59 protein-coding genes, 1 pseudogene and 1 riboswitch (2 of these 61 only partly in view) are annotated in these 57671 nt (G+C 40.5%); of the genes and pseudogenes, 17 read left to right on the top strand and 43 right to left on the bottom strand.

The window, feature by feature from the left end; translation table 11 throughout:
* From truB to BN1609_RS06805, 9 genes are all read right to left on the bottom strand, one after another.
* Nucleotides 1-826, bottom strand: partial view of a tRNA pseudouridine(55) synthase TruB gene (gene truB / locus BN1609_RS06845; protein WP_088840702.1) — the 5' portion only. The gene continues 95 nt to the left of window position 1, outside the view; the window shows 826 of its 921 coding nt (coding positions 1-826); its start codon is at nucleotides 824-826; its stop codon lies beyond the left edge, outside the window.
* Nucleotides 827-878: 52 nt separating this feature from the next.
* Nucleotides 879-1223: a 30S ribosome-binding factor RbfA gene (gene rbfA / locus BN1609_RS06840; protein WP_088809918.1), complete on the bottom strand. Its 345-nt coding sequence runs from the start codon at nucleotides 1221-1223 to the stop codon at nucleotides 879-881.
* Between the two features lie 10 nt (nucleotides 1224-1233).
* On the bottom strand, nucleotides 1234-1512 hold the full coding sequence (locus tag BN1609_RS06835; protein ID WP_369821475.1) for a DUF503 domain-containing protein: 279 nt from the start codon (nucleotides 1510-1512) through the stop codon (nucleotides 1234-1236).
* Nucleotides 1512-3824, bottom strand: a complete 2313-nt coding sequence (infB, locus tag BN1609_RS06830; RefSeq protein ID WP_088809916.1) for a translation initiation factor IF-2 — start codon at nucleotides 3822-3824, stop codon at nucleotides 1512-1514. The genes BN1609_RS06835 and infB overlap by 1 nt, the downstream gene beginning before the upstream one ends.
* Before the next feature lie 22 nt (nucleotides 3825-3846).
* The gene (locus BN1609_RS06825) at nucleotides 3847-4146 is read right to left on the bottom strand and encodes a YlxQ family RNA-binding protein (protein ID WP_088809915.1); all 300 of its coding nucleotides are present in this window, start codon (nucleotides 4144-4146) and stop codon (nucleotides 3847-3849) included.
* Entirely contained in the window at nucleotides 4139-4423 is a 285-nt protein-coding gene (gene rnpM, locus BN1609_RS06820) for an RNase P modulator RnpM (RefSeq protein WP_088809914.1), read from the bottom strand. The genes BN1609_RS06825 and rnpM overlap by 8 nt, the downstream gene beginning before the upstream one ends.
* 14 nt (nucleotides 4424-4437) lie before the next feature.
* Nucleotides 4438-5544 (bottom strand): transcription termination factor NusA, encoded by a 1107-nt coding sequence (gene nusA / locus BN1609_RS06815; RefSeq protein WP_088809913.1) that lies wholly within the window; start codon nucleotides 5542-5544, stop codon nucleotides 4438-4440.
* Between the two features lie 24 nt (nucleotides 5545-5568).
* On the bottom strand, nucleotides 5569-6036 hold the full coding sequence (rimP, locus tag BN1609_RS06810) for a ribosome maturation factor RimP (RefSeq protein ID WP_088809912.1): 468 nt from the start codon (nucleotides 6034-6036) through the stop codon (nucleotides 5569-5571).
* 145 nt (nucleotides 6037-6181) lie between these two features.
* Nucleotides 6182-6958, bottom strand: a complete 777-nt coding sequence (locus BN1609_RS06805; RefSeq protein ID WP_088809911.1) for an alpha/beta hydrolase family protein — start codon at nucleotides 6956-6958, stop codon at nucleotides 6182-6184.
* Nucleotides 6959-7169: 211 nt separating this feature from the next.
* Here BN1609_RS06805 and BN1609_RS14105 point away from each other — a divergent pair, with 211 nt between their 5' ends.
* From BN1609_RS14105 to BN1609_RS06780, 5 genes and pseudogenes are all read left to right on the top strand, one after another.
* The gene (locus BN1609_RS14105; protein ID WP_255377327.1) at nucleotides 7170-8885 is read left to right on the top strand and encodes a deaminase domain-containing protein; all 1716 of its coding nucleotides are present in this window, start codon (nucleotides 7170-7172) and stop codon (nucleotides 8883-8885) included.
* 15 nt (nucleotides 8886-8900) lie between these two features.
* Nucleotides 8901-9242: a hypothetical protein gene (locus BN1609_RS06795; protein WP_088815865.1), complete on the top strand. Its 342-nt coding sequence runs from the start codon at nucleotides 8901-8903 to the stop codon at nucleotides 9240-9242.
* 49 nt (nucleotides 9243-9291) lie between these two features.
* Nucleotides 9292-9618, top strand: coding sequence for a hypothetical protein (locus tag BN1609_RS06790; RefSeq protein ID WP_088840701.1), 327 nt, complete (start codon nucleotides 9292-9294; stop codon nucleotides 9616-9618).
* A gap of 293 nt (nucleotides 9619-9911) precedes the next feature.
* A pseudogene (locus BN1609_RS06785) lies at nucleotides 9912-10137 on the top strand (hypothetical protein).
* A 5-nt stretch (nucleotides 10138-10142) separates the two neighbouring features.
* Entirely contained in the window at nucleotides 10143-10376 is a 234-nt protein-coding gene (locus BN1609_RS06780) for an Imm74 family immunity protein (protein WP_088840700.1), read from the top strand.
* Nucleotides 10377-10794: 418 nt separating this feature from the next.
* Here the strand turns inward: BN1609_RS06780 and iolD are convergent, their stop codons facing one another.
* The 13 genes from iolD to pyrH all read right to left on the bottom strand — a co-directional run bounded on the left by iolD (nucleotide 10795) and on the right by pyrH (nucleotide 28740).
* Nucleotides 10795-12708, bottom strand: a complete 1914-nt coding sequence (gene iolD / locus BN1609_RS06775; protein ID WP_088840699.1) for a 3D-(3,5/4)-trihydroxycyclohexane-1,2-dione acylhydrolase (decyclizing) — start codon at nucleotides 12706-12708, stop codon at nucleotides 10795-10797.
* Nucleotides 12709-12728: 20 nt separating this feature from the next.
* Entirely contained in the window at nucleotides 12729-13706 is a 978-nt protein-coding gene (gene iolC, locus BN1609_RS06770) for a 5-dehydro-2-deoxygluconokinase (RefSeq protein ID WP_088840698.1), read from the bottom strand.
* Nucleotides 13707-13719: 13 nt separating this feature from the next.
* Nucleotides 13720-14541 (bottom strand): 5-deoxy-glucuronate isomerase, encoded by an 822-nt coding sequence (iolB, locus tag BN1609_RS06765; RefSeq protein ID WP_088840697.1) that lies wholly within the window; start codon nucleotides 14539-14541, stop codon nucleotides 13720-13722.
* A 14-nt stretch (nucleotides 14542-14555) separates the two neighbouring features.
* Nucleotides 14556-16016: a CoA-acylating methylmalonate-semialdehyde dehydrogenase gene (locus BN1609_RS06760; RefSeq protein ID WP_088809903.1), complete on the bottom strand. Its 1461-nt coding sequence runs from the start codon at nucleotides 16014-16016 to the stop codon at nucleotides 14556-14558.
* A gap of 200 nt (nucleotides 16017-16216) precedes the next feature.
* A complete protein-coding gene (locus BN1609_RS06755) occupies nucleotides 16217-17041 on the bottom strand; it encodes an SMI1/KNR4 family protein (RefSeq protein ID WP_088840696.1) in 825 nt (274 codons plus the stop codon).
* Nucleotides 17042-17096: 55 nt separating this feature from the next.
* Nucleotides 17097-21431: a PolC-type DNA polymerase III gene (locus BN1609_RS06750; RefSeq protein ID WP_088815876.1), complete on the bottom strand. Its 4335-nt coding sequence runs from the start codon at nucleotides 21429-21431 to the stop codon at nucleotides 17097-17099.
* Between the two features lie 84 nt (nucleotides 21432-21515).
* On the bottom strand, nucleotides 21516-23222 hold the full coding sequence (locus BN1609_RS06745) for a proline--tRNA ligase (protein ID WP_088809900.1): 1707 nt from the start codon (nucleotides 23220-23222) through the stop codon (nucleotides 21516-21518).
* 47 nt (nucleotides 23223-23269) lie between these two features.
* The gene (rseP, locus tag BN1609_RS06740) at nucleotides 23270-24532 is read right to left on the bottom strand and encodes an RIP metalloprotease RseP (RefSeq protein WP_088809899.1); all 1263 of its coding nucleotides are present in this window, start codon (nucleotides 24530-24532) and stop codon (nucleotides 23270-23272) included.
* 18 nt (nucleotides 24533-24550) lie between these two features.
* Nucleotides 24551-25693 carry a 1-deoxy-D-xylulose-5-phosphate reductoisomerase gene (gene dxr / locus BN1609_RS06735; protein ID WP_088809898.1) on the bottom strand — a complete coding sequence of 381 codons (1143 nt, stop codon included), beginning with the start codon at nucleotides 25691-25693 and terminating at the stop codon, nucleotides 24551-24553.
* Between the two features lie 14 nt (nucleotides 25694-25707).
* Nucleotides 25708-26496, bottom strand: coding sequence for a phosphatidate cytidylyltransferase (locus BN1609_RS06730; RefSeq protein ID WP_088809897.1), 789 nt, complete (start codon nucleotides 26494-26496; stop codon nucleotides 25708-25710).
* A 14-nt stretch (nucleotides 26497-26510) separates the two neighbouring features.
* On the bottom strand, nucleotides 26511-27269 hold the full coding sequence (locus BN1609_RS06725) for an isoprenyl transferase (protein ID WP_088809896.1): 759 nt from the start codon (nucleotides 27267-27269) through the stop codon (nucleotides 26511-26513).
* 184 nt (nucleotides 27270-27453) lie between these two features.
* A complete protein-coding gene (frr, locus tag BN1609_RS06720) occupies nucleotides 27454-28011 on the bottom strand; it encodes a ribosome recycling factor (RefSeq protein WP_088809895.1) in 558 nt (185 codons plus the stop codon).
* Nucleotides 28012-28740, bottom strand: a complete 729-nt coding sequence (gene pyrH, locus BN1609_RS06715; protein ID WP_088809894.1) for a UMP kinase — start codon at nucleotides 28738-28740, stop codon at nucleotides 28012-28014.
* A 212-nt stretch (nucleotides 28741-28952) separates the two neighbouring features.
* Between pyrH and BN1609_RS06710 the strand changes: the two genes are divergently transcribed.
* Entirely contained in the window at nucleotides 28953-29381 is a 429-nt protein-coding gene (locus BN1609_RS06710) for a VOC family protein (protein ID WP_088840695.1), read from the top strand.
* 37 nt (nucleotides 29382-29418) lie between these two features.
* Here the strand turns inward: BN1609_RS06710 and BN1609_RS06705 are convergent, their stop codons facing one another.
* Nucleotides 29419-29868 carry a VanZ family protein gene (locus BN1609_RS06705; protein WP_159458329.1) on the bottom strand — a complete coding sequence of 150 codons (450 nt, stop codon included), beginning with the start codon at nucleotides 29866-29868 and terminating at the stop codon, nucleotides 29419-29421.
* 321 nt (nucleotides 29869-30189) lie between these two features.
* On the opposite strand from BN1609_RS06705, the gene BN1609_RS06700 reads away from it, so the two are divergent.
* Nucleotides 30190-30585 (top strand): helix-turn-helix domain-containing protein, encoded by a 396-nt coding sequence (locus tag BN1609_RS06700; RefSeq protein ID WP_088809891.1) that lies wholly within the window; start codon nucleotides 30190-30192, stop codon nucleotides 30583-30585.
* A 38-nt stretch (nucleotides 30586-30623) separates the two neighbouring features.
* On the top strand, nucleotides 30624-31370 hold the full coding sequence (locus BN1609_RS06695; protein WP_088815879.1) for a hypothetical protein: 747 nt from the start codon (nucleotides 30624-30626) through the stop codon (nucleotides 31368-31370).
* 63 nt (nucleotides 31371-31433) lie between these two features.
* Here the strand turns inward: BN1609_RS06695 and tsf are convergent, their stop codons facing one another.
* From tsf to BN1609_RS06655, 7 genes are all read right to left on the bottom strand, one after another.
* A complete protein-coding gene (tsf, locus tag BN1609_RS06690; protein WP_088809889.1) occupies nucleotides 31434-32321 on the bottom strand; it encodes a translation elongation factor Ts in 888 nt (295 codons plus the stop codon).
* An 81-nt stretch (nucleotides 32322-32402) separates the two neighbouring features.
* The gene (gene rpsB, locus BN1609_RS06685; protein ID WP_088809888.1) at nucleotides 32403-33161 is read right to left on the bottom strand and encodes a 30S ribosomal protein S2; all 759 of its coding nucleotides are present in this window, start codon (nucleotides 33159-33161) and stop codon (nucleotides 32403-32405) included.
* A gap of 161 nt (nucleotides 33162-33322) precedes the next feature.
* Nucleotides 33323-34039 (bottom strand): nicotinamide riboside transporter PnuC, encoded by a 717-nt coding sequence (pnuC, locus tag BN1609_RS06680; RefSeq protein WP_088809887.1) that lies wholly within the window; start codon nucleotides 34037-34039, stop codon nucleotides 33323-33325.
* Complete coding sequence (locus tag BN1609_RS06675) at nucleotides 34036-35121, bottom strand: AAA family ATPase (protein ID WP_088815880.1); 1086 nt, start codon at nucleotides 35119-35121, stop codon at nucleotides 34036-34038. Before BN1609_RS06675 ends, pnuC begins: the two co-directional genes overlap by 4 nt.
* Nucleotides 35122-35269: 148 nt before the next feature.
* A complete protein-coding gene (gene leuS, locus BN1609_RS06670; protein WP_088815882.1) occupies nucleotides 35270-37681 on the bottom strand; it encodes a leucine--tRNA ligase in 2412 nt (803 codons plus the stop codon).
* Nucleotides 37682-38360: 679 nt separating this feature from the next.
* Nucleotides 38361-39263, bottom strand: coding sequence for a hypothetical protein (locus tag BN1609_RS06660; RefSeq protein WP_088840693.1), 903 nt, complete (start codon nucleotides 39261-39263; stop codon nucleotides 38361-38363).
* Nucleotides 39264-39496: 233 nt separating this feature from the next.
* Nucleotides 39497-40897, bottom strand: a complete 1401-nt coding sequence (locus tag BN1609_RS06655; RefSeq protein WP_088840692.1) for an amino acid permease — start codon at nucleotides 40895-40897, stop codon at nucleotides 39497-39499.
* 136 nt (nucleotides 40898-41033) lie between these two features.
* On the opposite strand from BN1609_RS06655, the gene BN1609_RS06650 reads away from it, so the two are divergent.
* Nucleotides 41034-41990 (top strand): TIGR01212 family radical SAM protein, encoded by a 957-nt coding sequence (locus BN1609_RS06650; RefSeq protein WP_088825639.1) that lies wholly within the window; start codon nucleotides 41034-41036, stop codon nucleotides 41988-41990.
* Entirely contained in the window at nucleotides 41987-42559 is a 573-nt protein-coding gene (locus tag BN1609_RS06645) for a class I SAM-dependent methyltransferase (protein ID WP_088825640.1), read from the top strand. The genes BN1609_RS06650 and BN1609_RS06645 overlap by 4 nt, the downstream gene beginning before the upstream one ends.
* A gap of 19 nt (nucleotides 42560-42578) precedes the next feature.
* On the opposite strand, the gene asnB is transcribed toward BN1609_RS06645, so the two are convergent.
* The 4 genes from asnB to BN1609_RS06625 all read right to left on the bottom strand — a co-directional run bounded on the left by asnB (nucleotide 42579) and on the right by BN1609_RS06625 (nucleotide 46727).
* A complete protein-coding gene (asnB, locus tag BN1609_RS06640; protein ID WP_088840691.1) occupies nucleotides 42579-44444 on the bottom strand; it encodes an asparagine synthase (glutamine-hydrolyzing) in 1866 nt (621 codons plus the stop codon).
* A gap of 131 nt (nucleotides 44445-44575) precedes the next feature.
* Complete coding sequence (metK, locus tag BN1609_RS06635) at nucleotides 44576-45787, bottom strand: methionine adenosyltransferase (RefSeq protein ID WP_088809879.1); 1212 nt, start codon at nucleotides 45785-45787, stop codon at nucleotides 44576-44578.
* 107 nt (nucleotides 45788-45894) lie between these two features.
* Nucleotides 45895-45998, bottom strand: a riboswitch (SAM riboswitch).
* A gap of 49 nt (nucleotides 45999-46047) precedes the next feature.
* Nucleotides 46048-46344: a DUF3116 family protein gene (locus BN1609_RS06630; protein WP_244169947.1), complete on the bottom strand. Its 297-nt coding sequence runs from the start codon at nucleotides 46342-46344 to the stop codon at nucleotides 46048-46050.
* A complete protein-coding gene (locus tag BN1609_RS06625) occupies nucleotides 46341-46727 on the bottom strand; it encodes a thiol-disulfide oxidoreductase DCC family protein (RefSeq protein ID WP_088840690.1) in 387 nt (128 codons plus the stop codon). The genes BN1609_RS06630 and BN1609_RS06625 overlap by 4 nt, the downstream gene beginning before the upstream one ends.
* Before the next feature lie 114 nt (nucleotides 46728-46841).
* Between BN1609_RS06625 and BN1609_RS06620 the strand changes: the two genes are divergently transcribed.
* The 3 genes from BN1609_RS06620 to BN1609_RS06615 all read left to right on the top strand — a co-directional run bounded on the left by BN1609_RS06620 (nucleotide 46842) and on the right by BN1609_RS06615 (nucleotide 48539).
* Entirely contained in the window at nucleotides 46842-47150 is a 309-nt protein-coding gene (locus tag BN1609_RS06620; RefSeq protein WP_088809877.1) for a hypothetical protein, read from the top strand.
* Nucleotides 47151-47251: 101 nt separating this feature from the next.
* A complete protein-coding gene (locus BN1609_RS13980) occupies nucleotides 47252-47389 on the top strand; it encodes a hypothetical protein (protein WP_162859614.1) in 138 nt (45 codons plus the stop codon).
* A gap of 304 nt (nucleotides 47390-47693) precedes the next feature.
* A complete protein-coding gene (locus BN1609_RS06615) occupies nucleotides 47694-48539 on the top strand; it encodes a YitT family protein (protein ID WP_088840689.1) in 846 nt (281 codons plus the stop codon).
* A 321-nt stretch (nucleotides 48540-48860) separates the two neighbouring features.
* Here BN1609_RS06615 and BN1609_RS06605 read toward each other — a convergent pair whose 3' ends face one another.
* Nucleotides 48861-49112: a YdeI/OmpD-associated family protein gene (locus BN1609_RS06605; protein ID WP_088809872.1), complete on the bottom strand. Its 252-nt coding sequence runs from the start codon at nucleotides 49110-49112 to the stop codon at nucleotides 48861-48863.
* Between the two features lie 151 nt (nucleotides 49113-49263).
* Between BN1609_RS06605 and BN1609_RS06600 the strand changes: the two genes are divergently transcribed.
* Nucleotides 49264-50622, top strand: a complete 1359-nt coding sequence (locus BN1609_RS06600) for an MATE family efflux transporter (RefSeq protein WP_088809871.1) — start codon at nucleotides 49264-49266, stop codon at nucleotides 50620-50622.
* Nucleotides 50623-50650: 28 nt separating this feature from the next.
* Here the strand turns inward: BN1609_RS06600 and BN1609_RS06595 are convergent, their stop codons facing one another.
* From BN1609_RS06595 to BN1609_RS06585, 3 genes are all read right to left on the bottom strand, one after another.
* Nucleotides 50651-51928, bottom strand: a complete 1278-nt coding sequence (locus BN1609_RS06595) for a Y-family DNA polymerase (protein WP_088809870.1) — start codon at nucleotides 51926-51928, stop codon at nucleotides 50651-50653.
* Entirely contained in the window at nucleotides 51916-52278 is a 363-nt protein-coding gene (locus BN1609_RS06590; protein WP_088840688.1) for a hypothetical protein, read from the bottom strand. The genes BN1609_RS06595 and BN1609_RS06590 overlap by 13 nt, the downstream gene beginning before the upstream one ends.
* A gap of 157 nt (nucleotides 52279-52435) precedes the next feature.
* Complete coding sequence (locus BN1609_RS06585) at nucleotides 52436-52693, bottom strand: hypothetical protein (protein ID WP_088809868.1); 258 nt, start codon at nucleotides 52691-52693, stop codon at nucleotides 52436-52438.
* A 185-nt stretch (nucleotides 52694-52878) separates the two neighbouring features.
* Here BN1609_RS06585 and BN1609_RS06580 point away from each other — a divergent pair, with 185 nt between their 5' ends.
* The 3 genes from BN1609_RS06580 (at nucleotide 52879) to BN1609_RS06565 (ending at nucleotide 54518) form a co-directional block, all read left to right on the top strand.
* The gene (locus BN1609_RS06580) at nucleotides 52879-53331 is read left to right on the top strand and encodes a hypothetical protein (protein WP_255377337.1); all 453 of its coding nucleotides are present in this window, start codon (nucleotides 52879-52881) and stop codon (nucleotides 53329-53331) included.
* A gap of 605 nt (nucleotides 53332-53936) precedes the next feature.
* Nucleotides 53937-54164 (top strand): helix-turn-helix transcriptional regulator, encoded by a 228-nt coding sequence (locus BN1609_RS06570; protein WP_088825647.1) that lies wholly within the window; start codon nucleotides 53937-53939, stop codon nucleotides 54162-54164.
* A 105-nt stretch (nucleotides 54165-54269) separates the two neighbouring features.
* Nucleotides 54270-54518: a hypothetical protein gene (locus BN1609_RS06565; RefSeq protein WP_088840687.1), complete on the top strand. Its 249-nt coding sequence runs from the start codon at nucleotides 54270-54272 to the stop codon at nucleotides 54516-54518.
* A gap of 91 nt (nucleotides 54519-54609) precedes the next feature.
* Here BN1609_RS06565 and BN1609_RS06560 read toward each other — a convergent pair whose 3' ends face one another.
* The 5 genes in view from BN1609_RS06560 to BN1609_RS06540 are tightly spaced (at most 32 nt apart) and all read right to left on the bottom strand, a layout consistent with a single transcriptional unit that may run on beyond the window.
* The gene (locus tag BN1609_RS06560; protein ID WP_088840686.1) at nucleotides 54610-55119 is read right to left on the bottom strand and encodes a hypothetical protein; all 510 of its coding nucleotides are present in this window, start codon (nucleotides 55117-55119) and stop codon (nucleotides 54610-54612) included.
* A gap of 23 nt (nucleotides 55120-55142) precedes the next feature.
* Nucleotides 55143-56015 (bottom strand): M15 family metallopeptidase, encoded by an 873-nt coding sequence (locus BN1609_RS14180; protein ID WP_088840685.1) that lies wholly within the window; start codon nucleotides 56013-56015, stop codon nucleotides 55143-55145.
* Nucleotides 56015-56296 carry a phage holin gene (locus BN1609_RS06550; RefSeq protein ID WP_088840684.1) on the bottom strand — a complete coding sequence of 94 codons (282 nt, stop codon included), beginning with the start codon at nucleotides 56294-56296 and terminating at the stop codon, nucleotides 56015-56017. Before BN1609_RS06550 ends, BN1609_RS14180 begins: the two co-directional genes overlap by 1 nt.
* 14 nt (nucleotides 56297-56310) lie before the next feature.
* Entirely contained in the window at nucleotides 56311-56718 is a 408-nt protein-coding gene (locus BN1609_RS06545) for a hypothetical protein (RefSeq protein WP_088840683.1), read from the bottom strand.
* A 32-nt stretch (nucleotides 56719-56750) separates the two neighbouring features.
* A protein-coding gene (locus tag BN1609_RS06540; RefSeq protein ID WP_088840682.1) for a BppU family phage baseplate upper protein crosses the window boundary here: on the bottom strand, nucleotides 56751-57671 show its 3' portion. Its footprint extends 732 nt past the window's final position; the window shows 921 of its 1653 coding nt (coding positions 733-1653); its start codon lies beyond the right edge, outside the window; the stop codon is at nucleotides 56751-56753.

Below are 57671 nucleotides of genomic sequence, written 5' to 3'. Positions count from 1 at the left end.
CGTTTCGCATCATCGCAAATAAATTCCCGCTAGGCGCACCAAAAAGCGCCGTCTCAAGCACAACACCGTTCAATACTTTTTTGTACAGCGTGTCATCTAATTCGAGCTGTGGCATATTAAAAATGCCTTTTTCGAGTGGCTGAAGGAAGTCAAAATTGCCACTACTGACTTGTTTTTCGATTTCCCCCAAAGTCAGGCAGTCTGCTTTTTCAAAAAAGCCGCTTTTTGTGCGTTCAAGAGTAGCCATATGCGCCGGCAAACCAAATTGTTCGCCAATCATCACGGCTAGCGTACGAATATACGTCCCTTTCCCGCAAGCAATGCGGATTTGGAACGTCGGATTCGCGGCCGTCAGCTCGCCTGAATCTAGTCGCTCAAGCGCATAAATTTGCACGGTGCGTTTTGGTCGTTCCACGGTTTGCCCAGCACGTGCGTATTCGTAGAGTTTTTTGCCGTTTACTTTTACAGCAGAATACATTGGCGGAACTTGTTCGATTTCGCCTGTCAATTTATCTAAAACCGCAACTAGTTTTTCCTCCGAAATCGCCGTTTGAAGGTCTTTTTTTGAAACGACTTCGCCTGTTGCGTCTTCTGTCGTCGTACTTGTGCCGAGCGTGACTGTCGCAACGTATTCTTTTCCTTCACTTGTTATGTATTCGGCAAGCTTTGTCGCCCGGCCAACACAAATCGGCAGTACTCCTTCAACTTCTGGATCGAGCGTTCCGGTGTGCCCAACTTTTTTTGTTCCTAAAATTTTGCGCAGTTTAAACACACAATCATGGCTCGTCATGCCACGCTCTTTAAATAGCGGAATAATTCCGTCCATTAAAAAATCCTCCTTTCACAAAAAGAGAGGCAAACAGCGCCCCTCTAGAAAGTTATTCACCTTTATTTAAATCTCTTAAAAGTTCATCGATACGATTGCCGTATTCTAGCGAGCTATCCATTTCAAACAGCAGCTCTGGAACTTTTCGCAGGCGCATCCGGTTGCCAATTTCAGAACGAATAAAGCCGTGTGCCTTTTCAAGCGCAAGAAGCGTATCTTCACGCTCTTTTTCATTCCCTAAAATCGAAATAAATACCGTCGCTTGCTGCAAATCGCCTGTCACTTCCACATCAGTAATCGTGATAAAGCCAAGACGAGGATCTTTTAATTTTCGGTTTAAAATGTCGCCGAGTTCTTTCTTCATTTGCTCCGCAACACGATTTGCTCTCAAACTCATTTTGTTCACCTCATAACCATTCAATGTCCGTCAAAAGGCGCTCCCATTCGGGGAAGGAGTCTAGAAAGCGTAACACTTCCTGACCTTCCTTCTCCGTTTGAACTCGCGAACTTCCGACAATCACAAAACCAATTTCCGTGCGCTGCCACTTATCTAGGAAGCCTATTTCAGCCATAGACACATTAAATTTCTGGCGGGCGCGCATTAAAACACGTTGTAATACGGCACGCTTTTCTTTTAAATTTTGGGCTTCATAAATGTGAAATGTAAGAGCGGCACTGTAAATGATCATTTTCTTTCGATTTCTTCCATAATGAATGCTTCAATCACATCGTCTTCTTTAATATCATTAAAGTTTTCAATAGTAATCCCACATTCAAAGCCTTTAGCTACTTCTTTTGCATCATCTTTAAAGCGTTTCAGCGTAGAAAGTGTGCCTTCAAATACAACGATACCATCGCGGATTAAGCGGACTCCGCTATCGCGTGTAATCTTACCATCTGTCACATAACAGCCGGCAATTGTACCAATTTTAGATACGTTGAATGTTTGGCGAACTTGCGCTTGTCCAATGATTTTTTCTTCAAATTCAGGATCAAGCATTCCTTTCATCGCTGCTTCAATTTCTTCAATCGCTTTGTAAATAACGCGGTGTAAGCGAATATCTACGCCTTCATTTTCCGCACCTTCACGTGCTTGAGCAGTTGGACGAACGTTAAATCCAATCACAATGGCATTTGAAGCAGCCGCGAGGGTAATATCCGACTCGTTAATAGCCCCTACTGCTGTATGAATGATTTTAACGTTAACGCCTTCCACTTCAATTTTACGAAGTGATGCTGCGAGCGCCTCAACAGAACCTTGAACGTCTGCTTTAATAATGACGTTAACTTCTTTCATTTCGCCGGCTTTCATATGTTCAAACAAGTTGTCTAAGCTGACGCGATTTGTTGCTGAACGTTGCTCTTGGAGTGCTTTCGATGCACGAGTTTCCCCGACGCTACGAGCTGTTTTTTCGTCTTCAAAGACTACGAAACGATCGCCCGCTTGTGGCACACCATTTAAACCAGTAATTTCAACTGGTGTACTTGGTCCAACTTTTTTCACACGACGTCCTAAATCATTCACCATCGCCCGAACACGTCCAAACGTATTTCCGACAACAATTGGATCGCCGATATTTAACGTTCCATCTTGAACAAGCAGTGTTGCCACTGATCCGCGGCCTTTATCAAGTTCCGCTTCGACAACTGTACCAATTGCACGGCGTTCAGGATTCGCTTTTAGTTCCTCTACCTCAGATACAAGTAAAATCATATCTAATAGGTTATCTAAACCTTCACCAAACTTCGCTGAAATCGGTGCAAAAATCGTATCGCCACCCCAATCTTCTGGAATAAGCTCATACTCTGTTAATTCTTGCATGACGCGATCAGGATTCGCTTGTGGTTTATCAATCTTATTTACAGCAACGATAATTGGCATACCAGCAGCTTTCGCATGGTTGATTGCCTCAATCGTTTGTGGCATAACGCCATCATCAGCAGCCACAACAAGAATCGTAATATCCGTAATTTGGGCACCACGCGCACGCATCGCAGTGAAAGCCGCGTGACCAGGCGTATCTAGGAAAGTGATTTTCTTCCCGCGCACATCAAGCTGATAAGCCCCGATATGTTGCGTAATCCCGCCTGCTTCACCAAGCGTCACTTTCGTATTGCGCAAGGAGTCAAGAAGCGTTGTTTTCCCGTGGTCAACGTGTCCCATAATTGTAACAACAGGAGGACGTTCTTTTAATAGTCCAGCGTCTTCTTCAACTGCATTTTCAAAGTAAACATCTAAATCCGTAATATCCACTTTAATTTCTTCTTCTACTTCAACACCGTACTCAGAACAAATAAGTTCAATAGCATCTTTGTCTAAAGATTGGTTAATTGTGGCAACTACGCCAAGTAAGAAGAGTTTTTTGATAATTTCTGATGGTTCACGATATAGCTTTTTCGCCAATTCGCCAACCGTCAAAGATTCGCTGAAAACAATTTTTTCTGGAAGCTCTTTTGGTTTCGGCGGAGTTGGTGGTGTCGTGCTGAAATTTGTTTTCCCTTTGCGCTTCGTATTTTTACCGCTACGATTTTGCTGATTAAATCCACCGCGTTGGTTATTGTTTTTCCCACCGCGATTTTGATTATTATTTTTACCGCCTTGATTGTTGTTTCTATTGCCACCCGAATTACTGTTTTGATTATTCGAACGGTTCGCATTTTGCACAGTTTGAGTCCCACGACTCGCTTGACCTTGCGTTTTATTTTGCGTATTTGTTTGCGGTTTTTCCGCACGATTTTGATTCGTTGGTTTTTTGTTTCCTTGACTATTCAGTTTGTTTGGCTCCCTACTTGTCCCTGTGCTCTGCTTCGTTTCTTTCGTATCTTTTACAGGCTGATTTTTTTTCGAAAAAGATTCGTCGAGTTGTCTAAGTGCATTATCGTTAATCGTCGACATATGATTGGCGACCTCTACACCTAACCCACGTAACTTTTCAATAACATCTTTGCTAGACAACTGCTGTTTTTTTGCGTACTCATATACACGAATTTTACTCATGCCGTACACCTCCATTAGGTAATCAACCGAGGAGTTCTTTTAGTTTTTTTGCAAATCCAGCATCAAGTACTGCAATAATTGCTCGTGACTCTTTCCCGATGGCACCCCCTAGTTCATCTCTTGTGCCAGCTTGTTTTATAGCCACTTCATAGTACTCACATTTATCATGGATTTTTTTCGCTGTTCTCTCTGAAATATCTTCTGCGATAATGACTAATTTCGCCTTTCCGCTTCGAACAGCTTTCAAAACTAATTCTTCTCCGGTCGTTAATTTCTTCGCTCGATTTGCAAGTCCGAGAAGTGCAAGTGCTTTATCATTCATGATTTGCATCCTCTACCGCTTTTAAGTATGAAATAAGTTCATCATAAAAACTTTCCTGCTCATCTATTTTAAGACCTCTAAAAAGCGCATTTTTTTGCTTGGCGCGCTCTGCAACTGTAACATCTTTTTTAATATAAAAACCACGTCCAGGCGCTTTACCAGTAGGATCAATCGTTAGCGTGCCTTCTTTCGAATACGCGATTCTAAGAAGCTCTCCTTTAGGCAGACGCTCCCCTGTAACCATACATTTCCTAAGTGGAATTTTTTTGTTACGCATTTTGGTTTCTCCTTTTATTCTTCATCGTCAGAAACTGGTAATTCTTCTTCCAAAATTGGTGCACCTTCGCGCGGATAGATACCCATTTCACGCGCGACACTTTCGCTCTTAATATCGATTTTCCAACCAGTCAGTTTTGCCGCAAGACGCGCGTTTTGACCGCGTTTACCGATAGCAAGTGAAAGTTGATAATCCGGTACGACAACCGTTGTCGCTTGCTCTTCTTCGTCCACAATAACATCTAACACTTTTGACGGACTGAGCGCGCTAGCGACAAATGTGAACGGGTCATCTGACCATTCCACAATATCGATTTTCTCACCCTTCAATTCATTTACAATCGTTTGCACACGTGCACCTTTAGGGCCAACACATGCACCAACAGGATCCACTTCTGGATTCGATGTGTACACCGAGATTTTCGAACGATCGCCCGCTTCACGTGCGACAGATTTAATTTCTACAATGCCATCATAAATTTCTGGAACTTCCATCTCAAAAAGACGTTTTAATAATCCAGGATGCGTTCTTGAAACAAAGATTTGCGGACCTTTTGTTGTTTTTTCAACTTTCGTTAAATAAACTTTAATGCGGTCATGCGCACGGTATGTTTCATTTGGCATTTGCTCATTTTGAGATAAAATCGCTTCAATTTTACCTAAGTTTACATAAATAAATCGTGAATCTTGACGCTCGACAATCCCCGTCATAATATCATCTTCGCGGTCGATAAATTCATCGTAAATAATACCGCGTTCAGCTTCGCGAACTCGTTGCGTCACGACTTGTTTTGCCGTTTGTGCTGCAATTCGGCCGAAGTCTTTTGGTGTTACTTCAAGCTCCACAACATCCCCTGTTTTATAAACCGGATTTACTTTGTGTGCTTCTTCAAGCGAAATTTCAAGGCGCGAATCAAACACTTGATCCACAACATCTTTTCTTGCAAAAACGCGAATCGAACCATTTTCTAAGTTTAGTTCCACCCGAACGTTTTGGGCTTGGTTAAAGTTTCGTTTGTAGGCGGATACCAGTGCGGCTTCAATCGCCTCCACAATGACATCACGCGAAATTCCTTTATCATGTTCTAACACATGAAGAGCGTCTAGTAGTTCTGAGCTCATTTTTTGCTCACTCCTTATTTAATTTTAAAATTTAATGGCTAGTCTTGCTTTGGCAACTTTGTCTTTTGGAATCACACAAATAATTTGGCGTGTTTTATCCATAATTTCTACCGTTAACGTGCTTCCATCATATGCAGTTAGCGTGCCTTCCCACATTTTACGACCTTCAATTTGCTCGTAAGATGTGACATGTACGTAAGCCCCTACAGCATTTTCAAAATCAGCTTCTTTTTTAAGCGGGCGTTCTGCACCTGGTGATGATACTTCTAAAAAGTAGTTTTCAGAAATCGGATCAGCTTCGTCTAGCTTTTCGCTAACGCGTTCACTAATTACGGCGCAATCATCGATATCAATGCCACCTTCTTTATCAGCAAAGATACGTAAAAACCAATTTTTCCCTTCTTTTTCAAAAGCTAAATCGACAAGTTCAAAGCCGAGCTCTTCCGTAATAGGCTTTACGATGGACTCTACTTGGTCTAGGACTTTACTCATTTCAGCCTCCTTCTAGATTCTCGCTCGCTTGCTTTTCGCAAAACGAAAGAGTGGGCAAATGCCCACTCTTAGCTGAGTTATCGTAGTATTTCATAAGTAATCATATCACAAACGGCGCAATTAAGCAAATTTACGGGTTTTTTCCTTATTTTGTAAAAGAAAAAAATTGTAACGCCTTTTGGATTTGCGAATCCCAGTAATCCCACGTATGACTACCTGGGCCTTCCTCGTATGTTAACGGCAAGTTCGTTTCCGTTGTTACAAATTTACGGAAATTTTGATTATGCGCATATAAAAAATCTTCCGTCCCGCACGCCTGGTACAGTCTTGGCGATTCCCCAGACACATTTTTCGCCAGCGCGAACAAATCGTTTTCACTTCCAACAAAGTCCGCCGCCGTTCCAAACGTATTATTTTTCTCCCGAGCTGCTTCTCCTGAAACCTCTTTTAAATAACTTTCCATGTCTAAAGCACCTGAAAAACTAGCTGCAGCAGCGTACCGCTCCGGAAAATGGAGTGCTAATTTCATCGCTCCGTAACCGCCCATGGAGAGCCCCGCAACAAACGTTTCATTTCGCGCACTGCTAATTGGAAAGTAATGTTGCACTAGACTTGGCACTTCGTTTGCTATGTAGTCAAAATAGTTCTCGCCGGTTTTAGTATTCGTGTAAAATCCCCGATACCCATTTGGCATGACGACAACAATTCCAAGTTCAGCGACATAGCGCTCAAGCGCCGTCCGACGAGTCCACGTGCTATCATCGTCAGAAAGTCCATGTAATAAATACAAAACGGGATAAGCCTCCTGTTTTTTAGCTCCTGCCATCCCAATTCGATTTTTTCCAACTTCAGGAAGGAGCACTGTCATTGAAGTCGAAATCCCGAGCACCTCTGAAAAAAACTCACATTTTACTTTCGCCATTTTTTATCACCTCTATGTGCAGTATACCTAAAATGAAAAGGTCTGCCTAGTGAAATAGATATCATTTAGCGAACAGCAAACAAAATGATTTTAAGTTATATAATCTAAGTTTTTTGAATGTATTTCACTGAAAAATTCACAAATTATCCATATTTTACTTTTCTTACGTATGTTAAACTAGAAAAAAAGATAATAGTAGGTGAATGCTTTAGTGAAAGATATCCATTATCAGGAAGATGACTTTGAAAAAGCAGGAAAAAGCATTGGCAGCCTTATCGGGAAAGGCGCATGGGGCAAAGGCACCATCGACCATTTAAAGAAAGTTTCCAAGAATTTAGAAGAAGTAGAAAAAGATATTGCTACATACGATACAGACGGCGTGATTTCTTTTCAACATACAAGCCAAACATCCAAATATCAGGAGATTTTCGAAGATTTTGACGTCCTTTACCGTTTTTCCGACCAAATCGGGGATATTGTAAACAACACAATCGACCACCCTTTTTATGAAAAGCTAGATGACTTTGTGGCAGGCATGCGCGACTTAGATGCGACCACGTTCACAACGGAAAACCGAATTGGAGCCACCACGACAACCACGCAGTTTGAAAACAGCTATACGCAAAAACAAGTAGAGGTCCCAAAAAGTAAAGTGAGCCTCGAGGATTTATTCAGCGGAGACACCTTTTATGCCGACCAAATGAAACTGCAGTATGATGCATGGAAACAGACGAACAAAGGAGAAGACGTCAGCCATCAAGATTTTCAAGCCGCGATGTTAAATTCCCGAGCCTTCGCCTACACGTCCATTAAAGATGAACAACAGAAGACAGAATTTTGGACACTCGTGGTCGCCACTATCGTCATCGTGGGTGTTTTCGCATTTTGCCCGCTCGCAGGTGTAGCTTTAAGTGCCGCTTACGGTACGCTTGAAATAAGCGCGGCGAAGACAGGCAAAGACTGGATGACTGGCCGCGAACTGGATGCCACCGAACGCGCCCAGCGCGGCGCTTTTGCGGTTTTGGATGTCATTCCAGGCGTCAAAGCCCTAACCGGCGGTGTACAAATGATGCGCTCGGGAAGCCGTTTAGCAAACGTGAGTGATGCCCTCTTACAAGGCGTGAAAAATGTCCCCACCCAAGTGGGGGATATTGCCAAACTTGGTCAAACGCAAATGAGAACGCGCATGGCCAGCCTAAAAACCGCCACTCAAGACGCATTACAAGTCGCCACACAAAAAGGCCTCAAAGAATTGGACAAGGTCGGACAAACCGCAACCGCCATGAAAGGCTCTTTAAACTTGCCGCCACGAGCACATCTAGCCTTAGCCGGCATGGGAGGTATCCCGAACCAAGCGCCTTCCAAAATTGCTCAAGGGACCGAGAATTTGAAAGATGTGCTTCGGAAGTTTGATGTGAATTTGGGTGGCGGAGGCAAACGGGCTGATGGTATAATGGAGGGAGTTAGTGGACTTACCAAAGCACAAAAAGTTGAGAATTTCCAAAATAGAATTAATGATATTAGAAATAAAATGCCTAATAATCCGTTGAAAAAAAGAGGTAATATGGCAGCTGCTGATGTAAATATAAAAGGATTACCAGAAGAGTTTGTAGCTCATAGTAAAATTAATTCCAATCTTGATAAAGGTGCTGATGTTGAAAATTTTTCTACATTAAAACCTGAAGGAGAAAGAATTTTTAAGAATTATGAACCCTCTGCATCAAGTATAGATGGAACTAAATTTGATAGGTTTCATGATACAGAAGCTAAAATTCTAGAGGATATTGCCTCTAAAATTAAAGACCCAAATACTTCTGGTTCAATTGATTTATTTACAGAGCTACCAACTTGTCAAAGTTGCTCTAATATAATTTTAGAATTCCGTGAGAAATTCCCTAACATTAAATTGAACATATTTACTAAATAGAAGGAGCGAAAATTTATGGAATTGAAGTATGAAGACATAAAAGAAGATTCTGCTGATATTTATGAAAGTTTGCATATAAATGCTAAATATTCTCTAAAAGACACTTTCTATGCATTTCTAAATGATTATGAATTAAATGAAAATTATGATATAACGGAAGAAACTTCATTATATGTAGCGTTTTGTACATTATTGATTAATAAAGAACAAAATTTTGATTTTTTAAGAAATAAGTTAGCTAATCTAATCTCTAATAAAAATTTAGAGAAAGTTACTAATGATTTAAAATCAGACGAGCTTGTTCAATTTTGTAGTGATGTTGACATTATAAAAAAAGAAATTAACATTGAAAACTAAATGAAAAGTTTAAGTTATTTAGAAGCAAGAGAGTTAACTTTAGAAGATTATGAAGATTTTTATTGAAGATGAAGGGTTCAGTCCGAGTCAAGCAATAGCCGCAACTTTTGAAGACTCTGTACTAATAATGAAAAAAAGTCATAAAGTTTACATGTCAGTTATGGTAAATCTTTCAATTTTAAGTTTAAATCAAAAATTTCTACCAGATTATCTATTAGAAAAGCAAGAAGTTTTAAAAGAACTTGATGGTTTAAATGAAGAAGAACAGTCTGTTTATGATTCAGATATAAGTACTTTGAACCAGTTGTTGAGCAATCGGATAGTAAAGTCTTGGCTAGTAAGAAAGAAGCTCACTAATCAAGTTGCTAGTAGCTAACAAAAAGCTAGCTGTATTTATTGTACAGAGATTTAAGATTGAAAAAGAAGCGATTGAACTTTGTCGTTTCTTTTTCTGCATTTAGAGTTATTTTCTAGCCCAAAGAAAGCTAGTGGGGCTGGCGGATTCAATATTAATGAGATTTTCGACCAAAATTAAAAACAGATTCCGATACTGCATTTTTCTGGTCTGGTAGAACAGATGGTGTTGGAGGAGCTGACATAGCGGCAAGTGTAGCAAAGGGTAAAGGGGGTACGACTTTAGAATCAACAATAGAGAATAAAAATATTAAAATGCCAGAATGGGATTTTAACAATGGAAGCTTGGGATTTGGCTTCAGGTGCTTATGCAGAACAAGTTTCTGGTCAAGTTCGTGCAGTAGTTGGTTCAGAGTTGAGACCTGGTAATATATGGGAGAATGTGGAGTTACCTCGATTAAAAAGTAATCCTAAAGTTACCAAAATTACTACAATTGACCCTAAAACAGGAATTGAAAAAATCATTTTTGAAAGGAAGTAAATTAAATGAAAATTACAGGTAGTAGCTCACACGTAAAATTTGATTTAGAAAATGGATATGCAGTAAAGGCAGATGGAGAAATGTTAGTAGGAGGAAAATTTGTAGCTTTTAAAGATTCAATGAAGAATTGGGAGTCACCACATGAAAATGAAAAACTTTCAGAAAAAGAAATCCAAGAAATTATTCAGCAAGTAAAAGAGAATACGAATGAAAACACCGTACAAATCTCATTCGAATAATAAGTAGTATAGTGAATTTGAAAATGGTATTCATGTTGCTCATGAATAAAGTAAACCGAATATTTCTTAGGTGTACAATGATTTTAATTAGAATATAGTAAAGGTATTGTAACGGTATTAGTGAAGCACCAATCACTGATACCGTTTTCTGATTTTGTCCCCTCTCGCAGCAGGTATAACTTTAAGTGTAGCTTGCGGCAGTCTTGATTACGGGGAAAGACTAGGTGACTGGCCGCGAAGCAGTTATAAATTATATCTATTTTGCTAGAGAATATAGAAGAAATTTAGGAAATATAAAGTTATTAAAATACTATTACCGTTTAGCCGTGCGTAATACGTTCTTACAAAGAAAGAGGCTAGGACAGATCCTAGCCTCTAAAATAAATTGTTCTATAATTCATTTTCGCAGAAACACATTCTAAAACAACCGCGCATTCTTCAACATTTCCTGCTTGTCTTTATAGGCTTTTTGAATGCTTTCTTTTCCAGAAACTTCGGAGATGCCAACGTTCCACCAGCCTAAATAGCCGTCGGACATGGTTTTTGGGAGGACTTTCATTTCGATGAGCGTTGTACGTGTTTGCTTTTTCGCATCTAAGAGCGCTTGCGTAAGCTCTTTTTTGTTGTTCACCCGATATATTTTTGCCCCGTAGCCTTCTGCAATTTTTGCATAGTCGACATTCAAAATCCGGTCATTTTCATCCCGAAATTCGCAGTAAAAGCTTTTGCTCCCGTTTGCCATTTGTAGATTGTTGATACAGCCGAAACCAGAATTGTCGAACAGCATAATGTTAAGCTTATGGCCGTACTGGAGAGATGTTAGAAGCTCTGAGTGAAGCATGTTGAAGCTGCCATCTCCCACCATGGCGTAAACTTCTTGCTCCGGCGCCGCGATTTTCGCCCCAAGCGCCCCGTTAATCTCGTAGCCCATGCACGAGTAGCCGTATTCAAGGTGATACGTTTCTGGCACCTCTGTGTTCCACAAACGGTGCAAATCGCCAGGCAGCGAACCAGCCGAAGTGAGCGCAATGCTGTTTGCATCTACCACCTCATTAATCGTGAGCAGTGCTTCTGTTTGGGTAAATTCTGTGTTCAAAGCATCGGCATATTCGTTTAATGTTGCGGTCGCAAATTGATTTTTGATTTCGGGTTCAAAATTCTCACGCGTAAACTTCACATTTGCCAGACGTTCACGCTCTTTGTCCCACTCTTCTTGTAAAATTTGCAGTTCATCCCCGTAAGACGTGCGATAACCTTCTAGGCGCGGCTGTAGCGCGGTAAGCGCCGTTTTAGCATCCCCTACCACTTGAAACGCATCAAATTTATACGCTTGCTGCCGACTCACATTAATATTCAAAAATTTCGTTTGCGCTTGAAAGGCTGTTTTTGAACTGGTGATAAAATCCGTGTAGCGCGTACCAACACCAATGACGAGGTCGGCCGACTGCACGATTTTATTCGCCGCAAGCGTGCCTAGAATGCCGCTGCCACCCAAATTGTTCGCAAATGTACTTTCCACCGTCGATTTCCCGGCGTGCGTTTCCACTAGTGGAATGTTATGCCGCTCTGAAAGCGCGATTAATGCCTCACGTGCGCCAGAATAGCGCGCCCCACCGCCCACAATGATGACCGGGCGCTCACTCGCTGTAATTAAATCCGCCGCACCAATTAATTCGCGTTCAGTCGGTATTCTGCGATTCATGTGGTGAATTCGCTTTTTGAAAAATTCAACCGGATAATCATACGCTTCCCCTTCCGTATCTTGCGCAATGCAAATTGTTGCGGGGCCTGCGGTTTCAGGGTCGGTCATCACTTCAAATGCGCGGATAAGCGCGCTCATGATTTGTTCTGGGCGCTCAATTCGGTCCCAGTAGCGCGAAACCGGGCGGAGCGCATCATTTGTTGTCACATCGGCACTGTACGCATGTTCAAGTTGCTGTAACACAGGATCAGGCTGGCGTGTGGCAAATGTATCCGCCGGCAAGAAGAGCACCGGAATATTGTTCGCAAGTGCTGTTCCAGCCGCCGTCACGAAATTGGCGCTCCCTGGGCCAGCTGATGCAGTACAGGCGAAAATTTTCTTACGGTTGTTCTGTTTCGCAAAACCAATCGCGGCGTGCGCCATGCCTTGCTCGTTTTTCCCCTGATAAATCTTTAAATGTCCCTGGTGCTCTTCAAGCGCTTGGCCGATGCCGACCACATTTCCGTGACCAAAAATCGCGAAAATGCCTTCCACAAATGGCGTCACTTCACCGTCAATTTCAATATATTGCTCATTCAAAAACTTCACTAATGCTTGTGCCGTCGTCAACCGAATTTTTTCATTTGGCATAAGGCGCACCTCCAGTTTTACTATTTTTGCGCTTCAATCAGCGCTTCAATTTCATGCGAAGTCGGCATCGCATCTGAAGAACTATGCTTACTAATTACAATCGAGGCCGATGCACTCCCGTATTTTAGTGCCGTTTCCACCCCTTTATTTGTGAATAAAGCATAGAGAAAAGCAGATGCATACGAGTCGCCCGCTCCAAATGTTTTCAAGACGTTCGTTTTGTACACCCCAGCTCGGAAAACCTCGCCTGCCTTCGTATATGCGTTTGAACCACTTGCGCCGTGTTTAATCACAACAAGCTTCGCATTGTGGGAAAATAGATGCCTCGTCGTCACCTCATTTGCACCGCCTGAACTCCCTTCCATCACATCATATTCATCGCGCGTTCCAATGACAATATCAGCCTGTTCGGCAACAAGCGAATAATAAATCGCGGTTTCTTCTTCCGAAACCCAAGTGTACGGGCGGTAATCTAGTTCAAACGCGACAAGGCAATCGTTTTTTCGTGCAAGCTGAATCGCTTTTAAAACGGCCTCACGAGATGGACTTTTGGCGAGTGCCGTTCCAGATACGAGCAAAAGGCGTGCCGAGCTTAAATATGCTTCATCGATTTCGTTTGGCTGCAAATATAAATCCGCCACATTATCGCGGTACATTAAAATACTACATTCGTCGGGGCTTTTGATTTCCGTGAAGGCAAGCCCAACTTTATGCCCTTCCGTATCCACGACCATGCCGTCCGTATTTACACCAACTTGTTTCATATAGCCTTCAATAAAACGACCATGTTGGTCATCTGGAATTTTCCCAATGAATCCAGCACAGAGGCCCAATTTGGAAGCACCAATGGCAATATTTGCAGGACTTCCACCTACATATTTAGAAAAAGTCATCGTTTCTTCCATCGGGCGATTATACTCCACCGCATTTAAGTCAATGCATGCGCGGCCAATGGCGATAATATCAAATTTTCGTTCTTTATGTGTATTTAAATCCATTTTTAGTCCTCCTCTATTTGCGGTCCAGTATCCAAGCGTGTGCCGGGTCATTATGGAATTTCCAAATCCGCTCTGGTCCTGCCATCACATTCAAATAATAAGACGTATAACCGTCTGGTACGCCAACCGGGTGATAGCCAGCAGGCACCAGTACCATATCGCGATTTTCCACCGTCATCGTTTCATCAATCGACCGGTCATCTGTATACACACGCTGGAACACAAAGCCTTGCGCTGGATTCATTTCATGATAATAACTTTCTTCCAAAAAAGATTCCGCTGGCAAATTGTTTTGATCATGTTTATGCGGTGGATAACTCGAAAAGTTGCCGCCTTCTGTGTACACTTCCACTACTAAAACGCTATCCGTCACGTCAGAATCATCCGGCAAAATATTATGCACCAAACGCCTATTTTGATATTTTCCACGCGCTTCAATCGTATTACTACTTGCGGGAATAAAACGCACAGGCAAAGCCTTTTCAGTTGGTGAATAGCAAAATGCCACGCGCGCCATTTCCGATTCGCCAGCAATTTCAAACCGCTGACCGCGTCCCACATACACACTATCGGTTGGAATTTTTTCAAAAACAGATTTTCGCGTCCCAATCTGTTCAAAAATCTCATTTTCAGTGCGTACTGTGATTTTTCCGGTTAAAGCAACGATACAAACTTCCATATCTGCCAAAGTTTCCCCGTACGTTGCCCCTTTTTTGACATCAAGCATCATAAAAGCCACATAGTGCAGCGGCGCATTGTCCTCCGTCACGCGGTGCACACAAGTAATCCCTTCCTTTAAAAGCTCGTTTTGCGGTTTTCTTAAAAGTTTTGCCATGTTCACTTTGCCTCCTAGTAACCTTTTTGTGAATAACGCGCCGTTACTACTTTTTTATGCGTGAAGAAATCTACGCTATCTTTTCCATTCGCATGCAAAGTCCCATAAAATGATGACTTCCAACCAGAGAATGGGAAGAAGGCCATTGGAGCTGGCACACCCAAATTAACGCCAAGCATGCCCGCATCAATATTTTCACGGAAGTAGCGCACCGCTTTCGCACTATCTGTAAATAAGCAAGCCCCATTAGCAAACTCCGATTGATTCGCAATCTCAACCGCTTCCTGTAAATTTTTCACCCGAATGATGGATAAAACGGGCGCAAAAATTTCATCTTTCCAAATGGTCATATCCGTTGTCACGTCTTCAAAAATGGTTGGGCCAACAAAGTAGCCGTTTGCTGGTACTTTTTCGCGTCCATCAACAACCAATTTTGCGCCTTCTGCAACTCCCTTTTCAATATACGAAAGCGTTCTTTCTTTGTTCTCCTCGCGAATGACTGGCCCTAAAAAGACGCCATCATCGAGGCCGTTGCCAATTTTTATTTCCGACGCTCTCTGTTTTAGAGCTTCGACAAACTCGTCATAAATGCCATCTTCAACGGTCGCCACCGCGCACGCCATGCAACGTTCGCCAGCAGAGCCAAAAGCCGCCGCAATGACGTTTGTCACCGTATCCTGAAGGTCCGCATCATTCAGTACGATGGTATGGTTTTTAGCCCCCGTAAGAGCTTGAACGCGTTTTAAATGAGCGCTTCCTGTTTGGTAGACATATTCCCCAACGGGCTTCGAGCCAACAAACGAAACCGCTTTAATCGTTTCATTTTCCAAAATACCATTTACGACATCATGCGCCCCGTATACAATGTTTAGCACGCCATCTGGCAGTCCTGCTTCGGCAAATAAATTGGCCAATTTTTCCATTAACAGTGGGGTGCGTTCTGATGGTTTTAAAATGAAGCTGTTGCCAAGCGAGATGGCCATCGGGAACATCCAGCAAGGTACCATCATGGGGAAATTAAATGGTGCAATGCCGCCGCAGACGCCAATTGGATAACGATAATTTACAGCTTCCACGTCTGTCGCGATGCTTGCAAGCGAATCCCCCATCATAAGTGACGGCGTACCAGCTGCAAATTCAACGTTTTCAATGCCACGTCCGACTTCGCCAAGTGCTTCGGACAAATTTTTCCCATTTTCCATCGTAATTAATTTAGCCAGTTCTTGTTTATTTTTTTGTAGCAATTGTTGAAAGTTGAATAAAATCCTTGCACGCCTAGGAACCGCCACTTTACTCCATTTTAGAAAAGCCGCTTGCGCAATTTGTGCGGCGCTATCTAATTCCGCGCGCGTCGAAATCGGCACTTGGCAAATGACTTCTCCAGTTGCCGGATTGATAACGTTTTCAAAATTATCCGTGCTACTCTCTATCCATTTTCCGCCGATAAAGTTTTTCATTTTTCTTACCTCTGTCATATAAGACGCCTCCACTCATTTAACTTACTCCACAAATTGTCATATTTTGATTACATCTTCATAATAGTAGTTTGATTTCAAACGTTCAACATGCCTTATGATTTTATTTGTCAGCACAGATGACAATAGTTTGGACTATGAATGCGCACAAAAATAGACGCCAAGCTTCGAATGGAAACTTGGCGCCTTTATTAACATTTTTAGTACACTTCGCTATATAAGCCTGTAATAAATGCCTCAAAATTTTTTGCTAAAAAAGTGATTTTATAATCCGCTTCTTGATCAACATGAACAACAGTCGGCTCACCTTCAGAACCACATGCACGGTAATCAAGAAAAACCATATCATGCCCAGCTGATGGGCAATCACAAATGCTTACACCAATTTTAGGATAGCCCCAAATTGATTCCCAGAATTCAGTGGAAAATTCCCCACATAAAGAAGAAGCGGCCTGTTTTCCTATTCCCATAATGCCTGTAATGACAATAGAATCTTCTGACCAAGAAGTTGCTTCATTTGTAGGAAAAGAATCTTTGCACGGTATGCCGCCGTTTTGTGCATGGCGCATGAGGTAAATATATGAAGCAGGCAACTTAAATCCAAGCTCCGCCTCAATCTCTTGAATAATTTCATCAGTCGGGTAAGCATCTTGGTATTCATCGCCATAGCTAGTATTGAAAAAAGTTTTTAAATCCAGCCCTTTGAAAAATTTTCCTTCTTCTTCAAAATACTTTTTAAAAATTTGCTGTAATTCATTGGCTTTTTCCAATTCGACATTTAGTGAGGCATCAAAATCTCCCCGTTCAAGTTGCAAAACTTCTGTCAAATTGTTCGCCATCTCAGAAAATCGTTCGCCCCGCTTATATGAAACGTCTGCTAAAACAATTGTTGCCCTGACAAACACTTCTTGATTTCCTTCATTTTTTGCAGTGGGAATAATGTTATCTAACGTTTTTATCGCTTCTAATTCTTTACCTTTATCCAAATAATAAAGCACTTTACATAGCTGTTTAGCTAAATCCATTTGTTTTCCCCCTTTTTTAAAAGGTTGCCTTGATAAAGCAAAAGCAGCTCTAATTTTAAAACAGTGATAACTGATTTTGATCAGGAAGACCTTCTAGGCAGCCTTGATCGTCCATGTATTGAATAATCGTTTTCGATACTTTCCCGCGTTGTTGCAAATCTTCTTTTGATAAAAACTCGCCATCAAGACGCGCCTCAACGATTTGTTTCGCAACGTTTGTTCCAAGACTTGGAATCGCATTAAACGGCGGAATAAGCGTATCGCCTTCAATGATAAATTCATCTGCGGTAGATTTATATAAGTCCACTTTTTGGAATTTAAAACCACGCGCAATCATTTCATTCGCGATTTCAAGTACCGTAAGCAAGTTTTTCTCTTTCGTACTCGCTTCAAGCCCCTTGTCATTAATTTCTTTCATGACAGCGCGCACCGCTTCTCGCCCGTTAACCATTGCCGTTAAATCAAAATCGTCTGCGCGGACGGAGAAGTAAGTCGCATAAAAGAACAATGGATGATGGACTTTAAAATACGCGATTCGAACGGCCATCAGAACATAAGCTGCCGCATGGGCTTTCGGGAACATGTACTTGATTTTTTTACAAGAATCGATGTACCAAGCCGGCACTTTATTTTCAATCATCGCAGCTTCCATTTCTTCCGTTAAACCTTTCCCTTTACGCACGGATTCCATGATTTTAAAAGCAAGTGAGCTGTCTAATCCTTGATAAATCAGGAAGACCATAATGTCATCACGACAACCAATAACGTCAGGGAGCTCACAAATTTTGTTTTTTATAAGTTCTTCCGCGTTGCCAAGCCATACGTCTGTCCCGTGAGAAAGACCAGAAATTTGCACAAGCTCGGAAAATGTCGTCGGTTTTGTTTGCTCGAGCATTTGACGTACGAAACGCGTTCCAAACTCAGGAATACCAAGCGTTCCTGTTTTTGAATCAATATCTTGCGGTTTCACGCCTAATGATTCTGTCCCGCCAAACAATTTCATGACTTCGGGGTCATCAGTTGGAATGGTTTTCGGATCAATTTCACTTAAATCCTGCAACATCCGAATGGCGGTCGGATCATCGTGTCCGAGTATGTCGAGTTTTAACACGTTATCGTGAATCGAGTGGAAGTCAAAATGCGTCGTTTTCCACTCCGAATCCGTTGCGTCAGCTGGGAATTGCACCGGTGTAAAATCGTAAACATCCATATAGTCAGGAATAACAATAATACCGCCGGGATGCTGTCCAGTCGTACGCTTAACGCCCGTACACCCTGCAACGAGTCGGTCCACTTCTGCTCCGCGAATATTCATATTCATGTCTCTTTCGTAACCGCGAACAAAGCCGAAAGCGGTTTTCTCCGCAACCGTACCGATAGTTCCCGCACGATACACATACTCCTCACCGAAAATTTCCTTCGTGTACGCATGCGCAACGGGTTGATAGTCACCAGAGAAGTTTAAATCAATATCGGGCACTTTATCCCCTTTGAAACCTAGGAACGTCTCAAACGGAATATCCTGCCCTTCTTTTTGATAGTTCGTGCCGCAGTGTGGGCAAACTTTATCTGGAAGGTCAAAACCTGAACCAATCGAACCGTCGTCGAAAAACTCGGAATGCTTACAGTTCGGGCACAAATAATGCGGCGGGAGTGGGTTTACTTCGGTGATTTCGGTCATAGTCGCCACAAAAGACGAACCAACAGACCCACGAGAACCTACCAAATAGCCGTCGTTAAGCGATTTTTTAACAAGCTTATGGGAAATTAAATAGATAACGGCAAATCCGTGTCCGATAATACTTTTTAGTTCCTTTTCAAGACGTGCCTCTACGATTTCAGGTAACTTTTCGCCGTACAATTTGTGTGCCATTTCGTAACTCATGTTGCGGACTTCATCTTCAGCACCTTCAATTTTAGGCGTGTATAATTCGTCTTTAATCGGCTTTAAGTCTTCCATCCAATCAGCAACGAGATTCGAATTCGTTACGACAATTTCATGTGCCTTCTCGCTTCCTAAAAAGCTAAATTCGGCGAGCATTTCATCCGTCGTACGGAAATGCACGTCTGGCATTTCATTTCGATTTAAAGGATTCGCCCCACCCATTGAATGGACTAAAATCTTACGGTAAATCTTATCATTTGGATCTTTGTAATGGACGTTTCCGGTTGCTACAACAGGTTTCCCCGTTTTTTCGCCCACTTTAACGATGTTTTTCAAAATTTCTTCTAACGCTTTCTCATCGCGAATCATTTCGCGTTCAATCAGCGGCGCATAAACTGGTTTCGGCTGAACTTCAATGAAATCGTAAAACCCAGCGACTTTTTCAGCTTCTGCCATACCTTTTTGCATCATCGCTTCAAATAATTCACCTTGACTACAGGCCGTCCCGACAATTAAACCTTCGCGCAATTTTTGCAGCTGCGACCGCGGAATACGCGGCACACGGAAGAAATAATTCAAATTGGACAGCGTAACCAGTTTAAATAAATTCTTTAAACCTTCAGGCGTTTTTGCATAAATGGTCGCGTGGAATGGGCGTGCACGTTTGTAAGCGTCGCCTTCTCCCATATAATTGTTGAGCGCGTCGTGAAAATCAATATCATGCATTTCCTTCGCATCTTTGATGAGCTTCCACGCCAAATACGCAGTTGCTTCGGCATCAAAAATGGCACGGTGATGCTGTTCGAGTATGATGTTGAACTTTTTCGTCAACGTATTCAGGCGGTGGTTTTTAAAATGCGGGTATAAAAATCGCGCTAACTCCAGCGTATCAATAACCGCGTTCGGCGCGTCAGGCAAACCAATTTTGCGGTACGCCGTGTTGATGAAGCCCATATCGAATGATGCATTGTGGGCAACTAAAATGTCATCGCCACACCATTCGCGGAAGTTTTTTAGAACGACTTCAATCGGATCAGAGCCTTTTACCATATCATCTGTAATGCCTGTCAAATTAATCGTCGTCGCCGAAAGTGGATGCCCAGGGTCAATAAACGCTTCGAATTTATCAATGACTTCCCCGTTATGCATTTTAATTCCGGCAAGCTCGATAATCGTATCATAAACCGCAGAGAGCCCAGTTGTTTCAACGTCAAACACCACATAAGTTGCGTCTTTTAAACCAGTATGTTGGTCGTTATAAGCAATCGGAACGCCGTCATCAATTAAATTGGCTTCAATGCCGTAAATCATCTTGATGCCATTTTTCTTCCCAGCCGCATAGGCTTCTGGGAACGACTGTGCCGCCGCATGATCTGTAAGTGCAATCGCTTTGTGTCCCCAATCAGCCGCCTGTTTCGTTAAATCGCTAATGGAATTTGTTGCATCCATTTGACTCATGTTCGTGTGTAAATGCAATTCAACACGTTTTTCTTCCGCTTTATCGTGACGCATTTTCGGTGCAATCTCATTAATATCTTGCGCCATCATAATTAAATCGCGGACAAAAGTATCATTTTGCACGCTACCGCGAACTTTGACCCACATCCCTTTTTTAAGGTTTTGGAACATCGCCGCATCATCATTATCGCGCGAGAACATTTTAATAATCATCGAACTCGTATAATCCGTTATTTTAAATTGAAGTAAGCTTCTTCCGCTCCGAAGCTCGCGAATCTCCGTTGCAAAAATATAACCTTGCACCGTAATCCGGCGTTCCTCATCATAAATATCGCCGAGCCGTTTCACTTCTTCATCATCTTTAATTTTATAACCAATTTGGAACGGACCATCAAGTGGGGCTGCTTGAACATCATTAGATGCCGCCTCCATCTGGCGCTTTTGCATCACCTGAACAGCCTCCTGCGCCTTCATCGCGTCCTCTTCTTCTTTCGCCTTCGCAAACGCTTTATACGCTTCCGTCTCTTCTTGGGCTAAAATATTCATCCGGATTGCAAGACGCGGGAACCCCGCATCACGGTAGGCTTCAAGAATCTGATTCTGAAAGCTCTGCGCTATTTTAGTTTGCTCCATCTCATTATGAACCGAAATCTCCAAAAAATGCGGTTCCTTCAAAGTCGGTTTTTGTTCCATCAACACCTGCCCAATCATTGGCGACGTCTTAAAAATCGGCTCGACAATCATGTTCCAGTAATCTTGAATAAGTGCCTCATCCAAGCGTGCATCTGTCGTCATGATTCGCAGTTCCGTTTCTGCAATCTCACTAAAAGCACGTTTCATTCCCGTATCAAGCATTTGATAAAACGCTTGCGGAAAAATTTGCGGCGTCTTCAAATGAAATTGCCACGTTTTTGTTGCCTTATCCGCAATCAATTTTTCAATTTGCGTTTCATTCGTGTAGTCGGCAAAAGTCGACACATCGCTTAAACCAACCTGTTCTAAAAGAAGTTTAAATCGTTCTTTTTTATCTTGTTCGGTAGCACTCAATCTCTGACACTCCTTCCAGAAAACTTGAAAAGTACCTTACAAAAGCCAAGGTACTTTTCCGTCATCTCTATTGTACTAAAAAAATCAGTTTTCGCCAAAAAGAATTGGTAGCGTATTTAAAAGTTCATCTTGACGCACTTCAATCATTTCGCCCGTCTTCCGAATTTTCACTTCCACAATTTCTTCCGCCGCTTTCTTCCCAACCGTCACACGAATTGGTAAGCCAATCAAATCTGCATCCGCAAATTTCACGCCAGCGCGCTCAGTTCTATCATCAAGCAACACACTGTAGCCCGCTTCTTGCAGTTTCGCATAAAGCCCTTCCCCAAATTCGCGCTGCTCATCATTCTTCATGTTTACTGGAATCAGGTGAATATCAAACGGCGCAATTCCTTTTTCTAGGACTAAACCGTTCTCATCATGATGCTGTTCTGCTACCGCAGATAAAAGTCGCGATACGCCAATTCCGTAGCAGCCCATAATTAAAGGATTCGCACGACCGAATTCATCTAAAAATGTCGCATTCATCGCTTCACTATATTTTGTTCCCAATTTAAAAATGTGGCCCACTTCAATACCTTCAGCAAATTTAATAATGCCTTGACCGTCAGGCGATAAGTCTCCCGCTTGAATCATCCGAAGATCAAAATAACTGCTGACCGTAAAATCACGTTCTGGATTTACATTTATATAATGGTAGTCATTTTCATTTGCCCCAGTTGCCGCATTCACAATATCTGCCACCGCATTGTCCGCATAAATCCGAATCGAATCCGGCACACCGACTGGCCCAAGCGACCCAAAATCCGCGCCAAGCAATTGAATCGCCACAGCAGGATCCGCAAGTTCAACACTTTTCGCATCAAGCGCATTTTTAATTTTAATATCATTCACTTCATGGTCGCCGCGAACGAGTACCATGATGATTTCGCCATCCACATCAAACAACATTGATTTCAACGTTTTTTCAATTGGAATTTCTAAAAACGAAACAATATCTTCAATGGTTCGTTTTTCAGGCGTCGCTACTTTTTCAAGTTCCGCTTCTTTTTCATGAGATTTTTTTTCCATGTGTAAAACGGGCGCCATTTCCGTATTTGCCGCATAATCGGAAGCATCGCTATATGCAATGGTATCCTCCCCAATTTCTGAAAGCACCATAAATTCTTTCGTGTCTTTCCCGCCAATCGCACCAGAATCTGCAATGACTGCACGGAAATCTAGTCCACAGCGCGTAAAAATGTTGCTGTAAGCTTGATACATCTTTTCATACGTTTCGTCCAAGCTTTCTTGTGTGGCGTGGAACGAATAAGCATCTTTCATGATGAATTCTCGACCACGAAGCAACCCAAAACGTGGACGTTTTTCATCCCTAAATTTCGTTTGAATTTGGTAAAGTGTAATAGGTAAACGCTTGTATGAACTCAGTTCATCACGAACGAGTGACGTAATTACTTCTTCATGCGTTGGCCCAAGCGCAAAGTCGCGCGCGTTACGGTCTTTAAGACGCATTAATTCAGGACCGTAGTCGCTGTAACGCCCGGATTCTTTCCAAAGTTCAGCGGGTTGTAAAGCTGGCATCAAAAGTTCAGATGCTCCCACGCGATTTAATTCTTCGCGAATAATTTGTTCGATTTTTTTTAGTGTTAAGTGAGCAAGCGGTAAGTAGCTGTAAATCCCACTTGCAACTTGACGAATAAAACCTGCGCGGAGTAACAGCTTATGGCTCATTACTTCTGCATCAGCAGGTGTTTCCTTTAAAGTTGGAATAAATGTCATTGTCTGACGCATGAAAAACACTCCCTAATTTTTAAAATCAATCCCTTTGTAACATCGTCCTAGAAAAAGGCACGTTGGATGTCATTCCAAGTGACAAGTATCATCAGAACCATGAGTAGCGCGAATCCGATAAAGTGAATCATTCCTTCTTTTTTCGGATCCACTGGTTTTCTGCGAATAAGCTCATACGCAAAGAATAAAAGTCTTCCGCCATCTAGTGCTGGAAGCGGCAATAAGTTAACAATCCCCAAGTTAATACTAAGAACTGCCGTCCAGTTTAATAACGTTAAGAAGCCGTAACTAACAACTTGTTCCGTGCTCGTATAAATCCCGACTGGTCCGTTCAACATGTCAAGCGAGAAGCCACCTGTAATCATGTTGCCGAGCACTGCAAAGATTTGTGAAATCCAGTACCATGTTTGCGTAAACCCGTAACTGATTTTAGCGCCAAATGAATCGTCTGTCGGTGATCCGACGCCAATCTTCCCGACTTCCTTGCCTTGTTCTTTCACCGAGTCAGGCGTCACATGAATATCTTCTGTTTTTCCGTCGCGGTCTATTTTAAAGTCTAAATCCTTGCCCGGGTTTTCCGACACGATGGTCACAATATCAGCCCAGGAATCCGTTTGTTTACCGTTAATTGATTTGACTTCATCGCCTTGTTTTAAGCCAGCTGTTTGCGCGGGGCTATCCGGCATTACTTTTCCAAGTTCGCTTTCATTTGTGACAACGCCGCCTTGTACAAAAGCAAGCACCGTAAAAATGAGAATCGCTAAAATGAAGTTAAATAATGGGCCGGCAAAAATTGTCGCTGCACGCTTTCCGAGTGATTTCGAGCCGAAAGAGCGGTCATACGGGACAATTTGCGTTTCAATTTTTCCGTCAATAATAATCGCATCTTTTGCGACTTCATAACGGACTTTTTTCGTTTCGTCAAAATCTTCAAAGCCTTCGATGAATAAATCTTTTTCGAGATCTGCATTTGAGACTTCAAGCGGTTGGGCGTTGACATACTGGTCTTTCCCATTTACGATAATTTTTTCGACCTTTTCATCCTCAGAAAGCTCTAAACCAATGCGAAAACCCGGTTTGAGCGAAATCTCTTCGCCGTCCTCCCCGGCCATGCGTACGTAACCGCCAATGGGAAGTAAACGAATCGTGTATTGTGTTTCTTTCTTTTTATAAGCAAATATTTTGGGGCCAAAACCAATGGAAAAATCTTTTACCATTATTCCTGAACGTTTGGCTAATAAAAAGTGTCCTAATTCATGAAAAAAGACAATTAACCCAAAAACAAATATAAATGCAATGATGGTTGTCAAATTCGTTTCACCTCTATCCTATAAAAGTGTTTTCACGTATGCACGTGTTTCTTGATCTACTTGCAAGATTGTGTCGAGTGACGGATCTTGAATCGCATTATGGTTATGCATCGCGTTCTCAACAACTGCTTCAATTCCTTGGAAGGCGACTTGCCCATTTAAAAACCCTGCCACAGCAATTTCGTTCGCTGCATTTAAAACCGTTGGCATCGTCCCACCTATTTTACCAGCTTGAAATGCTAATTTCAATGCCATGAAGCGGTCAAAATCGACTTTTTCAAAATGAAGCGCCCCGTATTTTGTAATGTCAAACGGTTCACTGAACGAAATCGATGCGCGCTCTGGATACGTTAAAGCGTACTGAATGGGAATGCGCATATCAGGTGTTCCGAGTTGGGCAATTAAACTGCCATCAACAAATTCTACCATCGAGTGCACAACACTTTCACGATGAATGACGACTTCAATATCATCGTAGTCCATGTCATACAACCAATGCGCTTCAATGACTTCAAGTCCTTTGTTGAACATCGTTGCCGAATCAATTGTGAGTTTATTTCCCATGTTCCAGTTCGGATGATTGAGCGCTTCTTTGACTGTCACGTTTTTTAGCTCTTCACGTGTCTTGTCGCGAAAACTACCGCCGCTAGCTGTTAACACAATTTTAGCAACGTCTTTCTGGTTTTCGCCATTTAATGCCTGAAAAATAGCTGAATGTTCGCTATCAACAGGTAATAAGTTCACGTTATGCTTCGCTGCGGCCGCCATGACAAGATGCCCAGCCGTTACAAGTGTTTCTTTATTCGCAATTGCGATTTCTTTCCCCGCTTCAATCGCATCTAGTGTGGGGAGAAGCCCAACGCTACCAATTACTGCATTGACAACAACATCGCCTTCTGGGAAAGTCGCAATTTCTCTTAAACCAGCAATGCCGTACGAAAACTGAATGCTTGGAAATTCTGCTCGTAGCGTTTCAAGGTCACGTTTATTTTGTACGGAAACTTTTTGAGGCTGAAATTCCGTAATGATTTTCCGTCCCAGTTCCACATTTCTTCCAAATGAAAGCGAAACAATTTTAAATTTTTCGGGGTGCTCGCGAACAATTTCAAGTGTTTGTGTTCCAATTGATCCCGTTGCACCTAGTAAAATAATTTTTTTCATAGTCACATCTCCATTTAAATAATTTGAAGTATATGTAGAAGTGGCAATACAAAGAGCAGGCTATCAAAACGGTCTAAAATCCCGCCATGTCCTGGTAAAATTTTGCCGGAATCTTTCACGCCGTAATAGCGTTTTAAGGCAGATTCAACAAGATCGCCTAGCTGTCCAAAAATGGATAGAACAACAAGCCCTACTAAAATAACGACCATGGAAAGTGGTAAATCGGCGAAATAATAAAAGCCGCCTGCAATGACTAATGCGCAAATAATACCGCCTATAAAGCCTTCAACCGTTTTATTCGGACTAACATGCGGCGCTAGTTTATGTTTCCCAAATTGCCGCCCGATGAAATACGCACCTGTATCAGTCGACCAAACGATGAGTAATGCGAAAATGACATAGTATAAACCCGCGTCACGCGTCAAAGATAAATAGTGAAAGCCAAATCCAACGTAAATCGCTGAAAGTAGCGCCACGCCCGCTTGATCAAAATGGAACTTATTCCGCGAAAATACCGTATAAGCTAATAAAATTGCAATTCCAATGAAAAGAAGTTCCATTTTTGAAAGACCTATTTCTTCAAAAAAAGTTAAATAACGGTCTGGAACAGTCACAATCCATGTCAGTAAAATCGTGATAATCCCGCTCACAGAAAAAACAGGTTGTTTTACCATGACTAAAATTTCATATACAGCAATTGTCGCTAACAACAAACTCATTAGCTCAAAAGGAATCCCCCCGATGATTACAAACGGAATAAAAACTATGAGCGCCACAATTGCCGTAATTATTCTTGTCTTCACTTATCTTGTCCTCCCTACAGACCTCCGTACCGGCGTGACCGATTTTGATAATCAATCATCGCTTGAAGGAAATCTTCTTCTTTAAAATCAGGCCAATGAACTTCCGTAAAATAAAATTCGCTATAAGCAAGTTGCCAAAGCATAAAATTACTAAGTCGAAGTTCGCCACTTGTTCGTATCAATAAATCCGGATCGCCTAGTCCCCGGCTCATCAAATGATTATCAATATCCGCCTCTGTAATATCAGCCGGATTTTCACCTGCTGCTACTAGCTCTGCAATGGCTGCCTTTGTCGCCGATATAATTTCCGCTCTTCCCCCGTAATTGAGCGCAAAATTAAGCACAAGCCCTGTACAGTGTTTCGTCGCTTCGATAGCTCCTTCAACTGATTTAAGCGTATGAGCTGGTAAGTTTTCCCGGTAGCCCATAATATTTACGCGGACATTTTCTTCTACCAGTTCAGGTACAAACGTATCAAAAAACTCCACTGGTAACTTCATTAAAAAATCCACTTCATCTGTTGGTCTTTTCCAATTTTCAGTTGAAAACGCATATAATGTCAACACGTCAATGCCAAGACTGCTCGCATATTTCGTGATTTTCTTAACGACATTCATACCTTCCTTATGACCAGCTATACGTGGTAAAAAACGTCTCTTTGCCCATCTTCCGTTGCCATCCATAATGATTGCTACATGCTTTGGAAGAGGAATTTCTGTTGAAAGCTCGCTATCTATAAAATTTTCGTTTTGTCCAAATAGCTTCTTAAACATTTTAAATCCTCCAATAGAGATGCCATTTTTATGCGCATATCTATACTTATAATATCAAAAATCTCGCCATTTATGTACTAAAATTTTCATGTGGAACATGAGATTTTCATGAGAATAAATAATAAGAAAAAGCATTCCTCCCCTTCTCAAATTAGAAGAAAAGGAACGCTTTCCACTCTCAACATTACACTTCTAAGATTTCAGCTTCTTTGTTTTTCGCAATTTCATCGATATTTTTAATGCTTGCATCCGTTAGTTTTTGTACATCTTCTGTGTAACCACGCAAGTCATCTTCTGTAATATCGCCAGCTTTTTCAATTTTTTTAAGCTCATCATTTGCATCGCGGCGAACATTTCTTACAGCTACTTTTGCTTCTTCTGCTTCTTTTTTCACTTCTTTTGCGAGCTCACGGCGGCGTTCTTCCGTCAATTGCGGAATCGTCAACCGCAACACGGATCCGTCATTGTTTGGCGTTAAACCTAAGTCGGATTTTAAAAGTGCTTTTTCGATGTCACCAATGATATTTTTATCGAAAGGTGTAATCAAAAGCATGCGCGCTTCTGGAACGGAGATACTAGCCATTTGATTAAGTGGAGTCGGCGCCCCGTAATATTCAACTTGAACACGATCCAAAATTGAAGCATTCGCGCGACCAGCGCGGATTTGTCCAAGTGTACGTACTAAAGCTTGTTCTGCTTTTTCCATTTTTTCTTTTGAATTTTGCAAGACTTCTTTACTCATTTAGTTTTTCCCCCTAACAGTTGTCCCGATTTTTTCACCGAGAATAACTCGCTTAATATTATTTTCATCTTCCGCAAACGAGAATACGATTAACGGAATATCGTTATCCATACTTAACGATGAGGCTGTGGAGTCCATCACTTGCAGGCCTTCTTTAATAACGTCTAAGTAAGAAAGTTCGTCATATTTTTTCGCTGTTTCATCGACTTTTGGATCCGCGCTATACACGCCATCGACATTGTTTTTCGCCATTAAAATGACATCCGCTTCAATTTCAGCTGCACGAAGAGCCGCTGTTGTATCTGTAGAGAAGTACGGGTTTCCAGTTCCGCCAGCAAAAATGACAACGCGCCCTTTTTCAAGGTGACGAATCGCTTTACGACGAATGTATGGTTCAGCAATTTGACGCATATCAATCGAAGTTTGTACGCGTGTTGCCACACCAACGTTTTCTAAAGAATCTTGTAAGGAAAGAGAATTCATGACAGTCGCAAGCATGCCCATATAATCAGCTGCCGCACGGTCCATGCCCATCTCACTCCCAAGTTTCCCGCGCCAAATATTTCCACCACCAACAACGATGGCCACTTCGACACCTAACTCTACTACTTCTTTTACTTGTTTAGAAATCGCATTAACAACGTTTGGCTTAATCCCAAATCCATCTGTTCCAGCTAATGCTTCACCACTTAGTTTTAGTACTACACGTTTATATTCTGGGGTATCCATAAAAACCTCCGCTATTCATTCTATTTCGAGATAAGTTGTTTCTTTATCCACCATCATCTATTTTACTAGAAAACCCGTCATTACAAAAGCTTTTTTATATAAAAATAGAAAAAATGTTTGCGCTTTGCCTTTTTGTGTAATTTGGAGCGTTTTTATTCTCCTAATTTTCAAAAAACGTGCTATACTAAGAGCAAATAAAAGGAGGAATGATGATGGTTTGGACTGTACCCTATTTAATTTTCGATGGCACGGCAAATGACGTCTTAGAATACTATAAAGATGTTTTTGAAGCTGATAACAGCGGCGTTCAGCGTTATGGTGATATGGAAGATTTCTCTGGAAACGACTTAGCAGCAAAACGATTAATTCATGGCTGGCTGGCAAAGGACGGTGTGGATTTCTTACTTTTTTCTGACGCACCCGAGGGCATGCCACTTGCTGAAGGTGATACTGTAACCATCGCCTTCATGTTCCAAGACGAAGCTTCTTTAAAAAGAGCGTATGACAAACTAAAAAGTGAAGCCAAAGATATCCACATGGAACTCCAAGAAACTTTTTGGGGCGCGATTTACGCGAATCTAACGGACAAATACGGTGTTCACTGGCAACTTAATTATCAAAAAGAAACATTACCGAGGTAAAAAACTAGGCAGGTCACCTTAAAGCGACCTGCCTTCTTTAATCAAAAATTGCTGGCATTTTCTCAGTATCCCCGCGAAACAATTTAAGTAGCACAAATTTTAACCCCTTGAATAAAGCATAACCTATCATACTTCCTAAAAAATTAAAGATAATATCATCTATATCAGCAATCCGATACCCTATTAAAAACTGTGTTACTTCTATTAAAAGTGTAAAAGTAAATCCTACTATCATCATTCTTTTCCAAGACATTCGTAATAAAAATGGTAATCCAAATCCAAACGGTATCGTTAAAAGTGTATTTAATAAATAGCCTTTTGGATCGATACTTACGAAAGGTACTAAAGACACGCCTTGCCAAATAGATAGATTCTGTTCTGCCCTGTCAATAAAGTAAAGCGGAAATTGTGTAATCCGAATCACTTCGGTTATGTAAAGATAAAAAATAGAGTAACATAATAGAAATCCCCAGCTTTTTTCCAACATAGCTTTAAAATTATAATTGATACCATATAAATACAAAAAAAGGTAAGATATGTCACCAACTCTTCAAAATAAATCCCCAATTGTTCTCTTTCTCCTGTCCTCTAATCTAAGCTGTTTTTATTGTTCCATTATAGCACAAAAACACGCTGCTGCTTTCAAATCATTTGATAAATCCTGTCTGCTATTCTTTATTTCTTAATCGCAAAAGTCACAAAATGTGTACCAAGTTAGAAGAGTAGTACACTTTTCGCGAAATTAATCTTGAGTAGATTATTTGTGTAGTATAATAGCTATTATCACGAATGAATCGAGGTCGATTAGATGTTAAAAAATCGATTAAAAAACTTAAGAGAAAAAAATAACTTACTACAAAAAGACGTTGCGAGAAAAATAGATGTTGGTCGCACAACTTATGCTATGTATGAGCAAGGGAACCGAGAACCTGATTTAGCAACACTCAACAAGATTGCCAAGTCATATGATGTATCCATTGATTACTTGGTAGGTAACACAGACAATGAAGATGGATACCTCAACTCCCCTGAATACATAGCTTTTGAAAATAATCCTGAATTAGCTGCATTTTGGAGAGAACTTCCTGAATCGGAGGAAGAACGAGTCCAACAACTTTATGAGATGTGGAAAATCATTAGTAATCCAAGTTATTTTCAACACAAAAGTTCAAAATATAACTCATCAATTGATGTTAACGCATAAGCGCTAATATAAAAACACAAAAAGGAGAGAACATATTTATGGTAGGAGTTTCAATTTTAATGCTTGTTTTAGGTTTTATCGGTCTAGTTGTGGGCATTATTCTAATCATCAACAAGAAAACTAGAAAAGCAGGTGTTATAACTACTATTTCATCTATTGCATGTGGGATAGTATTTTCAATCGTGTTTGTCGTGGGCATAGTCAATGAGGGAGCAAAGGCGGTAAATGAAGCTGCCTCTACTAACTCTACTTCCACTAACTCAAGCGATGATTCGGCAGACACTTCCTTAGAAGACGAATCAACTGAAGAATACACTGACACTGAGTCAGAAGAAGGATCTAGAGCTAACCCTACTCCTTTAAATTCGACATTATCACTTAGCGGTTCAATGATGGATGTGGATACTTATGATAACTTTAAAGCAAATATGGATATTACGATTACTGAAACAATACGAGGAAATGAGGCCGCACAAATAATTCAAGCTGAAAATCAATTTAATGAGCCTGCCCCTGATGGAAAAGAATACATTTTAAATAAAGTCAAAGTTAAGGCATATGGCATCGCTTCACCAGAAAATAAATTTATGATTAATGATATGGAATTTGAATATCTTTCATCAACAGGAACGCTTTATGACGGAGAAAGTGTTGTTATTCCCAATGAATTATCAGCTACATTATATAATGAAGGAACAGCAGAAGGATATATTCAAGGAACGATTAATAAAGATGATGCCGCGCCGCTTATAAAGTACGAGAATTTTTATTTTAGCACTAAATAATTAATAACATAAAAACCCCTGTTATTCTAAATGAATAACAGGGGTTTAAACTTATATTTACAATTAGTCTTTCTTCACTTGATTCATAACTTCTTCAACAAAGTTATCTTCTTTTTTCTCTAAGCCTTCGCCGACTTCAAAGCGTACGAATGATGCAACAGTTGCACCGTTTTGTTTCACATATTCGCCAACCGTGATGTCAGGATTTTTAACGAAAGGTTGGTCTAAAAGGGAGATTTCACTCAACCATTTTGTTAAGCGACCTTCCACCATTTTTTCAACGATTTTTTCAGGTTTACCTTCGTTTAAAGCTTGTTGTGTTAAAATTTCTTTTTCGTGTGCGATTTCAGCAGCGTCTACATCGTCACGAGAAATGTACTTCGGATTAATAGCGGCAATGTGCATCGCAACATCTTTTGCTACTTCTTCCTTGTCAGTACCTTCAAGTAAAGTTAAAACGCCGATACGTCCACCCATGTGAATGTATTCGCCGAACGCATGGTTATCAGCTTTTTCTTTGATTTCAAAACGACGAAGTGAAATTTTTTCACCGATTTTTGTAATTTGTTCAGTGATGTAATCTTGAACTGTTACGCCGCTTTCGATTTCAGTTTTTAAAGCGTCATCTAAGTTATCTGGTTTAACAGCTAACAAATGATTCGCTAATTTATCTACTAATGCGATGAAGTTATCGTTTTTAGCAACAAAGTCAGTTTCAGCGTTTACTTCTAAAACAACAGCATGTTTCTCGTTACTTACAACGTGAGTCATACCTTCAGAAGCAATACGGTCACCTTTTTTAGCCGCTTTCGCGATTCCTTTTTCACGAAGATAGTCGATTGCTTTATCCATATCGCCATCAGTTTCTACTAACGCTTTTTTACAGTCCATCATACCTGCGCCAGTTTTTTCACGTAATTCTTTTACCATTTGAGCAGTAATGTTTGCCATTTTATTTTCCCTCCAATAGTTAACTTTTAAAAAAGGTGATAAGTTAAATCTCTTATCACCTCAGAAATGTTTCATCAAAAATTAAGCTTCAGTAGACTCTTCCGCTTTCACTTCTTCAGTAGATTGTACTTCTTCTACAGGAGCTTCAACGTTTTCTTCGCCTTGGTTGACTTCGATGATAGCATCAGCCATTTTAGCAGTTAATAGTTTAACCGCACGAATCGCATCATCGTTTGCAGGGATTACATAATCAATTTCATCAGGATCACAGTTAGTATCTACAATACCGATGATAGGAATATTTAATTTACGAGCTTCTGCTACTGCGATACGCTCTTTACGAGGGTCAACGATGAACATTGCATCAGGAAGACCTTTCATATCTTTAATACCGCCTAAGAAGCGCTCTAATTTTTCTTTTTCTTTTTTCAGAAGGACAACTTCTTTCTTAGGTAAAACTTCGAAAGTGCCATCTTCTTCCATTTTTTCGATTTTTTTAAGGTGTTTAATACGCTTTTGAATCGTTTCAAAGTTTGTAAGTGTTCCACCTAACCAACGATGGTTTACAAAGTATTGACCAGAACGTTCCGCTTCTTCTTTAACAGAATCTTGCGCTTGTTTTTTAGTACCAACGAAAAGGATAGTACCTCCGTCAGCAGCAACTTCACGCATGAAGTTGAAAGCTTCGTCAACTTTTTTAACCGTTTTTTGTAAATCGATAATGTAAATTCCGTTACGTTCCGTGAAGATATATTTCTTCATTTTCGGGTTCCAACGGCGTGTTTGGTGTCCAAAGTGTACACCAGCTTCTAATAATTGTTTCATTGAAATAACAGGCATGTTATTCCCTCCTATGGTTTTATTTTTGCGACAAGTCGCCCTCCGCAATCGGTCAACCAAATGAAAGACTTGAAAAATCAAGCACCTTCTCATTTGTCACGTTGCGTGTGTGATTTAACACCGTTTATTACTATACCACAAATTGATGCTATTAGTCAATATCATTCCTTATTACTCCGTACCATTTTCGTCCAGTTATACCAGCTATAAACCGAGTTGAACAAATACATGATATACATGACGAGCACGGACATGTTTGTTTCACCTGAATGCGACAGCATCAGCACCCATAATGTAATCGTTAAAATATTTACCACAATCCATAAAAGCCATTGTTCACGAAAACGCAAAATCATTAGGATTTGCGCCACTACAGAAATTATCGTGGTCGCTCCGTCCCAACCGGGCAGGGCGCTTCCGATGCTTCGCAAGTAAATACTGTACAGGATGGTTAAAACAGCCACTAAGACGATACAGATTAGCCACTGGACTAGGGTTAAAGATTTCGCCTCAACTTCTTTTACTTTTGCCTTATTAATTGCATGTTTAGCCGAGTAGTGTCTTTTCCACATGATGAATCCGACAATTTGGACTGGAAGATATAAAATGAGTTGCAGCTGCACTTCGCCGTATAATTTGAACGTGTAGGAAACCCAGGCGTAAGCGAGAACATTAATGAGTCCGAAGAAATAATTGCTTATTTTTCCTTTTCCAACAAAAACAACGCAAAGTATCCCGCTTATCCCAGCGATTAAGCCGATAACGGAATCTGGGTATAAGATGTATACCACAATTTGTACGGCAAGAAAAATCGTAATCCATATTTTTTCAAAAGTTGTCCAGCCGTAAAACAACTCCTTTTTTAAAGCTTCAATCATGCAAATTCTCCTTCTGGCTCAATCAAGTTGTCAATTAGCTTGATTGCCGCTTGATACTGTTCATAAAAACTACCTTCTAAAACCGCTACTTTGTCAGAAAGGTTATATTCGGTTAGCGTGTTTAAAAAGTTTTGATGCATTCTTTCGCGTGTGGCATCATCGCTGTAACTCATGTCGCGGAAACCATCATCTACATATCTCGTTGCAGGTGGCAACGTAATAATTAAGTCCCACTCCTGTTTCTCAATATAATGTTTAAACACAACGCGCGCATTCTCCACTTCTTCTTCTGTGCAATAATATTGAATGTAGTTTAGCGTGGTCATCGTGTCGGTATCCGCAATAAACACGCCACTGTTCGCTGGGCTATGTATATGTTTTTTATTATTTTCAAATTGCCCAATTCCAATGTTTAGAAGATCTCTAAAACTTAATTCGTCATCGCGAACATTGTAAGTTTCTTCATATTCGCGCGCGTACTCTAATGAGAAAGACGTTGCATAATGCCGGGCCAAATCACGCGTTAAGGTCGTTTTCCCTGTTGAGGCAGTACCGTAAATTAGCACCTTTTTAACATAAAATTTTCGAAAAGGTTTCATGATGTAGTCCCAATATTTGACCGGATTTTCGCGACATAAAGTGCCGGAAAGCCCTGTTTCCTTGCGTTCCAGAAACGTTATCACATCTTCTCTAGCTACCCGCTTTTGGAGTTCTTGCTGATATTCTGGTTCCCCTACATAATAGTTTCGAGGGCTATTTGTGAGTAGCTCTTTTGCCAGTATTGTTTGCAAGAGCGCCCACCACTCTTCCCAACCATTCACATCAGCGGAAATATACGCCGGAATATCCTTTTCATCTAGTTTAATAACTTGTACCATTTCGTCATCTTTAAATAGCTCTCTCATGGCTCTAAATCTATCGGTTAAACCCATGCCGCTACTGCCACCACGATCTCCGTCGTAGCCTGACACAACGACAACAACACCCTCCTCACATTCGCGTTTTGCACGAATGACTAGCTCATAATGCCCAATATGACAGGGGGCAAATGTGCCAAAATAAATACCGATTCCATTATGCATGTGTCCACCTTCTTTTGCTGATTTATTTTTTATGTTTATTCATAATAGTAGCGAACTCGTATAGGAAAGTAAATAGCCGATTCCAACTGTTCGTAAAAAAATACTTGTTTACACAAAAAAAAGAAGGGGAAAACTCCCCTCCTCAGCATTAATTTGCTACAATATTGACCAACTTTCCAGGAACAGCAATCACTTTACGAATAGTTTTGCCCTCTAGTTCCGCTTGGATGCGTTCATGTTGTTTAGCAAATTCCTCTAATTCTTCTTTTGGCATTGCTTTTGCAACAATTGCTTTTGCTTTCACTTTGCCGTTCACTTGAAGCACAATTTCCACTTCGTCTTCAATTAGTTTTGACTCATCAAACGTTGGCCACACCGCGTATGCGATAGATTCGTTATGCCCAAGAATGGACCAAAGTTCTTCCCCTACATGCGGTGCAATTGGGGCAAGGAGTTTTACGAAGCCTTCTGCATATTCTGTTGGCACCGTTTCTGCTTTATATGCTTCGTTCACAAAAATCATTAGCGCCGAAATACCGGTGTTAAAGCGCAGATTTTCGTAATCATTCGTCACACTTTTCACCATTTGATGGTACGCACGTTCAAGCTTGCCATCGTTCGCTTTTGTCACTTTTGCTTGCAAATTGCCTGCGTCAGAAACAAAAAGTCGGTATGCCCGGTCGAGGAACTTCCGCGCACCTTCAAGCCCGTTTTCACTCCAAGCGATAGAAGCTTCAAGCGGTCCCATGAACATTTCATACAAGCGCAGCGTGTCCGCCCCGTATTTTTCAACGACTTCATCAGGATTTACAACATTGCCGCGAGATTTCGACATTTTCTCGTTGTTTTCGCCCAAAATCATTCCTTGGTTAAAAAGTTTTTGGAATGGCTCTTTCGTAGGAACAACCCCAATGTCATACAGGAATTTGTGCCAGAAGCGCGCGTATAGCAAGTGAAGAACGGCATGCTCTGCGCCGCCGATATATACATCAACGGGAAGCCACGCTTTTAGTTTTTCAGGGTCCGCGATTTTGTCCGCATTTTTCGGATCGATATAACGCAAGAAATACCAGCTGGAACCAGCCCATTGCGGCATTGTATTCGTTTCACGACGCCCTTTCCGACCATTTTCATCGACCACATTTACCCAATCCGTCAGATTGGCAAGTGGTGATTCGCCTGTACCAGATGGCTTAATTTCTGTTGCTTTTGGCAAAAGAAGGGGCAATTCATTTTCAGGTACAAGTGTCGATTCGCCGTCTTCCCAGTGGATAACTGGAATTGGTTCGCCCCAATAACGCTGGCGGCTAAAGAGCCAGTCGCGCAAACGATACGTTGTTTTTCTCGTACCCGAACCATCTGCCTCTAGCCAGTCACAAATTTTCGAAATAGCATCTGCTTGATTCAAACCATTCAAGAAATCGGAGTTCACATGTTCACCGTCGCCGCTATAAGCCGCGTTTGAAACGTCGCCACCCTTCACAACTTCCACAATTGCAAGATTAAACTGCTTGGCAAATTCATGGTCGCGCTCATCATGCCCCGGAACCGCCATCACAGCACCCGTGCCGTATTGAATGAGCACGTAATCCGCAATCCAAATCGGCATTTTTGCGCCATTAACTGGATTTATCGCATACGCTCCTGTAAAGACACCTGTTTTTTCTTTGGCTAAATCCGTACGTTCTAGTTCACTTTTTAGTTCCACCTTTTTGCGATACGAAATGACAGCCTCTTTCTGTTCGGGTGTCGTAATGACGTCTACCAAATCATGCTCAGGAGCAAGCACCGCATAAGTCGATCCAAAAAGTGTATCTGGACGTGTTGTAAAGACAGCAAATGATTGGTCCGTGCCATCAATCGCGAAATTAACTTCCGCACCAACCGATTTCCCAATCCAGTTGCGCTGCATGTCCTTAATGTTTTCCGGCCAGTCGACAAGCTCCAAATCGTCTAGCAAGCGATCAGCATAAGCGGTAATTTTAAGCATCCACTGACGCATTGGTTTACGAAAGACTGGATGTCCGCCGCGTTCACTTTTTCCGTCAATGACTTCTTCATTCGCTAGCACTGTTCCAAGCGCCGGGCACCAGTTTACTGCCACTTCTGCTTCATATGCCAAGCCTTTTTCAAACAATTTTTCAAAAATCCACTGCGTCCATTTATAGTATTCTGGGTCTGTCGTATTAATTTCGCGTTCCCAGTCATAAGAAAAACCTAGCGATTTAATTTGACGCGTAAAGTTTTCAATATTGTGCGCTGTAAATTCAGCCGGGTCATTCCCCGTATCAATCGCATACTGTTCGGCGGGCAAACCAAACGCATCCCAGCCCATCGGATGAAGCACGTTGTAGCCTTGCGCCCGTTTCATGCGCGACAAAATATCCGTCGCCGTGTAACCTTCTGGGTGCCCAACATGCAGACCTGCTCCAGACGGGTATGGGAACATATCAAGCGCATAAAAGTTTTTCTTATTCGCATCTTCCGTCGTACGGAATGTTTTCTTTTCGTCCCAATATTTTTGCCATTTTGGTTCAACTACTTTGTGATTAAAACTCATTTTTTCTCCCTCTCTCTACCTATTTTTTGAGATGCACAAAATAAAAAGCCTTCCGCCCCAATAGCATACTTGCTATGGGACGAAAGACTATTGCTTCCGCGGTACCACCCAAATTAGTGACATTCACTCAACTTTATCATCCTTAACGCGGATAACGTGCGAATTTTTGTAAAGGCAAGTTCACCCGTCCTCTTGTTCAGCTCACACCAACCGCTGACTCTCTAAGCAAAAGAAACTTGGACTACTACTCCTTTTATCGCATCTCATTTTGAAGTTAGCTTCATTGTAGCTGATTTTCACGCTTTTGGCAAGGCTCCTTTTCAATCAAATTCTCTATCCTTCTTCATCAAAACAAGTAAGTCTGTATTAGCTAATCTCTTAATTTTACCCCAATACACAATCATAATTATCAATCCATATATAAAAATATCAACTGCAATAATACTTATTACAACGAAGCTTGGCACTACAAAAAGTGGTAATAGTGACAGCATAATAAATATGACAGAGCTCACAATCAAGCCAATTCCATAATTTCGACTAATAATATCTAAGTAGATATGCGAAATAATATTATTCTTATATTCCATTAGTTTCAAGATAGACATTTCTTTTTTAGTCGAATTTAAAAAGTTAGGAAAATGATACGCTTTGATTCACGAAACTTCCACTAATTTTGTCATTTGTTCTGTCTTTCGCCTAATTCATATACATTATCTGATGTAAAAAAACTTATTTTATCATTATTTTCTTGATAGCCTAAATAGTCATTGTAGCTCAATAAAATGTTGTTTGTAGATAAGTCTTCTACTATAAATTCTCCATCCGCCATTACTTGCAAGAGATATGTATCTGAAATAATCTTTGCTGTGGTTGTTCCTTCGGCTAATTTTTTTATTTGTTTTGTACCACTATACAAATAATTCTTTTTCGTATAAACAATTTCTTCTTTATTTGTGCTAAGGGAATTCTCATCTACATCAGTTGCAATTAAATTAAATTCAGATAACATTTTATTTGTTTTGTATAGATTTGCCATTTTATTTTCATGAAGTAGTGTATAAATATCCCCGTTATCGGTCGAAATTCCCGAAAAAACCTTTTTAGCCTTATCACTTAATTCTAAATTCATTTTTTTAATTTTCCCGGACCGATCAATTTCCAGTAAATCAACAAGCTCATTTGTATCATCCAAATATTTAACAACAATAAATAAGTGCTCATCCCCGATACTTGCTAAAGGAAAAAGAGCTTCTTTATCACTCTTTAAATGATATATACTACTGTAAGAATCACCAGCTTTTTTTAGGATTTCAAAATTATTTGATATTGAATTTCCTGAAGTGATATATTTAGCTGATTTAAAGAACGTATATTGAAACTGATTACTACGCAAATCCCATGGTTCTAAAGCTGACTCTTCAGACATATCAAATTTAATTAGCTTCGCTCCGTCGTATACGAGTTTAATATTTTTATTGACCTCATTACTGTTGTTTACTTCATCATTTTGGTTTTTAGAACATCCAGAGATGATCAAAACTGCAAGTAGAAACATTAAAAAAACTATTTTCTTTAACATTATGTTCTCCTATGTTTGTTTTTTTGTAAGGCTAGTAATTGTAAATAGAAGCTGCTACCACATGAGGTTATCTCCCTTTATTCCTTGAAATAAAATAAGATGTTGCACAGGTAGCAGCTTTTATCTATTTTACAACATAAGCAATTAGTCCTACTTTACTACAGAAACCAATATTAAGCAAATTGTGTATATTTTTATACAAAATAAGCCTATTTCTTATATTCTCAAAAGATTTATCTAGTTTGCCCTTTTTTCATTAAAGGATAAAGTATGAAGCCGAGTAGGAACAAGCCCAGACTGAGGCCGAATACGATTAGATTTTCCGTGCCGCTTTTAATGATCCATGCGCTATAAATTAGAGCGAGTAGCGCGATTACACCATCTGTGACACGTTTTGTGCGCGCCGAACGCTCGTAGCCTGAACCGGTTAGCACGAGTTTCAATTGGAAAATCGGTGAAATGAAATACTGCACGAGAAAGGCCAGCGTGGAAACTTTTACGACGAAATCGTACGCGACGGCGATGCTACCTGATAGCGTTGATAAAATGAATAATTGTGATGCTAAACACGTTAAAACGAGCGCGCGCACTGGTGTGCCGTTTTGATTTACCTTTTTCAAATAAGGAAGGAAAAGTCCATTTTTTGCAGCCTGATGCGGGGCTTCGGAACTAAGCATAATCCAGCCAATTGTGGAGCCGAACAGGCAAATGAGCGCTAGAACAGCCATGACGGCGGAACCACCACTGCCAATGACCGAATTGAGCGCATCTGCAAGCGGGCTCGCGCTCCCGAGTAACTGCTCTTTTGGAATGAGTCCGAGAGTTAAAACCGAGATGGAGATATACAGCAAGACGGAAATCACCAAACCTGAAATCGTCGCTGCTTGAATAGTACGGCCTGATTTGGCACGACCTGCAAACATCATCGCGGATTCAATGCCGATAAACGCCCAGAGCGTCACAATTGCGGCTTTGTTAACTTGCGATAGAAGTCCGTTTTCAAGGCCATTTGCATCATAAACGGGGTGATAAAATGCGCCCATTTTGGCGGACTGGAAGGCGAAGACGGCAACGATGATGAATAAAAAGAAGCCAATGACTTTGGCGATGGTGGCGATTAAATTGATTTTTCCAGCTGCACTTACGCCGCGTGAAATGATGAATGCTACGCCCCAAAGTAAGACGGAACATACGAAAAATGTCACGAGCTGACCTTCTGCCAGCTCGAAGCCTCCGATTTGAACCAAAGTATCAGTGCTGTTTAATATTGGAAAAAACACGGATAAGTAGCCGGCAAATGAAGTGATAATCGACACGTTCCCTGCCCAGTTTGCTACCCAATAACTCCAAACGGCAATGAAGCCGGCCATTTGTTTCGCGTTTTGATTTTTAAATAAGGCGTAGGCATGGCTCTGCGCCCCGCTTGTTAAGTCTGGTCTTCTGACCGCTAAATTTCCGAAGACAAGGGCGATCATTAAAACGCCAAGTCCCGTAATCGACCACGCGAGCAAAATTGCGAGCGGACTTGCGACTTCTGCCATTTGGCGTGGAAGCATAAAGATGCCTGAACCAATCATATTTCCGATGACGAGGGCTGTTAAAATAAAAAAGCCCATTTTCTTTTTTTGCGACATGTTTGTAACTCCTTTTTCAATTTAACCTATTATCACGTTACCAAGAGAAAGCATAACTAAATATAGCAAACTTTATTTTATGCGTCAACTATTTGTGGTAAACTAAACACATTGAACAAAAAGGAGTAGAAGTATTGTGACACAAGTAAATCCCTTTCCTTATAGCCGCGACAACAAGCGGTACCATACGTGGAATTATTGTCTCCGCGAACAATTTGGCATGAAAATTTTTAAAGTAGCACTCGACGGCGGCTTCGATTGCCCGAATCGTGATGGCACAGTCGCGCGCGGTGGTTGCACATTTTGTAGCGCTGCTGGTTCTGGCGATTTTGCTGGCGACCGCAATTTTGACTTGAAAACACAATTCGATGAGGTGCGGAGTAAAATGCATCACAAATGGAAAGACGGCAAATATATTGCTTTCTTCCAAGCCTTTACAAATACCCATGCGCCCGTCTCCGTTTTACGCGAAAAGTATGAAACGGTTATGAACGAGGAAGGTGTTGTTGGGCTTTCGATTGCGACGCGCCCAGACTGTTTGCCAGACGATGTGGTGGAATATTTGGCGGAATTAAATGAACGCACCTATTTATGGGTTGAGCTTGGTCTTCAGTCGGCGCACGATGAAACGGGGAAACTCATCAATCGCGCTCATGATTATGAGACTTATTTGGAAGGTGTCGCCAAACTACACGCAAAAGACATTCGCGTTTGTACGCACATCATTAATGGGCTTCCAAAAGAAACACCAGAAATGATGCTTGAAACTGCACAAAAAGTAGCGGAAAGCGGCGTTGAAGGTATTAAAATTCACCTCCTCCACCTTCTAAAAGGCACGCCGATGGTTCTGGATTATAAGCGTGGCGACTTGAAATTTTTGTCGCAAGAAGACTATGTAAAGCTCGTTTGTGACCAACTTGAGCTTTTGCCAAAAGAGATGGTTATTCACCGCATCACGGGTGACGGCGGCGTTAGCGATTTGATCGGCCCCATGTGGAGTCTGAACAAGTTTGAGGTGTTAAACGCCATTGATCAAGAGCTCGTCTTTCGAAACAGCTATCAAGGAAAACATTTTTCGGGGGTAAAAGCATGAATTTAGACGGGATTCTTCCCTTTAGTCACGGTTTACTGAAAAAGATTATTTTCCCCGGTGACGCAGTGATTGACGCGACTTGTGGCAACGGGCACGACACACTTTTCCTTGCTGAATTAGTCGGCACAAATGGGTGCGTGTACGCGTTTGATATTCAAAACGAAGCCGTCCAAAATACTGCTACTAGACTTACCGAAGCAAATTGTTCCGCGCAAGTAAAACTATTTCAAAAAAGCCATGCGGAAATCGAAAATTGCGTCCCCGTGCCAATTAAAGCTGCTATCTATAATCTTGGCTACCTACCAGGTGGCAACAAGTCCATTACAACGCTAAGCGAAACAACAATCTCAAGCATCGAGCAAGCGCTAGCGAAACTTCTTCCCGGTGGCATTGTCATTTTAGTCATCTACCACGGTCATGACGCTGGAAAAACCGAAAAAAAAGCCGTTCTAAATTACGCTGAATCTTTGCCACAAAAGGACTTCCACGTTCTCAGATACGGTTTCATTAATCAACAAAACAATCCACCATTTGTTGTTGCGATTGAAAAAAGAGAGCGAAAAAATTAATTTCCGCTCTCTTTTTCATTTATTTATTAAAATCATACTTTTCTTCAATATAAATGGAATACCAAATCATGAAGATGATGACCGTCCAAATTTTACGGCTGTAATCATGTTTCCCTGCGCAATGATCATCAAGTAGTTGTAACACGTACTCTTTGTTAATTAAATGCCCCGTTCCCGATTCATGAATAATCGTTTTAACCCACTCATTCATTTCCTCTTTTAGCCAGTGGCGAATTGGAACCGGGAATCCTAGTTTACGACGATTTAAAACGTGTGCGGGAACAAAAGTCTCTGCCGCTTTACGTAAAATATATTTCGTCGTTCCGTTTGTCGTCTTAAGCGATGCGGGAATTTGTTTCGCAACGTTAAACACTTCTTTATCCAAGAAAGGAACGCGCACTTCAAGTGAATTCGCCATCGTCATGCGGTCAGCTTTTAGCAAAATATCGCCGCGAAGCCATGTGTGCATGTCGATGTATTGCATCCGTTCGACTGGTCCGTAGTGTTTCGTTTCATCATAGAACGGTTTAGTGATGTTCGTATAATCGTGGCCTTCGATGTAGCCGGGCAGTAAAATGCGTTTTTCAGCTTCGGTAAACATCTTCGCATTGCCGATATAACGTTCTTCCATTGGCGTTGTGCCGCGTTCTAGGAAGCTTTTACCGCGCATTCCTTCTGGCATCACTTTAGCAACGCCGCCAAGCATCGATTTGAAGACGCCGGGCATTTTGTTGAACATGGAAAGTGAATTCGGTTCGTTGTAAATGTTATAACCGCCGAACAATTCGTCTGCGCCTTCGCCTGAAAGTGCTACGGTTACTTGTTTGCGCGCTTCACGTGATAAGAAGTAAAGCGGAATCGCCGCTGGATCGGCAAGTGGGTCATCCATATGCCAAACAATTTTCGGCAGTTCGTCCATGTATTCTTGCGGTGTAATCACATAGCTAATGTTTTCTACGCCAAGTTTATCTGCGGTTTCCTTTGCAACATCGATTTCGCTAAAGCCATCTCGTTCAAATCCGACCGAGAATGTTTTAATCGCTGGGTGGTATTCTTTCGCAATCGCCGCAATAATCGAGGAGTCAATTCCACCAGAAAGAAATGAACCAACGGGCACATCAGAGCGCATGTGCATTTTGACAGAGTCGTACATGACATCGCGGATTTCTTTAATAAACGTGTCCTCGGACTTAGAAACGGCTGCAAATTCAGGTTTGAAATACTGCGTAAACTGCATTTCTTCCCCTATTTTTTTAGTAAAATAATGTCCTGGTAGTAGACGTTTGACTTCCGTCGTAAGTGTGTCAGGTTCTGGCACAAATTGATACGTCATATAATTTTGTAAGGAAACTTCATCTAATTTTTTATTTTTCAGTGCGTGTAAAATCGATTTTTTCTCCGAACCCATATAAAGTTTGCCGTTTTCTTCTGCATAAAAGAATGGCTTAATTCCGAATGGATCACGCGCGCCGTAAACGGTATTTTCCACTTTATCCCAAATGACAAAGCCAAACATTCCGCGCAGTTTTTCGGCAGTCTTCTCTTTATATTTCGCATATGTAGCGATGATAACTTCTGTATCACTTTCGGTTTCAAACGATAAGCCGTCTGCTTTAAGTGATGCACGAAGTTCCACATAATTATAAACTTCTCCGTTAAAGATAATCCAATAACGTTCGTTTTCGTACGTTAACGGTTGATGACCGTTTTCCACATCAATAATACTTAAACGTCTAAACCCGAACTGAACGTGCTCATCGGTATAGTATCCTTCATCATCAGGTCCACGATGGGTAATCATATCATTCATTTCTTTAAACGTTTGTTTTTCTTCACCAGTAATTTCAGCAATGCGGTCATGAACGCATCCTACAAATCCACACATTCTGACATTCTCCTCTATTTTAAATTTCATTTGATTTCTCAATTACACAACGTCTATCATATCATAAAGCACGACGATTTGCACAGTTTCAATAATAAAAAAACGCCGCTAAAAGAAGCAGCGTTTCGAAATTATAGTTTACTTGCAAGTTGATTTAAGAAAGCCTTTAAGTCGGTTACTTTATTTGTTTCCTCCCACGGCAAGTTTAAATCAGAACGTCCAAAATGTCCAAATGCTGCTGTCTGCCGGTAAATTGGGCGTTGCAAGTCAAGCATTTTAATAATCCCCGCGGGACGCAAATCAAAATTGGCACGTACAGCTGCAATTAAATCTTTTTCAGAATAGTCACTTGTTCCGTAGGTCTCAATAGAAATCGAAACTGGGTGTGCGACGCCAATTGCGTAGGCTAACTGTACTTCTACCTTTTTCGCCAGTCCAGCTGCTACAATATTTTTAGCCACATAACGGGCTGCATAGGCACCGGAACGGTCAACTTTGGTCGGATCTTTACCGGAGAAAGCGCCGCCGCCGTGCCTTGCATAACCGCCGTAAGTGTCTACGATAATTTTCCGACCAGTGAGCCCCGCATCGCCTTGCGGGCCGCCAATAACAAACCGACCTGTCGGGTTAATGAAATATTTTGTTTCCGCGTCTAACAAGTTTTCCTCGATGACCGCATGAATGACTTTTTTTAGCATGTCCTCACGTATCGTGTCATTTGAAATCTCAGGATGATGTTGCGTAGAAATGACAATCGTGTCGATGCGCACAGGCTGGTTGTTTTCATCATATTCTACAGTCACCTGTGTTTTGGCATCAGGGCGCAAATAATCAAGCGTTTTGGATTTCCTTAACTCAGCAATTTTTCGTGATAACGCATGCGCTAAATGAATCGGTAGCGGCATTAAATCCTCTGTTTCATCTGTCGCAAAACCGAACATCAAGCCTTGATCGCCGGCTCCAGTCGCAAGTAAATCTGTTTCCTTTTCTCCGTTTCGCGATTCCAAAGATTCATCAACGCCCTGCGCAATGTCGGGCGACTGCTCATCAATTGCTGTTAAAACGGCACATGTTTCTGCATCAAAACCATATTTAGCACGCGTATAGCCGATTTCCTTAATCGTTTGTCTAACAATTTTCGGGATGTCCACATAAACAGATGTTGTAATCTCACCTGCTACAAGAACGAGTCCAGTTGTCACGGTCGTTTCACAAGCGACACGCGCATCTGGATCTTTTGCGATAATAGCGTCTAAAATTGCATCAGAAATTTGGTCTGCAATTTTATCTGGGTGCCCGTCAGAAACAGATTCTGACGTGAATAAATGACGATTTTCAGTCATTTGATAGTTCCTCCTTTTAATCTCTTCCATCCGCGTATGGCAAGAAAAAAAGCCCTATTCTCTACATAGACAGGCATAGAGAAAAGGCTTGAAAGTTCGTACCTTCGCTCTCATCGGTCAGGATTTCTCCTGCTCAGGTTAGCACCTTACAACAAAAAGTGTAGGTTGCTGGGCTTCAAAGGGCCAGTCCCTCTACCGCTCTGGATAAGAGTTGATTTCGTTCTTTTTTAGAATAACATACGGAACATACCGTTGCAACCCTAATTTACTGTTAAAAATTCCGGCCATTCATTTGGTGGCACATCCTTGTACTTTTCATATAATAAATCGCCTTTTTCTGTTCTGCTGTAACGGATGCCGTGGTTGCTGTGGTAGCGAAAAACATATCCGGCTTCTTCTAGTTGGTAAATCGTCCATAAAAAATCCGTTTTACTTGGCAAATTCATCCTACCTGATTTTGAACGATCGTTGACAAGTTCATGAATGTTCGATTCACTTTTATAGACGTTTTCAATAATTTTAAAGGCTAAATTAAATGGCATTTCCAAACTATTCACGCTTCCCTCTTCAAACACTTCACATTTTTATGCGGCAGATATTTTCTAATATAATACATTATTCTACCACGTTTTCGCGCAATTAAGCGATATATTTTTCTGCCAAAAAAAGGAATTCCCGGAAGATATAAGGCTACAGCTAGCCATTTCCAATAAGGTAAGCGCATGAGGATTTTGCGTACGGCATAAAAGCCGCGATAAATACGCCCATTTTCGCTTATAGCATGCAGCTGTTCGTGTAGTTCACTTGCTGAAAAATAGCTCCCTTTGTATGTTTGAAGCGGCTGCCATTTTAGCTGGCCTTTTTTGTCTAATTTCATCATTATTCGTTTGACTTCCTTGCAAAATTCGCAATTTCCATCATAAAAAACGATATCTTTCATCGACAAAACCTCCTAGTATTTTTCTTTCCCCTTATCATATTTTTAAACCTGTGGTATGATAGAATGGTTAAAATTAGAAAAATATATTCGAAATTAACGATAAGGAGAAGAAACATGACATTAATTCCGCTAACTTTAATTATTTTTGCAGGCTTTGTTGCGGCTCTGCTTTTATTTGAATTCATTGTGAAATGGCGCTGGTTTAAGTACTTTTTGGCGACGGTAGGTTTAGTAGCCAGTGGCATCATATTTTTTATCAGCTTTTATGGTGGTGGTATGAAACAAACCGAAATTGCAATTGCATTATTCTTAGCAAGCTTTGGCGAATACGTCATTTCCCTCATCATCAGCCTTATTTCACTCATTAAAAGAAAATCAAATACGCCTAAGAAAAAGGCAACTAAAAAAACCGGTCATGCTTAAATCTAGCATAACCGGTTTTTTCTATGAATAAAAATAGCTACCTAACTAGAGTTTGTGGTACACTAATACTATAATAATTCACTACCTAGGGGGCGATTTTCATGAAGCAAACATTGCTGATTGTGATGGCAATCGTTTTTCCTGCAACTTTAGGAGCTATTGTAGCGCTTCAAGTTTACAAGAAAAAGACGGCCACTTATATGCCGCTAAAAAATGAATTTGTTCATTGGAAAAAGTAATCATCAAAGGAGGATTTCCACATGAAAAAAGCAGAAAGTGAAAAGCCACTTGTTATAAAAATTGTCATCTCTGTTTTGTTAGGGCTTGTTTTACTTAATCTTATGCCTATTCTAGCGATATTTTCTTAAAAAAATTGAGTTGCCATTTTAAAAATTTTATGCTAATTTAGTAATAGAATTTATGTTTTTATGGTGAGACAGTTAACGGCGGTTGCCTTAATGCTTTTTTACAAAAAGACTCCGACACCCTTTTGGGATGCTCGGGGTCTTTTTCTGCTCACTAGGAAAAGAGAGGGGTTATACTATGAATAAAAAATGGGCTTTTAATTTTGCGAAAATTATTATAGGGGCGTTTATTTTTTCGCTAGCAGTAAACGTTTTTGCGATTCCAAACCATCTCGGTGAAGGTGGTGTTACGGGACTTACGATGATTTTATACTACACACTTGGAATTGCACCGGCTATTACTACTTTAATTTTCAATGGGATTTTGCTTATTATCGGATATAAATTTTTGGATCGGTTGACGATTATTCTTACAATTATAGCCATTATTTTTACATCACTTTTTTTACGTCTAACCGAAAATATAACCTTTGTAACTGACCAAACGATTATCGCAGCTATTTTTGCTGGCGTGTTAATGGGATTTGGTATGGGACTTATTATGCACGGTGGTGGAACAACAGCAGGAAGTGCCATTTTAGCTAAAATTGCGAATAAATATCTTGGCTGGAATACAAGTTATGCGCTCCTCTTTTTTGACCTCATCGTTGTCATTCCCTCAACTTTTGTTATTGGCTTACAAAACATGCTTTTCACAATTGTTTCACTCTATGTTTCTACAAAAGTACTCGACTTAATTTTAGAAGGCTTTAATCCTAAAAAATCCGTTACTATCATTTCAGATAAATATGAAGATATCGCTCGTGAAATTGATTTAAAAATCGGTCGTGGCATGACTCTGTTTGACGGACAAGGCTATTATAAAAAAGAAGATAAGAAAATTCTTTATATCGTCATTAGCAGACAGCAACTTTTGCCACTTACCAAAATTGTTAACAAACATGATGAAAAAGCCTTTTTCATTATTAATGATGCCCAAAGTGTTGTTGGTGAAGGGTTTACAAAACAAATAACAAGTGAATAAATTGATTTTTTATGCTAAAATAAGTTCGATTCAATAAACAAGTGAGGCGATTTTATGAAGTTTTCTACTATTCCCTTTCGTTTCCTCCTTGTTGTTAGCTTATTATTTAGTATTTTAGGGGTCATAAATATTGGTATCTCCCTCTCATGGGATTTTAGTAACATTGAAAATTTGCTTTTAGGACTATTTTTACTTTTTCTAGGAATTGCATGTTACCATTTACGTTATAAACTCATTAAAAAGGGACGCAACGACTAAGAAATAACACGTGTAAACCCCACCGAATTGATTTTCGGTGGGGTTTACTAGTATTGCTTCCTCCTATTTCCCTTCATAATCCATATTCATATATTTTTTGCCACCTTTTAGCTCTGTAATCATTTGTTCGATTCTTTTATGGCGAGTTTCCTCACGTTTTGCGCGTCCAATCCACCCAATATAATCATTTTTTTGAAAATCTGGGCGCTTTTTATAGGCTTCTAAAACTTGATGTTCTTTCAACAACTGATGAATATCTTCAGGCAAAGGATAAATCTCACGTTTTAAATTCGTTTCTTTAATATATGGATTCACGTCGTTAACTTCCCTTCCTCCTATTTTAAATCATTTTCCCCTTCTTTTTTTAGACAAACATCTTGTGAAATGGGATTGCGTTTTCATAAAAAAACATGGTACAATTTTCTGAATGAATAGTGAACATACTTTAACTTAAGGACGTGTATCTATGCATCATAAAGCGCTATCCCCCACTAGAAAAATCTTAAATTTGGCTATCCCCGCTACGATTGAGAACCTCCTTCAAACTATGATGGGGTTTGTTGATGGGCTAATGGTTGCTCGAATCGGTTTGCTTGCCGTCACCGCCGTAGGGCTTGCTAACACCATTCTTGCCGTCTACCTTGCCATATTTCTCGCATTAGGGATTGGAACTGCCTCACTAATTGCGCGCTATCTAGGCGATAAAAAAGTAACCGCTGCCAAAGAAATCGTTTCTCAATCTACATTTATTGCGATTTTAGTTGGAGCTTTATTTAGTGTCCTTACACTCCTTTTTGCCTCTCCACTCCTGCAGTTAATGGGCGCTAAGGATTCCGTTCTAGTTTATGCAGTCCCTTTTCTTTCTATAGTTGGCGGAAGCTCCGTTTTCATTTCTTTGATGACTGTATGGGGAAGCGTATTACGCGCTGCCGGAGATACAAAAACACCTATGAAAATTAGTTTCGTCATTAATATTTTGAACGTTCTTTTAAACTACATCTTGATTTTTGGTATCGGATTTATCCCCGCATTTGGCGTAGTCGGCAGTGCAATTGGGACTGTTATCGCTAGGCTCATTGGCTGTTTATTACTATACATGAAAATTCAACAAACTGATTTTCATCTTTCTTTCCGCAAATTATTCCGAAAATCCAATTATTCGGCGCTTATTCGCCTCTCTATTCCTGCGGCTTTGGAGCGGCTTGTCATGCGTCTAGGACAAGTACTTTATTTCAGCTTAATTGTAGCTGTAGGGATTAAAACATACGCCGCTCACTCGATTGCTGGGACTATTGAAAGCTTCACTTATATGCCTGGTTATGGTTTTGCCATTGCGGCGACAACACTTGTCGGTATGAGTGTGGGTGCTAAAAACTATCAGGAAGCGAAACAATTGGGATTTTTGTCTGCTAAAATTGGGCTGATAATTATGAGTGCTTTTGGCGCCGTTCTCTTCTTTTTCGCTCCTGTATTTGGCAGTTGGTTTACACAAGACCCAGAAGCGCTGCATAAAATTATAATCGCTCTGCGCATCGATGCTTTTATTCAGCCTATTTTAGCGATTAGTTTAATCCTTACAGGCGCTCTTCAAGGTTTGGGTGATACGAAATCGCCTTTATATAGCACGGTTATTGGCATGTGGGGCGTCCGGATTATCGGCGTGATTATTTTCAGCTTATGGCTTCAGATGGATATTGCCGGCATTTGGCTTTCGATTGGACTCGATTTACTGCTACGTTCCATTTATCTTACCTATCGCTTCCGGAAAAAGATCGCTCAAAAAAGCACGTTATTCGCAAAAAAGCAAGAGTTGAAAGATGTCTAATAAAAACCGCTAAAAATTTTAGCGGTTTTTACCCTTGATGCCCGCCAATGTACGTCGACCGCTTCATTCCAGTGGCCCCGCTTGAAAGGCTGCTCGCATGCATTAAGGCTTTATAGCCATAGCGCGCGCGAATCTTGTCAATTGTTCGCTCTAATTGTTCCATTTGCAGCGTTTTAATAGGATTCTCAAACAAATTAAGCTGCAAGCCCTTTTTTAGTGCGATGCCACCAAATGAAATGGCGATGACGCGAACAGATTGCTGCTGATAATATTTCCAAAATAGCATTTCTAAAATGGCTTTAAGCCGCACACTCGAATCTGTCGGCTGGATTTTAATTTGATGTCTAAAGCCTCGAATTGGACTATATTTGCTGTAACCAATACTCAAAAACACCCGATTGGTGTCCACAAAATTTTTGCGAAGGCGCGACGCCATCTCTTCGGCCATTTCTTTTATGACAATCACAACTTCTTTTGCATCTTTGTAGTCGCGTTCCAAAATTTGATTTTTCCCAAAAGATTTTTCGATAGGTTTATAAGTTTCATTGATACGGCTATAATCGAGACCGTGCGCATGATAGTAAAGCTGCTGCCCAATTACCCCAAAATGTTTCTTGAGCAGCCCTGGCTCTGTTTGGCTAAGCTCATAAATGCTATTTATGCCAATATCCCTAAGCTTCCGCCCCATTCGCTCCCCTATGCCCCAGAAATCCGTGAGCTTTTTAATGCGCCACACCTTCTCTGGAACGTTCTCATACCGCCATTCCGCTCGTCTCGTAAAACTATGTTTCGACTCAATATCAAGTGCCAATTTAGCCAAAAGCAGGTTATCGCCAATGCCACAAGTGACATAAAGCCCTGTTTCCTTTAAAATATCCGCTTGAATTTGTTCCGCAATCCTTGTAGTCGTCCCAAAAAGGCGATGCGAACCAGTCACATCTAAAAACACTTCGTCAATCGAATAAGGCAAAAAATACTCTTTAGGCACATATCGTAAAAAAACCGCCCGTATTTGTGAGTTAACAGCCAGATAATGTTTCATACGAGGCGGCGCAACAATAATGCGTGGATCGTTTGGAAGCTCATATCTTCTCGCTCCCGTTTGAATGCCAAACACTTTTTTCATGAGCGGTGTCGCAGCAAGAACTAATCCCCCACTATTTTCCGGATGGCTCATGACAACTAAAAATGTAGTAAGCGGATTAAGTCCCCTTGAAACACATTCCACACTCGCAAAAAATGATTTTACATCAATGCATAAAATATCTTTTCGCGGCACATGCTGATAATCCATTACGTGTACCATTTAGATTCGCCTTCTTTACATGCCACATGATGAATACTATCAAAAAATACTTTTACGTTTTTCTCCCCGCTTCTAAGCCAAATATCGCCATCTTGAATGCCAACAATTCGTCCAATTAAGTCTGCTTCCGGAAAACCATCCGGGTTATACACTGGCAATTTCTGCTGAATAATGACAGTTTGCTGATGCAGCAATGCTTCGCTTAATATCATTTCAATGTTTTTCGCACTCATTGCCTCTTTCCAATTTAAATGCTTCTCCTCATGTTCAATTTGCTCTGAATGTTCACTTAAAATGAAGCCACCCCATTTTTGGATACCTCGGTCAAATTCTTCGCCAGGTAAATTCATTTTATTTCGCCCCCTCCCTAAAAAAGAACATACGTTCGTTTAAATTGTATTAAATTAATCAACAAAAGTATACAGTCCGAAAGTCATCTTTTAAAAATATACTGGAACGAAGTAACTAGATAAAAAAGAACCTTGCGAAAAATCACAAGGCTTAAAGTCAAATATTATATTCTAGCATAATTTTTTCGTGTTCATATCTTTGCCGATGTCGATTTCTAAATAAATCGCTCGCTCTTTTCGTAAAAATGATAAGATAAGGCAAGCGTTTCTCATTATAAACAACCGTCAAAAATCCGTGACGATTAAGACGTTTGAGGTTGTGATAATGTGCCTTTAAGTAACCTGAATCATCTTCTTTATGCGCTTCATGGAGGTAAATTAAGACCCGGTAATCTTCCGAGTTTAACCTTTTCATCCTTTCATCTCCCGTATGTTATTTTTTTCACATTAGCGATTATACTGCTAATAATCGCAAAAGAAAAGTAAAAGAATATACATAATAAGGCGTATTCTTTTAATATTGAAAATTTTTAAATCGCATCTTAATAATGCTATAATGAAATGTGAAAAATAATTAAGGGAATGATGATTTTGAAGAAAATGGCCTTACTATTTGGCTTCCTCCTTATATTTGGTATTATCCTATCTGGCTGCTCAGGAAATACTTCCAAAAAAGAAGAGACTAGCAAAGAAAACACCCAACCGAAAAACATTATCGGGCAAACTTTACAAACAGAAGGCTTACACGAAACTACCGATAATTGGACCAACATGTATGAAACGGAATTTTATACAGTAGATGCAAACAATAAAATTATTTTTATCCAAGCAGATGTAACTGACAAAAATGTAGACTCTCCAGCATCTCAAGATAAATTGCTAGACCTTGCATCGCCTTATATTCCAAAAGAAACAACTGTTTTAACTGACATGCAAGATGGCTCCGGCTCGACAGGCTACGAATGCCAAAGCGGCGACATGCATTTTACAATTTTACAAGCAGACACCGACGATGATGGAAAAGTAGATACACTTTATATTTCGAAAATCTAAAAAATTGGCCCACAAATGTTATGCCTCAAAGAGTTAGACTAAAAGCCTAACTTTTTGAGTTTTTTTGCATTTATCTATTAAAAAAGTTTTTTATATTGAATCGTTGCATAAAGTAACAAAAAAGACACCAAACTCCGAAAAGCTTGGTATCACTAAAATTCAATATAACGTCCTGAGAGGGATTAATTAATCTTCTTATACCAATATTTATAACAATTTTGTAAAAAATAATGTAAAAATTAAATTCCATAAAACACTTGACTTACTACCTCTTGAGTAGTATAATGATAATACAGAAAGGAGGTCGGCAGAATGTGCTTGAAAAAATAATAGCCTTAGCAATTTCAATACTAACAATAAATCAGCTTTGGCTCTCAAACCGTAAAGCTAAGTTAGAATCAGAAAAGCTAAGACTAGAAATCAAACGAATGAGACGAGGGCAATAAGCCCTCCTCGTTCAATATTATTATAGCACATTTTAAAAATTATGGATAAATTCACTATTATTATACTCATAATAGCCACAATCATAGTAGTCCCATTGTTAGTAAGTCTTGTTTTTCGTAAATTAAAAATTCGCAGTTTAAAAAAGGAGCTATATAAAAATGAAAAATAAGCATTGGATTGAAAGATTTATGTATGATTTCGATATTAGGTCTCGCTACGAGCTTTCGAAAATATCAGGCATTTCACAAACGACTTTATCAGGATTAATTAATCGTGATACAAAAATCGCGAATACTAAGTACGACACGATCAAATCACTCGCGGAAGCAGTTGGGATTGATATGAACACTATAGATGAATATTTAGAAAAATACGAAATGGAATGATGAAACATAACAATCAAACAAAACAGTATTTATAATAAATGAAAAGCGCGGGTAATCACCCCCACGCTCAATAGAAAGTAACCAATAAGAAAAGGATGATTAAAAATGAAAAAAGTAAATGGATATGTATTAAGTAATCAAAAACACAATGGAAGTTGGGCTTACGAAGGGCAAAGTGCCATCACGGAATCAGGGAAATATGTTCTATTAAAACAAATGATTTGTATTGATAATATGACCGGTGAAGTTACAGAAACTTGGTTCGAGGAAGTAGAAAATTATATAGTTGACGAGCGACGGGAAAATGAATTATTGAAAAATGGATATCACGGAAAAGATGTTACTTACTTATAAAAAGAAAAAGACGATGCTAAATTTACTATTCTTGACTTATTATAAAAATAAAAAAAGCCCCTTACCTGTAACGGTAGAGGGGATTTTTTATTTATAATGTCGTATACTGTGCAATTGAGTTGTATGCCCATCCGTCGACTCTGATAATGTCAGATGGTTTTACCCAAAAATCCCATTTCCATTTGCCATTATAGTTTGCCACAGCGCATCGAATTCGATACTGACCTAGAACATTTGCGCCTACACTTGGCTTTACTCGCACTATTTCATTTCGATAAATTTCTACACGCATAGTTGTTCCGGGTGTGATATGAGTACGTTTCACAACAGCTGCATACCAACCGTTTGAACTGACTGGTGCTGTTAAGCCAGCTGGATAAGGATTGTAACCAACTTTCCCGCCGAAAGAAATTTTTCCGGCTCCATGATAGTTAATAATGCTCCCTCGCTGAATGCGCTTGATAGTATATTTATCCCAGCCTGACATCTTATTATACATATTAAAACTTGTAATCGCTATATTTTTTTGTGCTGATGCAGAAAAAGTGGGAAAGCTGATTACTATCAGTCCCACAATGATTAATGTAAATACTTTTTTCATGCTGCAAAACTCCCTTGTTAATTTTATTTTAAGAAGTATGTTGTCGTGTAAAATACTTTCTTCTGATTCGTGAAATAGGCACTTTTTAAGCCGTTTTCTGTCGGATAATGGCTTAGCTTTGTTCCGGGTCTATACGTCAGAACTTGCCCACCTTTTAAATTCGGGTTATCCCAAAAAATCGCGAAAGCTTTTACAGTTGCGGAAATACGACCCATGCTGTCCGGCTTACTCAGATTTTTTAAATAACCGTGATAGATGTAACCTAGTACCATCGTGCCTTTTTTATCGGGTACATAAGCCTTATACCAATACGCATTGTGTTTATACACTTTAATCTTGGTACCAGATTTCCAAAGCCGCAAAGGAGTCTGACCCTTAAATTTCGCATTCGACAGAAGCGGCGCAACGTCCTGAACTTTTGCATCGATTGCGTTTGGGTTCACTGCCACTTCGAAACTTCTGTCATGAGGCATCTTTTCACCGCCTACAACATCGTATAATTCAAAATGCGGTTTGTCGACAAACCCTTTCCAGTCTCCCCCCCATTTAAAACCTTGCGCTTTCATAGCATGAATAACGGAGTTTGGCGGATTCCATGCGGCCACAGTTTTGCCGTCATTCGAATAAATAAACAAGTCAACTGCGCACCCAAAATTATGATTAGACTGTCCACCTTTTGCATTCGTCACAATAGCCCCTTTTTTTGTTCGTCCTTGTGCATATAGTTTGTTTTGTTCCGCAATACTGCGATACCCTTGCGCAATGCCAACATAAATCCCTTGCATATACATCTGACGAATAACGTTTCTTGTCTTAGAAGCAACATCAAGCCGCATACCTTTTTTATTGAGACGTTTATTTGCATTTTTGATTAACCAGCTCGGAGATACAGTCATTACTCCTCACCCTTTCTAGGTTTTTCATAGTCTAATGCTTGAGTACTGTCACTAAGCCCTTTTGTCGTTGGGTCAATGTATGTGGCGAATAATGTAGATAGAACTGCAACAATAGCCGCTGGGCTTTTAATAAATGTCATAAAGGAATTCCCTAGCTCTTGCCAACTATCTAAATCCGAAGCTTGAAAACCTCCTGTGCTCCAAATAATCGTCAAGACGGGTATACCAGCTACAATCCACGTTGTGACACTTTTAAAACGTATTTTCCAGTTAATTTTCATTTTTCAACACTCCTTTATTTTTTTACAATTTCGATGTGGAGCTTATCTAGTTTGTCATTCATCGACTCCATTAGCCTTTTGTTTGCTTTTTGAGTCTCAATATATTGTTGCTGCTGATTCGCTATATTCGCCATCTGTTGATTGATTTCTTGCGCTTTTGAGAGATTTTTTTCAAAGTCTTTTACAACTTCAACAAGTGCAATGTTTTCTTTTTGCTTCTCAGAAAGCCTATTTTCCATGCTGTCAAGCATACGTAGATGCCTTTTAAAAGAAATCCAAGCAATGACACCAAAAAGCGCCAGCAACGCAAGCGCCATAATTACAAATATCCTGTCATGTTTAACGAGGTTGTCTAACAAATTCCCCGCCGCTTCTCTCACGTCAGGGCTTACCGACTCAATAGCTAGCGCAACATTCTTCATTTTTCACCACCTCTTTCCCAATTAGATAAACATCAATTCGTTATCACCTTTGTGAAATATGAAATGCTGTCCAAACCGACGTTGACCGTTGGCGCACCACTTGCCACGATTTTAATTTCACCAGCCGCACTCAAGTATACATTTGATTGATTAGATGCAGAAGTGGACTGTTGTGCCGCAGGAAATACCTTATTCCAGCTTGTGTCTGGCTGTAAATAATCGGGAACTATTGCGCACACTCCTGTTCCCGAGCTTGTTCCCGCTCCAACAATTCCAGAGATATGAACGAGATAGCGGTTTCCAAACTTTGTGTAGTTTGCTGTTACTGGAATAAATGCAGTAAATCCGTTTAAAGTAGTTAAACTCACTGTTTGAACTGTTAATGCGTCGTTTAGCAAAGCTTGAAATTGCGCATTATTAATTTGTTGCATCTCCCACCCAGTCCAACTGTCGCCCTCGCGTCGATTAAAAATCACAACATTAGAGTTATATGCTTGATAAGTTGCTTTCGCAAAACCACTTGAATGCATTTGCACGTCTAAATAACCATTTGCGTTTAAATTAAAAGGAACATTTTTAGAAAGATTCACATATCCATGAAACGTTGAGGTTATACTTGCGTCGAGATTGTTAAAGTCGACTTGTTGCTTAATCAAAAGCTTACCTGCTGAATCAGTCAAGAGATACTCTTGAACTTGATTTTCTTTTGTATAAATGTCAAATCCGTTCACTGTTATATTACTTGTTCGCCCCGCCTGTAAGAATGAGATTGAGTTTGTCGGGATTATTGTAAAATTCCCTGTTTTTTCAACTCCATTTATTACAGATTTAGAGGCTGAATAACTTGTAGGTGCCCAACCTGTTACAGAAGTTGCCGAAGAGGTTAATGCATCGAGCCCAAATTTCCCATCTGCGCTTTGTACGGCACCACCGCCAACAGTCACATCTAAATA

Origin of the sequence: Listeria sp. ILCC797 (genome assembly GCF_900186185.1) — a bacterium.
Taxonomy (GTDB): domain Bacteria; phylum Bacillota; class Bacilli; order Lactobacillales; family Listeriaceae; genus Listeria; species Listeria goaensis.
The sequence above is the reverse complement of the archived record's forward strand: the minus strand, read 5'-3'. Positions and strand labels throughout refer to the sequence as shown.

Coding starts and splice junctions, on each gene's coding strand:
- BN1609_RS06615 (WP_088840689.1), top strand. CDS start 47,694: ATGAATAAAAAATGGGCTTTTAATTTTGCGAAAATTATTATAGGGGCG.
- BN1609_RS06560 (WP_088840686.1), bottom strand. CDS start 55,119: ATGAAAAAAGTATTTACATTAATCATTGTGGGACTGATAGTAATCAGC.
- BN1609_RS06545 (WP_088840683.1), bottom strand. CDS start 56,718: ATGAAGAATGTTGCGCTAGCTATTGAGTCGGTAAGCCCTGACGTGAGA.
- rnpM (WP_088809914.1), bottom strand. CDS start 4,423: ATGCGTAACAAAAAAATTCCACTTAGGAAATGTATGGTTACAGGGGAG.
- iolB (WP_088840697.1), bottom strand. CDS start 14,541: ATGGCAAAACTTTTAAGAAAACCGCAAAACGAGCTTTTAAAGGAAGGG.
- pyrH (WP_088809894.1), bottom strand. CDS start 28,740: ATGGATACCCCAGAATATAAACGTGTAGTACTAAAACTAAGTGGTGAA.
- dxr (WP_088809898.1), bottom strand. CDS start 25,693: ATGAAAAAAATTATTTTACTAGGTGCAACGGGATCAATTGGAACACAA.
- BN1609_RS06570 (WP_088825647.1), top strand. CDS start 53,937: ATGAAAAATAAGCATTGGATTGAAAGATTTATGTATGATTTCGATATT.
- BN1609_RS06655 (WP_088840692.1), bottom strand. CDS start 40,897: ATGTCGCAAAAAAAGAAAATGGGCTTTTTTATTTTAACAGCCCTCGTC.
- BN1609_RS06695 (WP_088815879.1), top strand. CDS start 30,624: ATGGTAGGAGTTTCAATTTTAATGCTTGTTTTAGGTTTTATCGGTCTA.
- rbfA (WP_088809918.1), bottom strand. CDS start 1,223: ATGAGTTTGAGAGCAAATCGTGTTGCGGAGCAAATGAAGAAAGAACTC.
- BN1609_RS06795 (WP_088815865.1), top strand. CDS start 8,901: ATGGAATTGAAGTATGAAGACATAAAAGAAGATTCTGCTGATATTTAT.
- BN1609_RS06805 (WP_088809911.1), bottom strand. CDS start 6,958: ATGGCGAAAGTAAAATGTGAGTTTTTTTCAGAGGTGCTCGGGATTTCG.
- infB (WP_088809916.1), bottom strand. CDS start 3,824: ATGAGTAAAATTCGTGTATATGAGTACGCAAAAAAACAGCAGTTGTCT.
- BN1609_RS06585 (WP_088809868.1), bottom strand. CDS start 52,693: ATGAAAAGGTTAAACTCGGAAGATTACCGGGTCTTAATTTACCTCCAT.
- BN1609_RS06780 (WP_088840700.1), top strand. CDS start 10,143: ATGAAAATTACAGGTAGTAGCTCACACGTAAAATTTGATTTAGAAAAT.
- BN1609_RS06625 (WP_088840690.1), bottom strand. CDS start 46,727: ATGAAAGATATCGTTTTTTATGATGGAAATTGCGAATTTTGCAAGGAA.
- BN1609_RS06645 (WP_088825640.1), top strand. CDS start 41,987: ATGAATTTAGACGGGATTCTTCCCTTTAGTCACGGTTTACTGAAAAAG.
- asnB (WP_088840691.1), bottom strand. CDS start 44,444: ATGTGTGGATTTGTAGGATGCGTTCATGACCGCATTGCTGAAATTACT.
- BN1609_RS06550 (WP_088840684.1), bottom strand. CDS start 56,296: ATGAAAATTAACTGGAAAATACGTTTTAAAAGTGTCACAACGTGGATT.
- leuS (WP_088815882.1), bottom strand. CDS start 37,681: ATGAGTTTTAATCACAAAGTAGTTGAACCAAAATGGCAAAAATATTGG.
- BN1609_RS06825 (WP_088809915.1), bottom strand. CDS start 4,146: ATGAATGATAAAGCACTTGCACTTCTCGGACTTGCAAATCGAGCGAAG.
- BN1609_RS06700 (WP_088809891.1), top strand. CDS start 30,190: ATGTTAAAAAATCGATTAAAAAACTTAAGAGAAAAAAATAACTTACTA.
- BN1609_RS06725 (WP_088809896.1), bottom strand. CDS start 27,269: ATGTTTAAGAAGCTATTTGGACAAAACGAAAATTTTATAGATAGCGAG.
- BN1609_RS06675 (WP_088815880.1), bottom strand. CDS start 35,121: ATGCATAATGGAATCGGTATTTATTTTGGCACATTTGCCCCCTGTCAT.
- BN1609_RS06745 (WP_088809900.1), bottom strand. CDS start 23,222: ATGCGTCAGACAATGACATTTATTCCAACTTTAAAGGAAACACCTGCT.
- BN1609_RS06710 (WP_088840695.1), top strand. CDS start 28,953: ATGGTTTGGACTGTACCCTATTTAATTTTCGATGGCACGGCAAATGAC.
- BN1609_RS06595 (WP_088809870.1), bottom strand. CDS start 51,928: ATGGTACACGTAATGGATTATCAGCATGTGCCGCGAAAAGATATTTTA.
- BN1609_RS06790 (WP_088840701.1), top strand. CDS start 9,292: ATGAAGATTTTTATTGAAGATGAAGGGTTCAGTCCGAGTCAAGCAATA.
- iolD (WP_088840699.1), bottom strand. CDS start 12,708: ATGCCAAATGAAAAAATTCGGTTGACGACGGCACAAGCATTAGTGAAG.
- nusA (WP_088809913.1), bottom strand. CDS start 5,544: ATGAGCTCAGAACTACTAGACGCTCTTCATGTGTTAGAACATGATAAA.
- BN1609_RS06620 (WP_088809877.1), top strand. CDS start 46,842: ATGACATTAATTCCGCTAACTTTAATTATTTTTGCAGGCTTTGTTGCG.
- BN1609_RS06590 (WP_088840688.1), bottom strand. CDS start 52,278: ATGAATTTACCTGGCGAAGAATTTGACCGAGGTATCCAAAAATGGGGT.
- BN1609_RS06580 (WP_255377337.1), top strand. CDS start 52,879: ATGGCCTTACTATTTGGCTTCCTCCTTATATTTGGTATTATCCTATCT.
- rpsB (WP_088809888.1), bottom strand. CDS start 33,161: ATGCCTGTTATTTCAATGAAACAATTATTAGAAGCTGGTGTACACTTT.
- BN1609_RS06760 (WP_088809903.1), bottom strand. CDS start 16,016: ATGACAGAGGTAAGAAAAATGAAAAACTTTATCGGCGGAAAATGGATA.
- frr (WP_088809895.1), bottom strand. CDS start 28,011: ATGAGTAAAGAAGTCTTGCAAAATTCAAAAGAAAAAATGGAAAAAGCA.
- BN1609_RS06565 (WP_088840687.1), top strand. CDS start 54,270: ATGAAAAAAGTAAATGGATATGTATTAAGTAATCAAAAACACAATGGA.
- BN1609_RS06705 (WP_159458329.1), bottom strand. CDS start 29,868: ATGTTGGAAAAAAGCTGGGGATTTCTATTATGTTACTCTATTTTTTAT.
- pnuC (WP_088809887.1), bottom strand. CDS start 34,039: ATGATTGAAGCTTTAAAAAAGGAGTTGTTTTACGGCTGGACAACTTTT.
- BN1609_RS13980 (WP_162859614.1), top strand. CDS start 47,252: ATGAAGCAAACATTGCTGATTGTGATGGCAATCGTTTTTCCTGCAACT.
- iolC (WP_088840698.1), bottom strand. CDS start 13,706: ATGGATTTAAATACACATAAAGAACGAAAATTTGATATTATCGCCATT.
- BN1609_RS06755 (WP_088840696.1), bottom strand. CDS start 17,041: ATGGATTTAGCTAAACAGCTATGTAAAGTGCTTTATTATTTGGATAAA.
- metK (WP_088809879.1), bottom strand. CDS start 45,787: ATGACTGAAAATCGTCATTTATTCACGTCAGAATCTGTTTCTGACGGG.
- BN1609_RS14180 (WP_088840685.1), bottom strand. CDS start 56,015: ATGACTGTATCTCCGAGCTGGTTAATCAAAAATGCAAATAAACGTCTC.
- rimP (WP_088809912.1), bottom strand. CDS start 6,036: ATGAGTAAAGTCCTAGACCAAGTAGAGTCCATCGTAAAGCCTATTACG.
- BN1609_RS06600 (WP_088809871.1), top strand. CDS start 49,264: ATGCATCATAAAGCGCTATCCCCCACTAGAAAAATCTTAAATTTGGCT.
- BN1609_RS06660 (WP_088840693.1), bottom strand. CDS start 39,263: ATGTTAAAGAAAATAGTTTTTTTAATGTTTCTACTTGCAGTTTTGATC.
- tsf (WP_088809889.1), bottom strand. CDS start 32,321: ATGGCAAACATTACTGCTCAAATGGTAAAAGAATTACGTGAAAAAACT.